The following is a 56,594-nucleotide window of genomic DNA, read 5'->3' on the forward strand; positions in this document are numbered from 1 at the left end:
GGGGGGGGCGGCCCCGCTCCGCACACCCCGGGACGCCTCCGCACACCCCGGTACGCCTCCGCACACCCCGGTACGCCTCCGCACACCCCGGTACGCCTCCGCACACCCCGGTACGCCTCCGCACACCCCGGTACGCCTCCGTACACCCCGGTACGTCTCCGCGCGCCTTCGTACGGAGGTCAGTCCTGCTTCTTCCGCCGGGTGCCGAAGACGATCTCGTCCCAGCTCGGCACCGCCGCGCGCCGTCCCGGGCGGACGCCGTCCGCCTCGGCCTGGCGGTCCGTGGTGCCGGTGAGGCGGTCGCGGTGGCCCGAGACCGCGCGGGGCATGAGGACGTCGGCGTACGCGGCGCCCGCGCCCGCCGAGGCGGCCGGGGCCGGGGGCTCCTCCGCCTCCGGCTCGTCCGAGGGCTCGGAGGAGTCCGGCTGCTCGGGCACGACCATGTCGCCCCGGAAGCTCGGCACGGCCTCCAGGAGGCTCGTCAGGGAGTCCCGCTCGTCCTCCGCCTCGGGCGGCGGCGCGGGGGCCCGCTCCAGCTGGCGGTCCAGGGCGCGGTCGAGCGGCCTGTCCCGGGGGAGCCGGGCGATGCGCGGCACGAACGGGAAGCTGGGCTCGGGCGCGGCGGCGATCGTGTCGTCCGTCTCGCCGATCAGGGCCCGCGCCTCGTCGTCCACGGCCTGGACCAGCCGCCGGGGCGGGTCGTACGTCCAGCTCGCCGTGTGGACCTCGCCCGCGACGCGGTAGACGAGCAGCACCTCCCAGGTGCCGTCGTCCCGCCGCCAGGAGTCCCACTGCACGGTGTCCTTCTCGGCGCCGCGCAGCAGCAGCCGCTCCTGCACCGCCTCGCCGAGCTGGGGGCCGCTGTTCTCCCCGGGCCTGCGGACCGGGGTCTTGCGGGCCCGCTCCGCCATGAAGGCGCGCTCCGCGAGCACGGGGCCCTCGAAGCGGCGCACGCGGTCGACGGGGATGCCGGCGAGCTGGGCGACCTCCTCCGCGGAGGCACCGGCTCGTATCCGCGCCTGGATGTCGCGGGGGCGGAGGTGGCTCTCCACCTCGATCTCGATCTGGCCGAGGCGCGCGCGGTCGTTGCGCACGGCGGCGCGGAGCCGCTCGTCGATCGGAAGTGTGTACTCCGTGCTGTCAGCAGCCTTCAGCACCAGTCGTGTGCCGTCGTTGGAGACGGCCACGACACGCAGTTCGGGCATGGGGACCTCCCGGGTGGTGCCTGCCGACGTCACGTGCGTCGCTGCTTCCGCTAGTCGAGTGTGGCCTGCCCGGGTGCAGCCTGCCACTACCTTGCCGAGTTGCCCGCGTGTCGGGCGTGGACCCTGGAACGCCGTTATGGCACGGTTACCTGTCGGCTACGCGGAGTGACTGGCGGTCACTCTGTGCAGCCGGTTCCCGTGCGATGCCGAGCGCCGCCGGTTCGAGCGCCGTCTCCGGCTCCCTTCCCGTGATCCCGGGCACCCGTGAGGGCGTCCGGACCCAGGTTTCGTCAATGTACTCCATTCGGGCCACCGGGGTGGACCGGCGCGCCGCTCAACTTCTCGGACGACACGGGAGTTGAGTCTCCGCGATCTCCCCCTCGCGTGTCGCTCTTCACAGAAACAGTGGAAACGGAACTATTCACTTCCCCCATTTGTCCCTTCTGGGTGCAAGGCACTCGGATGAGTCAGCAGGGGTTGGAGATGCGCCACAGGCCGGAGACCGACACGGACGAGCCGAAGGAGGCGGAGGCGGAGGAGCGCGCGAAGGCGGGGGAGGAGGCCGAGGAGAGCGGCAGGAGAAGGGTCGACCTGAGCATGGCCCAGGTCTCGGGCAGCGCCCTGGCCGCGGTCATCGCCGCCAAGCTCGCCTCGACCCTCGGCGTGTACGGCACGATCATCGGCGCCGGCGTGATCAGCGTCGTCGCCACCTGCGGCGGCCCGTTCTTCCAGTACGTCTTCCGGCGCACCGGCGAGCAGGTCCGCGACGCGACCGCCGCCGCCCGGCCGAGGACCCGTCGGCTCCCGCTCACGGCCCGCGCCGCGTCCGCCCGTACCGTGTCCGGAACCCTGGCCGGGCCCGTGGTCGGGTCCGCGCCCGGGGTCCCGCCCCGGCTGGACGACCCCACGCTGCTGCTCGCCACGGTCCCGCCGCCGCTCCCGGAACGGGAGGAGTTCGGCGAGGCGACCACCCACGGCACCCGGGTCCGGGGCTGGCGGCGCCCGGCGATCGCCGCGGCCCTGGTCTTCGGCGTCACCATGGGCGGCATCACCGCCTACGAGCTGGCCGCCGGGGAGGACTTCGGCGGCCGGCAGGGGACCACCACCTTCGGCTCGGCCGTCCGCGGCGGCGGAGGCGGCGGGCAGGACGCGCCCGACCCGGGCGGGGAGACCACCCCCGCGCCCTCCGGCTCCTCCGACGGCACCGGACGCCCCGGGGACGGCACTCCCTCCCCGTCGGGAACGGGAGCCGCTCCGAGCCCGGACGGCCGGAGCTCCGGGCCGCCGGACACCGGGCAGACCGGAACCGGGAGCCCGTCGGCCGAGCCGACGCCCTCCGCCCCCACCGACGGCGGGACGACCCCCTCGCCGGGACCGACCGGCCCCACCACGGCGCCGACCGCCCCGACCCGGGAGCCGTCCACCGGCACGGGACCGACCGGGGGCTCCTCCGCCCCGTCGGTCCCGGCCCCGGCGGGACCCGACGCCGGGACCGGCCCGGAGCCCGGAGCCGAATGACGGAGCCGGACGGCGAAACGGCCGCCACGCACCCGCGTGGCGGCCGTTTCCGTGCTCCGCGGGGCGCTCTCAGTCGCCCAGGATCCGCCGCAGGTGGTCGTTGGCGAAGAGCCGGTCCGGGTCGAGCCGGTCGCGCAGCGCCGTGAACTCGGCGAAGCGCGGGTAGACCTCGGAGAAGTAGGCGGCGTCGCGGGTGTGCAGCTTGCCCCAGTGGGGACGGCCCCCGTGCGCCGTCATGATGCGCTCCACCGCGGTGAAGTACGCCCGGTGGGGCGTTCCCCTGTAGAGGTGCACGGCGATGTAGGCCGTCTCCCGGCCCGAGGCCGTGGACAGCGTGATGTCGTCCGCCGGGGCCGTGCGCACCTCCACCGGGAAGCTCACCTTGAGCGGAGACCGCTCGACCATCGCCTTGACCTCGCGCAGCGCGGCGACCGCCGCCTCGCGCGGGAGCGCGTACTCCATCTCCACGAAGCGCACCCGGCGCGGCGAGGTGAAGACCTTGTACGGGATGTCGGTGTACGTGCGGGCCGACAGGGCCCGGCTGGAGACCTTGGCGAGCGCGGGGACGACCGGCGGCACCGCCCTGCCCAGGGAGCAGGCGAGCTGGAACACCCCGTTCGAGAGGAGCTCGTCCTCCACCCAGCCGCTGATCCGCCCGGGAGGGGCGGCGGGGCCCGCGCTGCGGTTGTTGCGCTTGGTGTTGCAGTTGTCCGTGTGGGGGAACCAGTAGAACTCGAAGTGCTCGTTCTCCGCGTGCAGCGCGTCGAACTCCGAGGCGACCCGGTCGAAGGACATCGGCTCCTCGCGCGCGGTGAGCAGGAAGACCGGCTCCACCGCGAAGGTGATCGCGGTGACCACGCCGAGCGCGCCGAGCCCGATCCGGGCGGCCGCGAAGACCTCCGGGTTCTCCTTCTCCGAGCAGGTCAGCAGCTGTCCGTCGGCCGTCACCAGTTCGAGCGCGCGGATCTGCGCCGCTATCGACGCCGACTCGCGGCCCGTGCCGTGCGTACCGGTGGAGACGGCCCCGGCGACGGTCTGCTCCATGATGTCGCCCATGTTCGTGAGCGACAGGCCCTCCCGGGCCAGCGCCACGTTGAGCCGCTTCAGCGAGGTCCCCGACTCGACCGTCACGGTCATCGCCTCGCGGTCGATCCGCCGGATCCCGGTCAGCAGCCCCGGCCGGATCAGCACCCCGTCGGTGGCCGCGATCGGCGTGAAGGAGTGACCGGTGCCGACCGTCTTCACCCGCAGCCCGTCCTCCGCCGCCCGGCGCACCGCCTCGGCGAGCTCCTCGGCCGAGGCCGGACTCACCTCGCGGGCCGGGCGGGAGGTGACGTTCCCCGCCCAGTTACGCCACGGACCGCTCGCCGTCCCGGCGCTCCCCGACCCCGCTGTCGTCGTCCCGCTCACGCTGCCCCTCCCGGTTCGGCGCCGGCCTGCGCAGCCGGCGGTGTCCGAGAAGACCCACCGCGACCGCGACCGCGCCCGAGACGACGGGCACCACGTACCCCGCTTCCGCTCCCGACGCGTCGACCACCCAGCCGGCGGCCGAGGAGCCGAGCGCCACGCCGATCGCGAGACCCGTACCCGTCCAGGTCATGCCCTCGGTCAGCTTGGTGCGCGGTACGTGCGCTTCGACGAGGGCCATCGTGGTCACCATCGTAGGTGCGATGGAGAGGCCCGCGACGAAGAGCGCCACGGCCAGCAACGGCAGGTTCCCGGCCAGTAGGAGGGGGATCATACTCACGGCCATCGCGCAGACGCCCAGCAGCCACCTGCGGGACGGCTCGCCCTTGAGGTGGAGCAGCCCGAAGACGGCCCCGGCCAGACAGGAGCCCAGGGCGTAGACGGCCAGGACGAGGCTGGCGGCGGCCTTGTGCCCCCGCTCCTCGGCGAAGGCCACGGTCACCACGTCCACCGAGCCGAAGATCGCGCCGGTGGCGACGAAGGCGAGGACCAGGACCCGCAGACCGGGGGAGCGGAGCAGGGAGGCGTCCCGCTCGCCGTCCCGCCGGGGGTGCGGCCGGGGCTCCGTGGCGCGCTGCGCGGTCAGCCAGAAGACGCCGATCGCGAGGAACACCCCGGCGAGCAGCGGACCGGCCTCGGGGAACCAGGTCGTCGACAGGCCGATGGAGATGATCGGGCCGAAGATGAAGCACACCTCGTCGACGATCGACTCCCAGGAGTACGCCGTGTGCAGGCTGCGTCCCTCGCCCCGGTAGATCTCCGCCCAGCGGGCCCGGATCATCGCGCCGACGCTCGGCACGCAGCCGATCACGGCGGTGAACACGAAGAGCGTCCAGTCCGGCGCCCCCTGCTGCACGCAGAGCAGGAGCCCGGCGCCCGCGGCGAGCGACACCAGCGTCACCGGCCGGAGCACCCGGCGCTGGCCGTGCCGGTCGACCAGGCGCGAGACCAGCGGGCCGAGGACGGCGGCGGACATCGCGAGCGTCGCCGAGAGCGCGCCGGCGAGGCCGTACCGGCCGGTGACCTGCGAGATCATGGTGACGATGCCGATGCCCATCATGGACAGGGGCATCCGGCCGAAGAGCCCGGCGACGGAGAACGACGCGGTTCCGGGCGCCGCGAAGATCGCGCGGTAGGGACTGGGCAAGAGGGTCTCCGGAATCTCCGTGCTTCGGAGCTGGCTCCGCGCGACGACTCGGCACGTGCCCCTGCGACCGCCGGACACGTGTAGTTAACAGCTAAAGCCTACGGCTTTGAACTGAATGGGTCATCCCTCTTTTCGGCCGACCGGCGCCGACGGCCGCCGCGCCCCCTCCTGCCGGGCCGCGCCCCTCGCCGCCGCGCCCCCTTCCGCCGGGCCGCGCCCCTCGCCGCCGCGGTCGGGTGGCAGGATCGGTGTCATGTCCGATCAGCACGATCCCGCCCCGTACGACGCCCTGCTGTTGCTCTCCTTCGGCGGCCCCGAAGGGCCGGACGACGTGGTCCCGTTCCTGGAGAACGTGACGCGCGGCCGCGGCATCCCGAAGGAACGGCTCAAGGAGGTGGGGCAGCACTACTTCCTCTTCGGCGGCGTCTCCCCGATCAACGACCAGAACCGCGCGCTCCTCGACGCGCTGCGGACGGACTTCGCGGAGGCCGGGCTCGACCTCCCGGTCTACTGGGGCAACCGGAACTGGGCGCCCTACCTCACCGACGTCCTCCGGGAGATGATCACCGACGGACGGCGCCACATCGCCGTGCTCACCACCAGCGCGTACGCCTCCTACTCCGGTTGCCGCCAGTACCGCGAGAACCTCGCCGACGCGCTTGCGACCCTGGAGGCGGAGGGGCTCCCGCTGCCCCGCGTCGACAAGCTCCGGCACTACTTCAACCACCCCGGCTTCGTCGAGCCCATGGTCGAGGGCGTCCTCGCCTCCCTCGCCGAGCTCGACCCCGCCGTGCGCGACGGCGCCCACCTCGCCTTCACCACCCACTCCATCCCCGACTCCGCCGCCGACACCTCGGGCCCGGCCCCCGGGCACGGCGAGGGCGGCGCCTACGTGCGCCAGCACCTCGACGCGGCGCGGACGATCGCCGCCGCCGTCCGCGAGCGGACCGGCACCGACCGCCCCTGGAAGCTCGTCTACCAGTCCCGCAGCGGCGCCCCCCACATCCCGTGGCTGGAACCGGACATCTGCGACCACCTGGAGGAACTGCACGGCGCCGGGGCGCCCGCGGCCGTCATGGTCCCGATCGGCTTCGTCTCCGACCACATGGAGGTCCTGTACGACCTCGACACCGAGGCCACCGCCAAGGCCGCCGAGCTCGGCCTGCCCGTCCGGCGCTCGGCCACCGTCGGCTCCGACCCGCGCTTCGCCGCCGCCGTCCGCGACCTCGTCCTGGAGCGGGCCGCCGGGGAGCGGGGCATCCGGGTGGAGCGGTGCGCCCTGGGCGCGCTCGGGCCCTCCCACGACCTGTGCCCGATCGGCTGCTGCCCGGCCAGGACGGAGCGGCCCGCGGCGGCCGGCGCCGACAGCCCGTACGCGTAGCAGGAGCCGCGCGCACCCGTACGCGCAGGAGAACCCCGTGACCCGCCCGCACGCGCAAGGAGATCCCATGACCGAGGCTCCCGACCCCCTGCTCACCGAACTGCACGAGATCGCCCTGGAGGCCGCGCGGCGGGCCGGAGCGCTGCTGCGCGACGGCCGGCCCGACGACCTGGCCGTGGCGAAGACCAAGACGAGCCCCATCGACGTGGTCACCGAGATGGACATCGCCGCCGAGAAGCTCATCACCGGCTTCCTCGCCGAGCGCCGCCCGCAGGACGGGCTCCTCGGCGAGGAGGGCGCCGCCAGCTCCGGCACCAGCGGCGTCCGGTGGGTCATCGACCCGCTCGACGGCACCGTGAACTACCTCTACGGCCTGCCCACCTGGGGCGTCTCGATCGCCGCCGAACGCGACGGCGAGGCCGTCGTCGGTGTGGTCGAGGCGCCGCTGCGCGGCGAGACGTACCACGCGGTCCTCGGCCGGGGCGCGTACGCGGGGGACCGGCGCCTCGCCGTCCGCCCCTCGCCCGCGTTCGACCTGGCCCTGGTCGGGACCGGCTTCGCCTACATCCAGACCCGGCGCGCCCAGCAGGCCGAGGTGGCCCGGCGGGTGATCCCGCGCGTCCGCGACATCCGGCGCGCCGGCTCGGCCGCCCTCGACCTCTGCGACGTCGCCGCGGGCCGCCTCGACGCGTACTACGAGCGCGGCCTCAACCCCTGGGACCTCGCGGCGGGCGGGCTCATCGCCCGCGAGGCGGGCGCCCTGACCGGCGGCCGCCCCGGGGAGCCGGCCTCCGGCGACCTGGCGCTCGCGGCCTCCCCCGGCCTCTTCGCGCCCCTCCAGGAACTGCTGGAGGAACTGGGGGCCTGGCACGACTGACCCCGCCCTCACGGCCCGCACGGACCGCCCGCCCGCACGGGCCGGATCCGGCGGGCCGGGAGCGGACGGACGAGGGCCCCGGTGCCGGGACGGGCACCGGGGCCCTCGCGGGTCCACGACTCCACCGAAGGGGAGCGGCGGGTCAGACGCCGGGCGCGGCCACCTCCACGCCGTGCTCGGCGGCCAGGCGGTGCAGGTCCTCCAGCTCCGCCTGCTCCACCTCCACCAGGTAGTCGTCTCCCGTCTCACGCGCCCGCGTGAGGTCCGTCTGCGTGGTCCTGATGCGGTGCAGCAGGCCGGCGGTGAAAGCGTCCATCGTGCGCCCCCTCGTCATGGGTCGAGTGGCACCGGGGTGTGCCGAGGGTGGGTCGGATCACGCACCGTGGTCTCTGGGGGACAGAGAGCTCCGGGTGGCGTGCCACATACAGGGCGTGATCGCGGGGTGTGCAGTCGTCCTCCCCAGCCCCTTCCGCGGAGAAACCTCAACTGGCCCGCGAATCAGGTGAATTCTCGGTGCCCCTCCCCGGGGCCCCGCCCGGCCCCGGGACCGCACCGCCGCCTTACAGCCGGTTTACGCGCGTACGGGGCAGGATGGGCACCCACAGTCGGCTCAGGTGTCGGCCGGGTCCCGTCCGGGCCGCGGCCCAACGGGAAGGATGTACGACGTGCGCGTACTCGTCGTCGAGGACGAGCAGCTGCTCGCCGATGCGGTGGCCACCGGACTGCGCCGGGAGGCCATGGCCGTCGACGTCGTGTACGACGGCGCGGCGGCCCTGGAGCGCGTGGGGGTCAACGACTACGACGTCGTCGTCCTCGACCGCGACCTCCCGCTCGTGCACGGCGACGACGTCTGCCGCAGGATCGTCGAGCTCGGCATGCCCACCCGCGTCCTGATGCTCACCGCCTCCGGCGACGTCAGCGACCGCGTGGAGGGCCTCGAACTGGGCGCGGACGACTACCTCCCCAAGCCCTTCGCCTTCACCGAGCTCACCGCGCGCGTGCGGGCCCTCGGCCGCCGCACGACCGTGCCCCTCCCGCCCGTCCTGGAGCGCGCCGGCATCAAGCTCGACCCCAACCGCCGCGAGGTCTTCCGCGACGGCCGCGAGGTCCAGCTCGCGCCGAAGGAGTTCGCCGTCCTGGAGGTCCTCATGCGCAGCGAGGGCGCCGTCGTCTCGGCGGAGCAGCTCCTGGAGAAGGCCTGGGACGAGAACACCGACCCGTTCACCAACGTCGTGCGCGTCACCGTCATGACCCTGCGCCGCAAGCTCGGCGAGCCCCCCGTCATCGTCACCGTGCCCGGCTCCGGGTACCGGATCTGACCACGATGGCCACGACCCCCGCGCCCCACCCCCAGGCGCCCCCCAAGCCGACCTGGGACCCCAGGGACCCGGTCCGCCCGCTCCTGCGCCCGACCATCCGGATACGGCTCACCCTGCTGTACGGCGGGATGTTCCTGATCGCGGGCATCCTGCTGCTCTCGATCATCTACCTCTTCACCGCGCAGGCGCTCAGCGACAGCGCGGCCCAGCTCCCCTTCAAGATCGTCAAGGGCGAGGTCCAGGCCACCACCTCGTGGTGCGACCTGCCCGACACGGGCACCGTCGAGCAGTTCAACGACGCGGTGTCCGTCTGCCTCCGGCACCAGAGCGACCGGGCCCTGGACGACCTCCTGCGCCGCTCGCTCTTCGCCCTGCTCGGCCTGAGCATCATCGCCTTCGCCTTCGGCTACGCCATGGCGGGACGGGTGCTCTCCCCGCTCGGCCGGATCACCCGCACCGCCCGCCAGGTGGCCGGTTCCGACCTGTCCCGGCGGATCGAGCTGGACGGCCCGGACGACGAGCTCAAGGAGCTCGCCGACACCTTCGACGAGATGCTGGAGCGCCTGGAGCGGGCCTTCACCGCCCAGCAGCGGTTCGTCGCGAACGCCTCGCACGAGCTGCGGACCCCGCTCGCGATCAACCGCACGCTCCTGGAGGTGCACCTCTCGGACCCCGGCGCGCCCGTGGAGCTCCAGCAGCTCGGCAAGACCCTGCTCGCCACCAACGAGCGCAGCGAGCAGCTCGTCGAGGGCCTGCTGCTGCTCGCCCGGAGCGACAACCAGATCATCGAGCGCAAGCCCGTCGACCTCGCCGAGGTCGCCGAGCGGGCCGTCGACCAGGTGAACGCCGAGGCCGAGGCCAAGGGCGTCGAGATCCGGGGCGGGCGCGAGCCGGCCGTCGTCCAGGGCAACGGCGTCCTGCTGGAACGGATCGCGCTGAACCTGATCCAGAACGCCGTGCGGTACAACGTGCCGGAGGGCGGCTGGGTGGAGGTCACCACCGAGGCCGCGAACGGCCGGGCGGAGCTGCTCGTCTCGAACACGGGACCCGTGGTCCCCGCGTACGAGATCGACAACCTCTTCGAGCCGTTCCGGCGGCTCCGGCAGGAGCGGACCGGCAGCGACAAGGGAGTCGGTCTCGGCCTGTCGATCGCCCGGTCCGTGGCCCGCGCCCACGGCGGCCGTATCATCGCGGAGCCCCGCCAGGGCGGTGGTCTCGTGATGCGCGTCACTCTGCCGATCTGACACACTGCACGAGCCGACCGGTTCCGTTCGCTTTGCGCAGAATTCCCCGGCCCCGCCCCTGAGACGCTCATGTGTGATCGATCACAGGGGAGGGTGTGCGGGCATCCACTCTCCGTGACCGGGAAATCCCTCCGAAAACCAGGAAAAGTCCGGGTTTTCAGGGCCCCGAATGACGGGAAGTACACGGGGTGGCACCCGCGGGGGAAACCCACGGGACCGTGTACGGTCCGGTTCGCCACCCGAAGCCGATCACTCGTGAGAGGGCGCGACGGGTGTCGATTGAGTAACAGACCTTGATGTGAGGCAAAATCTCCGCCTCAGGTCGGGCACAAGTCCGACCTCTCACGCGTTACGTGCGCTGGAGACACCGCAACCACCCAGAGGGGGAGAGCGACATGGCAACGGATTACGACACCCCACGCAAGACCGACGACGACGTCGACTCGGACAGCCTTGAGGAACTGAAGGCCCGCCGGAACGACAAGTCGACCTCGACCGTCGACGTCGACGAGTTCGAGGCCGCCGAAGGCCTGGAGCTTCCCGGCGCCGACCTCTCGAACGAGGAGCTGGCCGTCCGGGTCCTGCCCAAGCAGGCCGACGAGTTCACCTGCATGAGCTGCTTCCTCGTGCACCACCGGAGCCAGCTGGCCCGGGAGAAGAACGGTCAGCCCATCTGCCGCGACTGCGACTGAGAACGCTCGACCGTGGCAGGCGACACACCGTCCCGGAAGCGGCGTCTGCGGCTCCCCGGGAGTCCGCGGACGGACAAGGGCGGACCAGGCCCGGCAGAGGGCGCCCAGGAGGCCCCCGACGCCGAGCCCACCGCCTCCCTGCCCTCCCTCGGCGCACGTGACGACGAGCGGGGCCTACCGGCCTCGCTCGAAGCGGCCACCGCGCCGGAGGCGGCATCCCTCCCCCCGGAGTCACCCCTCCCCGCGGAGCGGGAGGCCGGGCAGGACGACGGGTCGCCCGTCGAAGCGCGACGGGCCGGGCGCCTCGACGCCGTCAAGCGGCTCGCCGCCCCCGCACGGGGCCGGCTCGACAAGATCAAGATCGACTCCGACCGTATCGACGCCGTCCGGCGCGGCGTCGCGCAGGGCGTGAAGCGCGGCGGAGACAGCGCCAGGGCCGGCATCGGCCATCTGGCCGACCGGCTGATCGACCTCGCCCCGCGGATCCCCGTCCGCGACCTGGCGACCCTTCGCAAGCAGTTCCCCGGGCTCGGACCCGAGGAGATCGCCGACAAGCTCGTCGCCGGCGCGGCGAACGCCTCGTCGACCGTGGGCGCGGGCATCGGCGCCGCCGCCATGCTCCCCGTGCCCCCGGCCATGCCTGCCGAGCTGGCGGCCGAGATCACCGGCGTCGCCGCCGTGGAGCTCAAGCTCATCGCCGAACTGCACGAGGTGTACGGACTGCGTCCCCCCGGCCGGCTCGGCCAGCGCTCGGCGGCCTACCTGACCTCCTGGGCCGAGGAGCGGGGCGTCGACCCCACCAGGCCCACCACCGTCAACGCGGCGCTCGGCGGACAGCTCAAGCGCGAACTGCGCCAGCAGATCATGAAGCGCATGGTGCGCAACCTGCCGAACCTCATGCCGTTCATGGTGGGCGCCGCCGTCGGCGCCGTCATGAACCGCCGCGACACCAAGAAGCTCGCCTCGCACATCCGCAAGGACCTGCGCGAGCGCCAGGTCCCCTGGAGCGCCCTCCCGGAGCTGCCCCCGCTGGAGCAGCCCGAGAACCCCGAGGAGCTGGACTTCTAGGGCGTGTGTCGAAAGCAGCGCCGTCTGCCCGGAGGGCAGGCGGGACTTTCGACACACGCCCTAGAGCCCGTCCGGCGCACCGCGGCCGGGGCTCCGCCCCGGCCCCACCGCCGCCGCCCTCAGGACCCGGCCTCGGCCCGCACGGCCTCGACGGCCGCCTCCAGGGCCTCCGGCTCACGGCTGGACAGGTACACGTACGGCGTCGGGTCCGCCGGGTCCGTCACCTCGATCCGCACCGCCCGCGGCACGTAGCTGCGCATCAGCATGAAGGCGCGCGGATCCGCCTTGTGCGTGCGCCAGGCGCGCGCCTCCTCCGCGTCGAGCACCTCGACCGCCCCCAGGGCGGAGACCGGGATCCGCGCGTCCCCCGCCACCAGCGAACCGGCCACCACCCGGACGCGGGCGGAGCCGTACGAGGAGACCGCGGCGCCGGCGAGCACCGCCGCCACGATCAGACCGCCCAGCATCGGGACCGTGCCGAACGGGACCATGATCAGACCGCCGGAGAGGCCGAGCAGGCCCGCGATCACCCACCAGGAGCCGGGCGCCGTCAGCCGCTCGTCGAAGCGCGGCGCGGCCGGGCCGGCGGAGGACTCGGGGGAGGGGGCCGGAGACGGTACGGAAGGCTGCATGCGTCCAAGCTTGGCACGGCGCGACCCGCGTCCGTCCGCGCGGGTAAGGTCTGCGCCTGTGACTGCAACATCTGCCGCCCTCACCCCGCCGGCCGACGCCATACCGCCGGTACGCCACCCCGACGCGCCGGCCCCCGGCGAGCTGCTCGGCTCGCACTACGGGCACTGTTTCGGGTGCGGCGGCGGGCAGCCCCACGGCCTCCACCTGGAGGCGCGGGCGGGCGAGGGCGTGACCGTCACCGCCGAGTTCACGGTGACCGCGGACCACCAGGGCGCCCCCGGCCTCGCGCACGGCGGCGTCCTCGCCACCGCGCTCGACGAGACCCTCGGCTCCCTCAACTGGCTGCTGCGGGTCATCGCCGTGACCGGACGCCTGGAGACCGACTTCCTCCGGCCCGTGCCGGTCGGCACCGTCCTCCACCTGGAGGCTGCCGTCACCGCCGTGCACGGCCGCAAGCTCTACTCGACCGCCGTCGGCAGGATCGGCGGGCCCGAGGGCCCCGTAGCCGTCCGCGCCGACGCCCTCTTCATCGAGGTCAAGGTCGACCACTTCATCGACAACGGGCGCCCGGAGGAGATCCGGGCGGCCATGTCCGACCCCGACCAGGTCAGGCGCGCCCGCGCCTTCGAGGTGAACCCCTGATGCGCAACCCCGTCGACGTACTGATCCGGCGCGTGGACCCCGAGGTCCCCATCCCCGCCTACGGGCACCCCGGTGACGCCGGTGCCGACCTCGTCACCACGGAGGCCGCCGTACTGGCCCCCGGAGAGCGCGCCGTCCTGCCCACCGGCGTCTCCCTGGCCCTCCCCGACGGGTACGCCGCCTTCGTGCACCCGCGCTCCGGCCTCGCGGCCCGCTGCGGAGTGGCGCTCGTGAATGCCCCGGGGACGGTGGATGCCGGGTACCGTGGAGAGATCAAGGTGATCGTGGTCAATCTGGATCCGCGCGAGAGCGTGCGGTTCGAACGATTCGACCGGATTGCCCAACTCGTCGTCCAGCAGGTCGAGAAGGTGCGCTTCCACGAGGTGGCGGAACTTCCCGGTTCGGCGCGGGCCGAGGGGGGCTTCGGGTCCACCGGCGGCCACGCCGCCGTGGACGGCACTACGGGTGGGAATCGATACGCTTCGGTCGTATCCGACCGGGAAGGACAGTGACGTGTTCGGACGTCGCAAGAAGAGCGGTGCCGCCGAGGACGCGGCGGGCGAGGCCGAGCAGGTCGTCGACGCGGTGGAGGGCGAGGACGCGGCCGGGCCGCGTCGGGTGAACCTCCCGCCCGCGCCCCGGCCCGACGGGCCCTGGGACATCTCCGAGGTCACCAAGCCCGACGAAGGCCGCGTGGACCTCGGCGGGGTCTTCGTACCCGGCGTCGAGGGAATGGAGCTGCGGGTCGAGGTGGCGGGCGACGCGATCGTCGCGGCCACCGTCGTGCTGCGCGACAGCGCCGTACAGCTCCAGGCCTTCGCCGCCCCCAAGAACGAGGGCATCTGGGGCGAGGTCCGTGACGAGATCGCCACGGGCATCGTCCAGCAGGGCGGTGTCATCGACGAGGTCGAGGGGCCGCTGGGCTGGGAGCTGCGCGCGCAGGTCCCCGTGCAGCTGCCGGACGGCAATCGCGGCGTGCAGCTCGTGCGCTTCGTGGGCGTCGACGGGCCCCGCTGGTTCCTGCGCGGAGTGATCTCCGGCCAGGGCGCGGTCCAGCCCGAGGCGGCCGGGCTCCTGGAGCAGATCGTCCGCGACACCGTGGTCGTCCGCGGCGACGGCCCGATGGCCCCGCGCGACCCGATCGTCCTCAAGCTGCCGAACGACGCGCAGATGGTGCCGGACGGCGTGCAGCAGGAGGAGCAGGAGAACTCCCGCTTCTCCGGCGGCATGGGCCAGCTCCAGCGCGGCCCGGAGATCTCCGAGATCCGCTGAACGGCGGGCTCCGGAAGCTCACGGACAGGGCCGGTGGGCCGTTTCCCGTACCTCGCGTGCGGGAAACGGCCCACCGGCCCTTTCGCCGTCCCGCCCCGCTCCCCTCGCGCTCCCCTCCCGGTTTTCCACAGGCGGGAGCCGCGGCCCTGGTCCCCGGGGCCCCCGGCGGACCATACTGGCGAGCGCACGCGTTCGAAGAGGGGGAGCACAGGGTGAGCGAGAGCAGCACGGGGTCCGCGACGGCCGTCGTCGAGGACCCGGCGGACCTGCCCATGGTGCGCGTCGAGGACCTGCGCCGCTCGTACGGCACGGGCGAGGCCGCGGTCCACGCCCTGCGCGGCGTCTCCTTCGACATCCCGCGCGGCGAGCTCGTCGCGCTCAAGGGCCGCTCCGGCTCCGGCAAGACGACCCTGCTCAACCTCGTGGGAGGCCTCGACAGCGCCGACGGCGGCCGGATCGTCATCGACGGCACCGACCTCTCCACGCTCGGCGAGAGCGGGCTCCTGGAGCTGCGCCGCGACCGGATCGGCTTCATCTTCCAGTCCTTCGGCCTCCTCCCGATCCTCTCCGCCGCGGAGAACGTCGGCGTCCCCCTGCGGCTGCGCAGGGCGGACCCGAAGGAGCGCGAGGAGCGGGTGGCCCTGCTGCTCGGCCTGGTGGGCCTCGCCGACCACGCGGCCCAGCGGCCCGGCGAGCTCTCCGGCGGCCAGCAGCAGCGCGTCGCCATCGCCCGCGCCCTCGCCAACCGGCCGGCCCTGCTCATCGCCGACGAGCCGACCGGCCAGCTCGACGCGGAGACCGGGCTCGCCGTCATGCAGCTGCTGCGCGCCGTGGTCCGCAGCGAGGGCTGCACGGCCCTGGTCGCCACCCACGACCCCCAGCTCCTGGGCCTGGCGGACCGGGTCCTGGAGCTGCGCGACGGCGAGATCACCGAGCACTGAGACCGGGCGCCGGGCACCGGGGGGCGCACGGGCCGGGGCCCGCATCAGGATCACGTCAATACCGCCCCGCACCGTTCTCCGCGTGCGGGACACCCGATCGGCTGGACGTATGGTCGGTCCATGGGACGCGGCAAGCTACGCATCTACCTCGGCGCTGCGCCGGGCGTCGGCAAGACCTACGCGATGCTCTCCGAGGGCCACCGCCGGGTGGAGCGCGGCACGGACTGCGTGGTCGCGTTCGTCGAGCACCACGGACGGCCGCGCACGGAGACGGTCCTGAGCGGTCTGGAGCAGGTCCCCCGCCGCACCCTGGAGCACCGGGGGGCCGCCCTCACCGAGATGGACGTCGACGCGGTCCTGGCCCGCCGCCCGGCGGTCGCCCTCGTCGACGAACTCGCCCACACGAACGCGCCCGGCTCCCGCAACCCCAAGCGGTGGCAGGACGTCGCCGAACTCCTCGCGGCCGGCATCGACGTCGTCTCCACCGTCAACATCCAGCACCTGGAGTCGCTCGGCGACGTCGTCGAGGCCATCACGGGCGTGCGCCAGCGGGAGACCGTCCCCGACGAGGTGGTGCGCCGGGCGGACCAGATCGAACTGGTCGACATGAGCCCCGAGGCGCTGCGGCGCCGGATGGCCCACGGCAACGTCTACACCTCCGACAAGGTCGACGCGGCCCTCTCCAACTACTTCCGCCCCGGCAACCTCACCGCCCTGCGCGAACTGGCGCTGCTCTGGACCGCCGACCGGGTCGACGAGTACCTCCGCAAGTACCGGGGCGAGCACAACATCCGCTCCACCTGGCAGGCCAGGGAGCGCATCGTCGTCGGCCTGACCGGCGGACCCGAGGGCCGCACCCTCATACGCCGCGCCACCCGCCTCGCCGAGAAGGGCGCCGGCGGCGAGGTCCTCGCCGTCTACATCGCCCGCAGCGACGGGCTCACCGCGGCCTCCCCGAAGGAGCTGGCCGTCCAGCGGACCCTCGTCGAGGACCTGGGAGGCACGTTCCACCACGTCATCGGCGACGACATACCGACCGCGCTCCTGGAGTTCGCCCGCGGGGTCAACGCCACCCAGATCGTCCTCGGCTCCAGCCGCCGCCGGTCCTGGCAGTACGTCTTCGGCCCCGGCGTCGGCCAGACCGTCGCCCGCGACTCCGGGCCCGACCTGGACGTCCACATCGTCACCCACGGCGAGGTCGCCAAAGGACGCGGCCTGCCGGTCGCGCGCGGCGCCCGCCTCGGCCGCTCCCGGATCCTCGCCGCCTGGACGATCGGCGTCGCCGGACCCGCCTGCCTCGCCCTGCTCCTCACCCATGTCGACGCCGACCTCGGGCTCGCCAACGACATGCTGCTCTTCCTCGCCCTGACGGTGGCCGCCGCGCTGCTCGGCGGCTTCCTGCCGGCGCTCGCCTCGGCCGCCGCCGGCTCGCTCCTCCTCAACTGGTTCTTCACCCCGCCCGTCCACCGGCTCACCATCGCCGACCCCAAGAACATCGTCGCCCTCGCCGTCTTCCTCGGCGTCGCCATGTCGGTCGCCTCCGTGGTCGACCTGGCCGCCCGCCGCACCCACCAGGCCGCCCGGCTGCGCGCCGAGTCCGAGGTGCTCTCGTACCTCGCGGGCAGCGTGCTGCGCGGCGAGACCAGCCTCGACGCCCTCCTCGAACGGGTCCGCGAGACCTTCTCCATGGAGTCGGTCGCCCTCCTGGAGCGCGAGGACGAGGTCGAACCCTGGACGTCCGCCGCGAGCGTCGGCCCCCACCCGGCGGCCCGGCCGGAGGAGGCGGACGTCGACATGCCGGTCGGGGACCGCCTGGCGCTCGCCCTGTCCGGCCGGGTGCTGCCCGCCGAGGACCGGCGGGTCCTCGGCGCCTTCGCCGCCCAGGCCGCCGTCGTCCTCGACCGGCAGCGGCTCGTCGGCGAGGCGGAGGAGGCGCGGAAGCTGGCCGAGGGCAACAAGATCCGCACCTCCCTGCTCGCCGCCGTCAGCCACGACCTGCGGACCCCGCTCGCGAGCATCAAGGCCTCCGTCTCCTCCCTCCGCTCCGACGACGTCGAATGGTCCGAACAGGACCGGGCCGAGCTCCTGGAGGGCATCGAGGCCGGGGCCGACCGCCTCGACCACCTCGTCGGCAACCTCCTCGACATGTCCCGGCTCCGGACCGGCACCGTCGCCCCCCTCATGCGGGTCGTCGACCTCGACGAGGTCGTCCCCATGGCCCTCGGGGGAGTGCCGGACGGCAGCGCCGAGCTCGACATACCCGAGACGCTCCCCATGGTCGAGGTGGACAAGGGCCTCCTGGAGCGGGCCGTCGCCAACATCGTGGAGAACGCCGTGAAGTACAGCCCCGGGGGCGTGCCCGTCGCCGTCGCCGCCAGCGCCCTGGGCGACCGGGTCGAACTGCGGGTCGTGGACCGCGGCCCCGGCGTCCCCGACGAGGCCAAGGACGGCATCTTCGAACCCTTCCAGCGCTTCGGCGACGCCCCGCGCGGCTCCGGCGTCGGCCTCGGCCTGGCGGTGGCCCGCGGCTTCGTCGAGGCGATGGGCGGGACCCTCGGCGCCGAGGACACCCCGGGCGGCGGCCTCACCATGGTCCTCACCCTGCGGGCCGCGCGGGGCGGACCCCCGGCACCGTCCGCCGACCTCCCGGCCCACGCGGTGACCTGAACCGCGCCCCCGGCCCCTCCCCGCAGTCCCCTCCGCCCGTACGGCGGCCGAAAGGAAGGCATTCCCCCATGACCCGGGTCCTCGTGGTCGACGACGAGCCCCAGATCGTCCGCGCCCTGGTGATCAACCTCAAGGCACGGAAGTACGAGGTCGACTCCGCCCCCGACGGCGCCACCGCCCTCCGGCTCGCCGCCGACCGGCACCCCGACGTCGTCGTCCTCGACCTCGGCCTGCCCGACATGGACGGCGTCGAGGTCATCAAGGGCCTGCGCGGCTGGACGCGGGTGCCGATCCTGGTCCTCTCGGCCCGGCAGACCTCCGACGAGAAGGTCGAGGCCCTCGACGCGGGCGCCGACGACTACGTCACCAAGCCCTTCGGCATGGACGAGCTGCTCGCCCGGCTGCGCGCCGCCGTGCGCCGCAACGAGCCGGTCGGCGTCCCCGAGGGCGGGGCCGCCCTGGTCGAGACCGAGGACTTCACCGTCGACCTGGCGGCGAAGAAGGTCCACCGCGACGGCCGGGACGTGCGGCTCACCCCCACCGAATGGCACCTCCTCGAAGTCCTCGTCCGCAACGTCGGCCGCCTGGTGGGCCAGAAGCAGCTCCTCCAGGAGGTCTGGGGACCCTCGTACGGCACGGAGACCAACTACCTCCGGGTGTACATGGCGCAGCTCCGCCGCAAGCTGGAGCGCGACCCGTCCCACCCGCGCCACTTCGTCACCGAACCGGGCATGGGGTACCGCTTCGAACGGTGAACGGAGAGGCGCCCCGGGACGGCCTCCCCGCCCGGACCCGGGACCGTCGCCTCCCCGGGCCGGGGGCCCGTTCCCCTCGCCCCCGGGCCCGGCTCCCGTGACGGCGGCGGCCGGTACGCTTTCTCCATGAGTGCTGCACCGCGTACAGAGAAGCCGGCCGGCAGGTTCCGCCGGATGCTCGACCGGCTCTCCTCCTCTCCCGAGGACCTGGAGTCCGAGGAGCTCCAGGAGGACGCCGAGGCGTCGGGGTGCACGCGTATCTCCGAGTGCTCCGACCGCCAGATAGTCAAGGTGACTGGTACCTTGCGCACGGTCACGCTGCGCCCCCGGGCCGGTGTGCCCGCCCTGGAGGCCGAGCTCTTCGACGGCACGGCGCCGCTCGACGTCGTCTGGCTCGGCCGCCGCTCCATCGTCGGCATCGAGCCGGGCCGCAAGCTGATCGCCTCCGGCCGGATCTCCATGAGCCACGGCCGGCGGGTCCTCTTCAACCCCAAATACGAGCTCCGACCGCTCGGACAGGAGTAGCCGGTGACGTCCCTCGACAAGCCGACCAGCCCGGACCAGGACGAACGCGCCTCGAAGGAGGTCACCGAGGCCGCGCTGTTCGAGGCCTTCGGCGGTCTGCGGGGCATGGTCGAGACGGTCGTGCCGGGCCTGCTGTTCGTCACGATCTTCACGATCAACAAGAACCTGCAGATCTCCGCGATCGCGGCGCTCGCCGTCTCCCTCGTCCTCGTCGCCGTCCGGCTGATCCGCCGCGACACCGTCAAGCACGCCTTCAGCGGCGTCTTCGGCGTCGCCTTCGGCGTGGTCTTCGCGATGATGACGGGCAACGCCAAGGACTTCTACCTGCCGGGCATGCTCTACACGCTCGGCCTCGCCCTGGCGTACATCGTCACCGCCATCGCCGGAGTGCCCCTGATCGGCCTGATCCTCGGCCCGGTCTTCAAGGAGAACCTCTCCTGGCGCACCCGCAACCCGGGCCGCAAGAAGGCGTACACGAAGGCGAGCTGGGCCTGGGGCCTGATCCTGCTCGGCAAGTGCGCGGTCCTCTTCCCGCTGTACTGGTGGGCCGACCCGACCCGGTTCGGCTGGGTCTCGGTCGCCCTGAAGATCCCGCCGTTCCTGCTCGCGGTCTACCTCACCTGGGTGTTCCTCGCGAAGGCCCCGCCGCCGATCGACGTCTTCGCCGAGATGGAGGCCGAGGAGCGCGCGGAGAAGGCCCGCGAGGAGGCCGCCGCGGCCGAGGGCAGGCCGGAGGCCTGAGACCCGGCCGTACGACCGGGGGCCCGCGACCCGGTCCTACGACGACCGGGGCCCGGGACCCGCTCGTACCGCCCGGGACCCGCTCGTACCGCCGGGGACCCGAGATCCGGCCGTACGACGACCGGGGCTCGTGCCACCGGGGGCCTCGGGCCCGCCCGTACGCGAGTACGGGCGCGAGGCCCCGGGCACGTACGCGAAAGGGGGCCCGGACCTGACGAACAGGTCCGGGCCCCTTCCGTGCGACAACCTGCCGTCAGGGCGTCTCGCGGCGCACCTGGAGCAGGTCCTCCAGCTGCTCCTCGCGGGCCTGCGCGGCCACGAACAGCAGCTCGTCACCTGCCTCCAGGGTCTCCTCGGGGCTCGGCGTGAGCACCCGCGAACCACGGATGATCGTCACGAGCGAGGTGTCCTGCGGCCAGTCCACGTCCCCCACCGTGGTGCCGGCGACGGCCGACTCCGGCGGGAGCGTCAGCTCGACCAGGTTCGCGTCGCCGTGGCTGAAGCGCAGCAGCCGGACCAGGTCGCCGACGCTCACCGCCTCCTCCACCAGGGCCGACATCAGGCGCGGCGTCGAGACGGCCACGTCCACGCCCCAGGCCTCGTTGAACAGCCACTCGTTCTTCGGGTTGTTCACCCGGGCGACCACCCGCGGCACGCCGTACTCGGTCTTGGCGAGCAGCGAGACGACCAGGTTCACCTTGTCGTCGCCGGTCGCCGCGATCACCACGTTGCAGCGCTGGAGCGCCGCCTCGTCGAGCGAGGTGATCTCGCAGGCGTCGGCGAGCAGCCACTCCGCCTGCGGCACCCGCTCCACCGAGATGGCGGTCGGTGCCTTGTCGACGAGGAGGACCTCGTGCCCGTTCTCCAGGAGCTCGCCCGCGATGGAACGGCCCACCGCGCCCGCGCCCGCAATGGCGACACGCATCAGTGACCACCCTCCTCGGGGCCCTCGGCGAAGGCCTCCTCGACCTTCGCGATCTCGTCCGTACGCATCATCACGTGCACCAGGTCGCCCTCCTGGAGCACCGTCTGCGACGAGGGGATGACGGCCTCGCCGAGCCGGGTCAGGAACGCGACGCGCACCCCCGTCTCGTCCTGGAGCCGGCTGATCTTGTGACCGATCCAGGCCGGCGAGGTGTGCACCTCGGCGAGCTGCACCCCGCCGCTCGGGTCCGTCCACAGCGGCTCGGCGCCCGAGGGCAGCAGCCGCCGCAGCATCTGGTCGGCGGTCCAGCGGACCGTCGCGACCGTCGGGATGCCCAGGCGCTGGTAGACCTCGGCACGGCGCGGGTCGTAGATCCGCGCCGCCACGTTCTCGATGCCGAACATCTCGCGCGCGACCCGCGCCGCGATGATGTTCGAGTTGTCGCCGCTGCTCACCGCGGCGAAGGCCCCGGCGTCCTCGATCCCGGCCTCGCGCAGCGTGTCCTGGTCGAACCCCACGCCCGTGACGCGACGACCGCCGAAACCCGACCCCAGGCGGCGGAAGGCCGTCGGGTCCTGGTCCACGACCGCGACCGTGTGCCCCTGCTGTTCGAGGGTCTGCGCGAGAGCGGCTCCCACTCGCCCGCAGCCCATGATGACGATGTGCACGTCCCCTTACCCCGCACTCCTGATCGCCTTGCTGACCTGCGAAAACACCCTGCTCACAACTTTCCTCGCCCGATCCGCCCGGGCCGCGGCGGGCGACGCCCTGCCGGGTCGCCCGCTCCGAGCTTAAGCGGCAACGCCTACGGGGACCGCATCCGAGGGGACAGCGGAAAGATTCCGTATGGATCCGTGAGGACAAGGGGGTCGCGGTGAACTTGGCTCTTTTCGAACGCTTACGATCCTCTCCGTGTCCAAACTGACCGACGTGCCCAAACGGATCCTGATCGGGCGGGCCCTACGCAGCGACAAGCTCGGAGAAACGCTCCTCTCGAAGCGGATCGCCCTCCCCGTCTTCGCCTCCGACCCGCTCTCCTCGGTGGCGTACGCGCCCGGCGAGGTCCTCCTCGTCCTCTCCGTAGCCGGTCTGTCGGCCTACCACTTCAGCCCCTGGATCGCGCTCGCGGTCGTCGTCCTGATGTTCACGGTCGTCGCCTCCTACCGGCAGAACGTGCACGCGTACCCGAGCGGCGGCGGCGACTACGAGGTCGCCAACACCAACCTCGGGCCGAAGGCCGGGCTCACGGTGGCGAGCGCCCTGCTCGTCGACTACGTCCTGACCGTCGCCGTCTCCATCTCCTCGGGCATCGAGAACCTGGGCTCGGCGGTCCCCTTCGTCGTCGAGCACAAGGTCGCCTCGGCGATCGCCGTCATCCTGCTGCTCACCCTGATGAACCTGCGCGGCGTGAAGGAGTCCGGCACCCTCTTCGCCATCCCGACGTACGTCTTCGTCGCCGGCGTCTTCCTGATGATCGCGTGGGGCGCGTACCGGGGCATCGTCCTCGGCGACACCATGAAGGCCCCCACCGCCGACTTCGAGATCAAGCCCGAGCACCAGGGCCTGGCCGGATTCGCCCTGGTCTTCCTGCTGCTGCGGGCCTTCTCCTCCGGCTGTGCGGCCCTCACCGGCGTCGAGGCCATCTCCAACGGCGTCCCCGCCTTCCGCAAGCCCAAGTCGAAGAACGCCGCCACCACGCTCGCCCTCATGGGCGGCCTGGCCGTCACCATGTTCTGCGGCATCATCTTCCTGGCCATGGCCACCGACGTCCGGATGGCCGAGAACCCCGCCCGGGACCTGATCGTCAACGGCGTCCCGGTGGGCGCGGACTACGTCCAGCACCCGGTCATCTCGCAGGTCGCGGCCGCCGTCTTCGGCGACGGGACGTTCCTCTTCGTCGTCCTCGCCGCCGCCACCGCGCTCGTCCTCTTCCTGGCCGCGAACACCGCGTACAACGGCTTCCCGCTCCTCGGCTCGATCCTCGCCCAGGACCGCTACCTGCCGCGCCAGCTCCACACCCGCGGCGACCGGCTCACCTTCTCCAACGGCATCGTGCTCCTCGCCGGCGCCGCCGCCCTCCTCGTCTGGGTCTACGGAGCCGACTCGACCCGGCTGATCCAGCTCTACATCGTCGGCGTCTTCGTCTCCTTCACCCTCAGCCAGACCGGCATGGTCCGGCACTGGAACCGGCACCTGAGGAGCGAGCGGGACCCCGCCAAGCGCCGCCACATGATCCGCTCCCGCGCGATCAACGCCTTCGGCGCCTTCTTCACCGGCCTCGTCCTGGTCGTCGTCCTCGCCACCAAGTTCACCCACGGCGCCTGGGTCGCCCTGCTCGGCATGGTGATCTTCTACGGGACGATGACCGCGATCCGCCGGCACTACGACTCGGTGGCCGCGGAGATCGCCGCCGCCGAGGAGCGCCCCGACGAGTACGTGCGCCCCTCCCGGGTCCGCTCCCTCGTCCTCGTCTCCAAGCTCCACAAGCCCACCCTGCGCGCCCTGGCCTACGCCAAGCTCATGCACGCGGGCGAGCTGGAGGCGCTGACCGTCAACGTCGACCCGGCCGAGACGAAGGCGCTCAGGGAGGAGTGGGAGCGGCGCGGCATCAACGTACCGCTCAAGATCCTCGACTCGCCGTACCGGGAGATCACCCGCCCGGTGATCGAGTACGTCAAGAACCTGCGCCGCGAGAGCCCGCGCGACGCCGTCTCCGTCTACATCCCCGAGTACGTCGTCGGCCACTGGTACGAGCACCTGCTGCACAACCAGAGCGCCCTGCGCCTCAAGGGCCGGCTCCTCTTCACCCCGGGCGTGATGGTGACCTCGGTCCCGTACCAGCTCCGCTCCTCCGAGGCCGCGCGGAAGCGGGCCAGGAAGCGCCAGGAGTGGAACCCGCCGGGCGCGGTCCGCCGGGGCCCGGTGGAGAAGGGCCACAAGGAGACGGCGGGAAAGAGCACCTAGCCGGCCCGGGGAGAACGTCCGGACCGGCCGGGGAGAGCGCCCGGACCGGCCGGAAAGAACAACCGGAAAAGAACAACTAGACTGGTGGGCTGCCGTCCGAACGGCAGCCCACGCGTCTCTTCCCCCCTCTCGTCTGGAGCGCCCCCGCCATGCAGAACACCCCTGTCTCGTCGCTGGTCGGGGAGGAGTACGAGGTCGAGATCGGTCCGGTCGCCCACGGAGGCCACTGCATCGCCCGTACGGAGGCCGGCCGGGTCCTCTTCGTCCGCCACGCCCTGCCCGGGGAGCGGGTCCTCGCCCGCGTCACCGAGGGCGAGGAGACCTCCCGCTTCCTGCGCGCCGACGCGGTCGAGATCCTCGACCCGTCCAAGGACCGGGTCGAGGCGCCCTGCCCCTTCGCGGGCCCCGGCAAGTGCGGCGGCTGCGACTGGCAGCACGCCAAGCCCGGCGCGCAGCGCCGCCTCAAGGGCGAGGTGATCGCGGAGCAGCTCCTGCGCCTGGCCGGGCTCACCCCGGAGGAGGCCGGCTGGGACGGCACGGTCATGCCGGCCGAGGGCGACAAGCTGCCCGCGGGCGAGGTCCCGCAGTGGCGCACCCGCGTCCAGTACGCGATCGACGCCGAGGGCCGCGCCGGCCTGCGCAAGCACCGCTCCCACGACGTGGAGGCGGTCGACCACTGCATGATCGCCGCGCAGGGCGTCTCGGAGCTGGGCGTCGAGAAGCGGACCTGGGAGGGCATGGCGTCGGTCGAGGCGATCGCGGCCTCGGGCTCGAACGACCGCCAGGTCATCCTGACCCCGCGCCCGGGAGCCCGCCTCCCCCTGGTCGAGCTCGACAAGCCGGTCTCGGTCATGCGGGTCGACGAGAAGGACGGCGGGGTCCACCGCGTCCACGGCCGCGCCTTCGTCCGCGAGCGGGCCGACGAGCGCACCCACCGGGTGGGCAGCGGCGGCTTCTGGCAGGTCCACCCGAAGGCCGCCGACACCCTGATGAAGGCGGTCATGCAGGGCCTCCTGCCGCGCAAGGGCGACACCGCCCTCGACCTCTACTGCGGCGTCGGCCTCTTCGCGGGCGCCCTCGCCGACCGCGTCGGCGACCGCGGCGCGGTCCTCGGCATCGAGTCCGGCAAGCGCGCGGTGGAGGACGCCCGCCACAACCTGGCCGACTTCCCGCGCGTCCGCATCGAACAGGGCAAGGTCGAATCGGTCCTCCCGCGCACGGGCATCACCGAGGTCGACCTCATCGTCCTCGACCCCCCGCGCGCCGGCGCCGGCAAGCAGACGGTCCACCACCTGACCGGCCTCGGCGCCCGCCGCATCGCCTACGTCGCCTGCGACCCGGCGGCCCTGGCGCGGGACCTGGGGTACTTCGGGGAGCGGGGGTACCGGGTGCGGACGCTGAGGGCGTTCGATCTGTTTCCGATGACCCACCATGTGGAGTGCGTGGCGATTCTGGAGCCGGTCCGGCAAGGGTCCTGATCCGCGGTTTCTTGGCCTTCACTCCTTGCTCGACCTGTTTCCAGCCAAGCGAGGAGTGGAGCGGTCCGGAGACTGCTGAAAGCTGCTTGACCTGCGGATTCAGCAGGAAACGCCCTCGCCCTTCGCTGACAACAGCTATGCAGTCTTCGGATGCTGACGCTCGAATGACGCTCTGAAACCCCGTCACATCGGCCCGGCCATGTCTGCTGTGTAGAGCCATGACGAAGTCGCCCAGACCGATGATGTGCAGGCGGTTGCGTACTACGTTCAGCGCCGCGGCCTTCTCGCTGATGGAGAGCACTCTGCGGCCCGGTGACACCATCTTGAGGTCCTGGTGTGCCAGAAGTTCAGCAGCCGGTTGCGCTCGCCCATGTCCAGCAGGGACTTCGCCATTCCTTGAGGACGGCCTGCAGGCGGTCGAGGCTGGGATCGCCGCCACGGGTGGATGATATGCGGAAATGGGCGGGCATACGGTGAGTAACTCCCCAGCTGGGCGCGCAGGGCGATGTCGCGGCGACCCCGGAGGTATTCGCATATCAGTTCACATCGCCCGATGAGTGGTCGGCGATCAGCACTGAGGGATTCGGTATGGAAACGGACTGGCCCTGAAGGGGCGTGCGCGCTTCGTCGAAGTCCGTCAGTCGTGCGGCAACGGTGGCCATCGCGAGTCGGTGAGGTAGCGCTGCTGAGAACTTCAGGCTGTGTACCGGGTCGGACTTTGGACGGGATCATTGATCGACGGAAGTGTGGCGGCGAGCGTCGCGTTAGCCCGGTAGCCGGCCCACGTCCACCAAAGAACGTCCGTCCCCAGTCGAGTGATCAGAGAGCCGTCGGAATGGGCGATGTGAGGCGCATCCTCCTCACGCCACTCGGTCAGGCACGTCTGGGCCCGGCGAGTGAGAGAAACCAGGAGTCTGCTCTGAGCAGTACGTCGCGCATTGAGCGGGTCAGAGCGTGCGAGAGACCGGCGAGTGACCCGCCCGTCCATTTCGCGACGCCGCCGCCATCAGTTGGCTCGATGAAGGCCCGCTTGCGCCCCCAGTCGATGAACGTCACCTGCCAACTGCGCCCGCCGAGCAGCAATCGACGAGGTCCCGGCCGTTCCTCCGTCAACACGGAAGGGTCCGTCTGCCCGATTTCGTTACGGCCGGACAGCACCGTGAACTGCGGGGGTGCGGTGAACGAAGCAGCCAACTCGGTGAAGTAACGCCGGCCGAATCGGCGCTCCGCCTCGGGACCGACGAAGAGCATGCTGCCGTCCCCATCGAGAAACCCCTCGTTCACCAGGTGGCGAAGGATGGGGGAAGCGGATCTGTCGAAGGGAGCCAGTCCGTTTCACATGCCTTGCCACACTGGTCGCCGATGCGGTGCTGCTGAAGCGTGGCGGCGAGCAACTGCTGCGCCACGAGGTGTCGGGGCTCCGGAGGGGGTGTGACCGGTTCGACCCAGCCGCGCCCCCAGAGGAGCAGCAGGGCGGCGGCTTGCAGCAGGGTGTCCTCGTCTCACGGGAGTCGATAGCGGTGATCCGCCGGCGCTCGTCGCGCGGGGCTGGTTCAGCACCGCGACCAGCTTGGTGATCGTGTAGACGCCGTTCTCGCCGTGGGCGGGAAGCCGTACGCGCAGGTCGTCGGCCGTGAAGCTCGGCGACCCAGACGCGCTTGCCGTTCTGGCCGAGCAGCCCCGCCAGCTCCTTGGCCTTCTTGTTGACCAAGTGCAGGGGGTTGCCGTGAGTGACGCGGCGACCGTTGGGCGTGGTCTGGACCCAGGTGCCGTTCTCGCTGGTCAGGAAGCCGTGCCAGTTCTTGAGCTCGATCATGCAGACGCCGCCGGGGGCGACGACGAGGGGATTGATCTCGCAGACGTGTCCGGTGTTCCCGGTGAAGGTGAAGTTCGACCAGGCCCGCCAGGGATCCGCGTCGGGCAGCTTCTCGCGGATGGACTCCAAACCGCGGTGTTCGTACTCGGACTCGGCGACCGTGGTCCACCGGCCTCCCCGCATGTGCGGCCCCAGCTTCGTCGCTTCCCGCTGAGAGCTGACCGGCTCGGCCATCCGGCGTAGGGAGGAAGCCCTCGGGAGATCCTAACGGCGGGCAGCGACACCCGGGGCAGTGCGACGAAGCGGGCAGGGAGCTGCCGGGCGGTGGCCGCGTGCGATCCGGCCACCATGGCCGTGGTTCCGGCCGCGGGCCGGGGCGGTGCCACGCCGCAGCCGATGCCTTCTTTAAGATCACCGAACAGATTGCGGCCCGACGGGCTTCCCCGCGAGGACATGCCCCCACCCGCACGAGCTACTCGTGCCCTGGGGGAACCACATCGTGTCCATGCTCCTGCTGAAGCTTTCGGCGCAGGATCTGCTCACCCTGCATGCTCGCCGCCACATGGTGCCGCACCTCGCTGCGCGCTGGCGGTACTTCCGCGGCTCGGACGCCTCACTCACGGAGCGCTCGGCCTGGGCGGAGAGTCTGATCAGTCTTGCGAACGATCTGGTCGCTGCCGACCGCGGGAACGTGGAGATGGTCGTCGAGTGCGCCGCCACCATGGACGAGTCCGACCGGCCGCAACCCCGGCTCATCGATGTCGTGCTGGTCGGCCGGCATCCGCACGAGCACCGGCCCTCCGTGCAGATCGTCGAATTGAAGCGCTGGTCAACGGTGACCAGGATCGAACAGGCAACCGCGGACTGGGTCCACGTGTCGGGCATGGGGGCGAAGAAGCATCCCGCGCTGCAGTTGCGTGAGTACTACGAGGCGTTCACGAGCGACAGGGGCCCTTTCAGGAACACCGAATTCGAGTGCGGGGGATTCGCCTACCTGCACAACGCCACGGACGAATCGGTGCGTCCGCTGATCGGGGTGGATGCGCCCACGGGCGCGTACGCACGCGTGTACACGGCTGATCGGCGGGCCCAGTTCCTTGATGACATCAGGGCGAGCTTCGACGCCGAGGGCGGCGCGGCCGAGGCCGTGACGATGTTGGAGACCATGGGGCTGCGCAACACACCGCTGCTCGATGCGATGAACTGGTCCCGAGGCGATGACACCGTCTTCGTCCTCCGCGGGCGCCAGAAGGTGGTCGCGGACCAGATTCTCGAAGCGGCGGCCAAGGTACTGCCCGACCCGGAGCATCCCGCTCTGATCCCCGACGAGAGGCGTGTGATCTTCCTGGTCACAGGTGGTGCCGGCACCGGCAAGAGCGCCATCGGCCTGCAGGTCAAGGCGCAGCTCGAGGCGCAGGGGCGCACCGTGAAGTACGCCAGCGGGAGCAGGGCCTTCAACGCGGCCATCCAGGAGCACGTCGGATACGGGGACAAGCAGTTCAGGGAGACGTTCACCTACTTCAGCAACTTCGTGGACACCTCGGTGCCCCCGGTGGACGTGCTGATCTGCGACGAGGCGCATCGACTGAGGGATCGCTCGACGAACCGGTTCTGGACGCCGGAGCAGCGGGAGATCTGGGGGAGGGGACCGCAGGTGGACGAGCTCCTCGATGCGTCACGCCTGACGGTGTTCTTCCTGGACGAAGGCCAGTCCGTGCGTCCGAAGGAAGTCGGAACCGTCGCGTTGATCAGGGATGCGGCCGTGCGCCGCGGTGCTGACCTGCTCGAATACGGACTGCGCGAGCAGTACCGCTGTGGTGGCAGTGGCTCGTACATCAGCTGGGTGCGTGAAGTCCTGGGCGTGACGGACAAGAAGCCGGAGCCCTGGAGGCCGGACGGGCTGATGCACATCGAGGTGGCGGAGACCCCGGAGGAGCTCGAACGGATCATCCTGACGGAAGCCGGGGCCGGCGCGTCCGCGCGCATGGTGGCGGGGTACTGCTGGCCCTGGACGGAGCCCGCGGGCGAGGAGAAGCGCCTGGAGGCCGATGTCCGTATCGGGGGCTGGCACCGGCCGTGGAACGCGAAGAGCGAGAGCTATTGCGCGGGCGGGGTGCCGCCGTCGGACATCTGGTCCGTCCACCCCAAGGGCCTCGGCCAGATCGGCTGCGTCTACACGGCGCAGGGCCTGGAATGGGACTGGTGCGGGGTGATCATGGGCGATGACATGGTGCGCCGTGGCGATCAGTGGGTGTTCCAGCGCGGAAAGGAGCGGAAGGAAGGCCCGGATTCGGACATCAAGCGTGTCGATGTGCCGGGTTCGCTGGATCCGAAGGTCAGCGCGTCGAGTGTGGCCGACGACGACTTCGCGCGGCTGGTCCGACAGGCATACCACGTGCTGTTGACCCGGGCGAGCCGTGCGACCGTGCTGTACTCCACGGACGAGGAAACCCGCAGGTATCTGAAGAAGCTTGTGGGCCAGGTGGAGATCCATGGGCTTCGACCCACCTGGTTCAACCTTCCGAAGGAAGCTCGCACACCGCATCTGCCGCGCGCCAACGGGAGAGGCAAGCACAAGCGGAGGAAGTCGTCAGGCCCTGATCTCCGGCTGTTCTGACAGCGGATCGGGCTGTGGGGTGGCGGGCTCTCCGGGCCCGCCACGTACCTGCTCAGAAGAACAGGTCTGCCACCGCGGTCAGTGCCGTCACCAGAATACTGGAGACGGCTCCGGCAGCGATGTCGATCAGGATTCCGCGAATCCGCTCACGACGCGCAGGCTTGCACTCGACGGGGTTCATACGGCCACTCCAGGCTGTGAGTTCGGAATGGCAGGGGGCGCCCTACCGGGCAGCCACGCTCGCGCCGTGTGTCGCCACACGACGGGCACAACCATTCGTTACCGAAAGCCTGTTCGGCCTCTTGCATGAACCGCAGCCTCGTACCCTCCGGGAAGGTGCGCAGCGGGATCATGCTATCCGCTGACCATGGCCGTGGCTCAGGGAATAAGCGAACGGAGCTTCTCGCGGGTTTCAGGGTCCGTCGAGTAGACGACCGTTCCGATCATGCCGCGGGTCAGGAGCACCTTGTACGTGTTGCGGATCAGGCGGTCGATGTCCTCGTCAGGCGTCGCCTTCGTGAAGGAGGGGTCCTTCGAGGCGGTGCGGTCGACCACCCAGCGGTCTGTCCGCCAGACCAGATCCGGACCCATGATCACGCCCGACCAGTCGTACTCGAAGCCCTGGGCGGTGTAGACACAGCCGACCTGGCCAAAGCCCGCGGGATCGGTGGCCCAGAGCGGAGCTGGCGGTGCGCCCAGCAGGGATCGGTCCCCGTACAGGTTCCACGGTTTCGACCAGTCGCCGATGACCACGTCCGCGGGCAGCGTCGTCATCGCCGGAGTGATCTTGGTGGTCCACTTCCAGCAGTAGCCGGCGGAAAGCCGGGCGCCGTACCCCTGGGCACGCTTGTCGCCGAGGAAGTCCTCCAGTTCCTGAGGGCTGTCCACCGTCAGCAGCTGCACCTTGCCGTCGGGCTCCCACGCGATCGGTCCTTCACTCTCCAGGCCCAGGAGACTGGTCACCCAAAGCAAGTAAGCGTCGCTGCCTCCGCACCGGAACTGGCTGTCCAGCTCCACCAGTGTGAAGTCCACCTCCTGCTCTGCCGCGGCCCGCCTGATCTGCTCGACGGTGCCCATCTCGCCGGGTCGCACCACCTGGTGCTGGTCGAGGAGGAACACCGGGACCCGGGCCGCGTCGATCAGCTCCGCCACCTGTGGGCGTCCGGTGCGCAAGGCGGCCTTGGTGTAGCGGTTGGCGGAGGTCCGGCGGAGCCGGTGTGCCTCGTCGCACACGAGCACGTCGATGTCGTTGGGCTCGGCCTCCATGAAGCTGTTGAAGTAGCGGAACAGGCGCTGGACCTCGGGCTTGCGGGCGCCCGCGACCTTGCGCATGGTCTTCGTGAACGACTGCGAGCCGGTGGCGTGGAGGGCAGACACACCGCGCCGGTACAGGTCACCGAGCACGGACAGGGCGATCACGCTCTTGCCGGACCCGGGCCCGCCGGTCACAACGACCACCTGCTTGCGGTTGGAGCGGTGGGCCTTGCGGACTGCGGCCATCACCGTCTCGTAGGCGAGCCGCTGCTCGTCCAGCAGCACGAACTGTTCCCGGTCGCGGACCTCGTCGGCTGCCACGGCCATCAGCTGCCTGGACGGTCGAACCCTGCCCTGCAGGAGGTCGTCGGCGGCGGCAGCGCCCGGCTTGGCGGCCAGCCTCGAGCGCAGGTAGTCGAGGAACGCACCGCGCTGATCAGCGGTGTACATGCGACCGCGGTGGTCCTCTTCGACCTCGCGCAGCCCGGCGACCCTGGCCTCGGCTGCATTGTGCAGGAAGGCCACTCCCGTGATGGAGCCGGGGTTCTGTTCGAGAGCCCCGTTGAACGAGACGAGGTAGTCGCAGTAGCCCCGTACCTGCTCGATGGGGTTCAGTACCGGCTCGCGGTAGGAGGGCACGCTGCACCGCAGCGGATCGTCGTCCACTGGTTGGGCTTCGGTCCACTGTTTGAGTTCCACGACGACGTACGACGGCTCGCCGGAAACCGGATGCACCCCGGCCAGTATCACGTCCGCGCGCTTGCTCGTCAGCGGCAGCCCGTACTCCAGCAGCATCTCGACTTCACCGAGACCCGCCTCGACCAGGACGTGGGTGAGCGCAGGGATGCTCCGCTCCCAGGAGCGAACCTCCGCAGCGTGCGGCTTGTGGCCGTGCCTGTGGAGGAAGTTCTCGCTCAGCAGCTCCGCCAGCCGCCCCTCGAGGCGAGTGCGGTTGGCCAAGGACGCCGCGGACTCACGGAACAGCAAGAAATCGCCCCCAGGCAGCACGGAGTAGCTCGTGCGGGTGGGGGCATGTCCTTCGATTCCACGTGAAGTGGGGCGGAAGCCCGGCGGGCCGCTGAGATTGTCCTTGTCATCTTATGACAGCGCGTGATCAAGCTGCGGCAGTCTTTGGGGGTTCTCGCGCAGGGCTGCCGCGGCGCGCTCGCGCGCCTGCGTCTCCCGTTGCCTTCAGGGCGTCCGTGCATTCGGGCAGGGAAATGTACGTGGCGTGGCTCAGGTCGCTCGGGAATTGATCCACCAGCCAGTCGGCGGTCTGCGCCGGGGCGGGGTGGGCTACCAGGCATGCTTCGAGATGGGCTGCGTCCAGCCCGGCCGCCACATCGCCGGTGATCCGGTCCGAGCCGTCGATCTTCCCGTACGCCCGGGCGAGCGCTTGATCGCGGACCCTGCCAGCCCCGACGGCTTCCGCCGCCCTCCCGGTCTCCGCCAGCATGCGCAGTGCGGATGCCGCCTCTGCGGCCTGGCGAACGGTCACTGTTGGCTCTTCGTCCGGCAGTAGGTTCAGCTGCTGGTGAGGGCCACGGCCGGCCACGGAGAAGCGGCGGTGACTCGTGACGCTCGTATGACGCTCAGGGCCCGGACGAGGTTGTCCGGGGAGTTGGTAAACCGCCCCTGACCAGCAGATCTTCTTGGGTCGACCCCTGTGACGGGTAAACGATGACCCGTCATGTCGAGTGCGTCGCGATCCTTGAGCCCGCTGAAAAAGGGCCGCTGATCTGGCGTTTCTCCGAGTGTGCGTGATGGGCGTTACGTGCGTTAGGCGCGATATCTCGACGCGTATTCGACGCACGTGACGCACGTTTGACGCACGGACGGCGCGGATTCTGATGGGTCGTCACGCGGGCTTGGCGACCACCGAGTGGAGCCCTCAGCTGTCTGGTGTTAGACGCCTTGAGGTGGCTGGGGCTCGGGTTGCTGAGCTGTTGGCGGCCTTTGCCCCATCCGCTTCTCGGTAGTGACGTTCCGTGAGGCTAGGTAGGGGTCGAGCCTATGCTGAGTCAGGGGCCGTATGGGCTCCAGTGCCCGAGAAAGGGCCTGAGATCGTCGGTTCGCGGTGCGGGAATGTCGGGCAGCCGGGGCGGTGTGTTCAGCGGGTCGAGGCGCTCCACGCGTGCTGCCGCCCAGTCGATCCACGTTTCGGCTTCTCTCCTGGCCTGACCTGGGGGCATGGCCTCGACCCGGGTGCGTACGGCGCTCACGCACTCCGTCAGTCGGATGGCATGGCGCCATGCCGTTTCCTGTGCTTCGAAGTGCCTGACGCGGTACGCCTCGGCGTACCGGACGCGTGCTTCTTCCATGGCGGCTTCCCAGCGGATGCGCTTCTGGCGGGCCGCTTCGATCTCGTCGAGACGTTTGCGTTCGGTGGCTTCGCCGCGGAGGGTGATCTCCTGCGCGATCTCGGCTAGCTGGTCTTCGAGGGAGCGTGCGGGGGTGTCGGACCATTCGCTCGCCCGGTGTGGCTGGCCGCTGTTGAGGACGAAGCGGAGGCGTTCGGACGGGGTGTGGTCGAAGCGGGGGATCCTGATCCAGGAGTTCTTCTTGGCCTCGGCGAATTCCTTCTCGGTGGCGACGTGCTCGGTCCGGTCCTGCTCCTAGAGGACGGGGAACTCCACGGTCTGGTCCTGTGCGGTGATGGTGAAGTGGGGAGACGCCCTGCGGCGGCGATGGGCCGGGGGAGCGGATCCGGTCTGCCCTGCCGCACTGGAGTGTCCTGCGTTCTCGGTCGCGGTGATCAGCGCCTGGACAAGCCTGAGGGCGCGACCTTGGACCGGCTTGGCCAGGCCCAGCGGCTGGGGTTCGCTCTGCATGGCCCGCATCACGCTGTGCGGCCGCGTGAGCCGCGAGGGGACAGGGACGGATTTAAGGGCCGCGAGATGCCAGGCGGGGATGTCGACGAGCTTGATCTCGTACCCGCCACGGCACCAACCCCCGTACAAATCCTTCGTCTTCGGGATCCTTCCGGATCTGCGCGCCGCAGCGACGCGAGAGGGCCGCTTCCCCGGCTCCGGGCCGCTGCCGCTCTTCACGATCCGGCCGCCCGCCTCCGCGAGTTCTTGCAGCAGCTGTTCCGAGAACGCGGCTGTGGGAAAGGGCGCGGCTTTTTCGCCTGGCGGCCGGGATTTTCTGCGCTTGGGTGGGCGGGGGTCGCGGGGGAGGGGGCTGCCCGAGTCTTCCGCGGGCGAGACTTGCGGAGAGGGTAGGTGCCGTGCGTCAGGTAATTCCGGCCGGCGCTCGTCAGGGTGACGCTCCACTGGCCACCCTTTCTGGAGACCGTGACCAGCCCCCGATTCTGCAGTGCCTGGCACGTGGTTTTACATGAGTTCGTCTTCCACACGCCAGCAGGGCAACCAGCGCTCACCCATTGCAGCGCCGAAAGCTGCCGCTCATTGACCTGCCGTTCCAATGACCCACCTTCGGCTCAAGTCGGCCCGCAACGGCGGCATGCTGCCAGGTCCGTTGGGTTGCGGCTGGCGATTCGAAACGATTCGCTCGAATGACCGAGATCCTAGGATTGCCCTTGAGCGTGGGAGTGGATGTCTGGGCGGGCGGGATCTCACCACCGCGCGACAGCACGAGATCCTCGAAGTCCTCGTCGATGTGGTGATCGAAGGCTGGGCTGACACCGTGGGTGCGTGCGGACGGCCTCGGCCGGCTCTCGCAGGTCCACAGCGAGCTCGCCGCGACGCAGGGAAGCGGAACGGACGGGCCCCGCGTGGTGATCGCTGCTGGTGGGCCTGGCTCGGTACCCGGCCGGCCCCAGGATGTGGGGCCGGCCGCGGAGTGCTGGGGATACCCGCGCACCTGCCACCTGGTCGGAGCCCGCGCCGTAGGGGTTGGCCGGTGCGAGCCTCCTGCCGGGGATCACCCGGACACCACGACGATGACAGGGCGACGGTCCCCGGGCGACAGGCCGGGCATCATCACGCACAGGTCGAGCGTGTTTCACTCGACCTGCAAGGAGCAAGGGAGCTTTCGGCGCGCGACTCGTGCGTGGCGCGCATGATTCGGGGAGTTGGCCGTGGACGCGATCGACCTCCACATACTGAACATCCTCCGCAAGGACGGGCGAGCGCCCGTGTCGGAGATCGCGCGTGCTGTGGGACTCTCGGCGGCTCCGTGCGCCCGCCGCATCGAGCGCATGGAGAGGGAGGGTGTGATCCGCGGCTACACCGCGGTCATCGAGGACAGCCGGGCGGGCATGCTTCAGGCGTTCATCGAGATCCGCCTGCTCGGCGCGACCGACAGTGACGAGATCCAGGGCATCGCCCAGAGCATCCCGGAGATCGAGGAGAGCCACAGCATCGCCGGCACCTCCGACGCCCTGCTCAGGCTCCGGGTCCGGGACGTGAAGCATCTTCAGCAGGTGATCAACGCCGTACGCCGGACCGGCAAGGTGGAGGGCACCAAGACCTTCATCATCATGAACACCTGGACCCGCCCGACCGAGCGAGCCGGCACCCCGTAACCCCGGGACGACGTCGTACTGGCGCCCGGAGGCCGTCCGTCTGCCCGATCGGTGGTGCGGGCCCGACGTCGTCGCCCGGTACACGACTGAACCCGGCTGCTGCCGGAGCCGTCCGGGCGGGTCACTCGTGTGCCGGTGTGACGGTGTGCGCGAGTTGGACGCGAGAGTGCAGGCCGAGTTTCCGGTAGACGCGGGTGAGGGTCGCTTCGACCGTCTTGACGCTGACGGTGAGGGTGGTGGCGATGTCGCGGTTGCTCACTCCGGCGGCGGCGAGTTCGGCGCAGCGTCGTTCGGCGGAGGTGAGGCGGGGGTGGGCGTTGTCGTCCGTGGGAACTGCTTCCAATCGGCTGAGGGTGTGCGCGGCGGTTTCGGCCCACGGGTGTGCCTGGTGGGCGGTGAAGAGGTCGGCGGCGCTTTGCGCGGCGGTGCGGGCACTGGCGCGGCGGCGCCCGCGCCGTTCGGTGTGGCTGAGCGCCAGCAGGGTCCTGCCGCGTTCGAGGGGGAGGTGGCGGAGGCGGTCGGCCGCTTCGGTGAGGCGCCGGGCCGCGGTGTCGTAGTCGCCGCGGGCGGCGTCCAGGAGCGCCTGGGCGCGTTCGAGCGGGGGGAGGACCGTGTGCCTGCCGAGGTCGGTCGCGGTGCGGCGGGTGTCGTCCAGGAGGCTCTGTGCCCGGTCGAGGCGCCCGAGGGCGATGAGGGTCTCGGCGAGTTCGGGGTGCCAGCGCAGGACGGAGGGGTCGTGGACCTGTTGGAGCTCCTCCAGTGCGCGGACCTCCTCCAGGGCCTCCAGAGCCTCTTTGGGGCGGCCGGTGGCCAGGAGGAGGTGGCCGAGGGCGAAGAGGTTGCGGGAGAGGAAGACCTTGTTGTCCTCCTGCCGGGCGGTGGCGGCTCCCCGGCGTGCGTGGACGAGGGCGAGGTCGGTGCGCCCGGCGGTGCCCTCGACGAGGGCGGAGGTGTAGCACGCCGGTGAGGGTGACAGGGCGGTCCCGTCGGTCAGCGCCTGGGCGCGGCGGGCGTGGTCGAGTGCTCTGGTGCACCGTCCGGCGCGGAGTTCGGCTTCGGCGAGGCTGCGCAGGATGTCCACGGTCGCCTCGGCGTCTCCCGTCCGCTCGGCTTCGACGAGCAGGGGGAGCAGCGCGGCGCGGGCCTCTTCGGGGTGGTCGTCGAAGAGGGCGTGCCGGGCGGCGAGGTGCTGAGGTGTGCCGTTGACCGGCATGGAGGCGGTGCGTGGCAGGGACAGGGCACGGCTGAGCGTGGTCCCGGCGCCGGGGTGGCCGAGGACGCGTTGAAGACGGGCCTGCATCGTGAGGGCCATGGCGGCGGTGGTGGTGTCGCCGGCGGTCTCGGCGAGGGCGGTGGCCCGGTCGGCCAGGGAGCACGCCCGATGGGGGTCGCCCTCGTTGACGTTGGCCCAGATGGACTGGCGGATGAGGATCCGCGCGGTGAGGTCGGATCGTCCGGCCGCCGCGTGGAGCGCGGCGGCGAACAGTTCGTCCGCGCTGTGCAGGTGCTGGCCGCTGGCGTCGATCAGGGCGACGAGGGCGTCGACGCGCTGGGCCGGAGTGGTGTCGTGGCCCACGATGAGGCGGGCGGCGGCCCGGCCGCGGGGGAGGTCGCCGTAGTGGGCGGCGTCGCGTACGGCGGTCAGGGCCCGTTCGGCGAGCAGGTCGCTGTCGTCGTGCGGGGTGCGCTGGGCGGCGAGGAGGGAAAGCTCGGCCGCGAGCGCGTGGTCGCCGCGCAGCCGGGCGCGTGCGGCGGCGCGGGCGGCGTGGCGGGCCGACCGCGGGTCGGCGGCGTCGGCCGCCAGCACGGCGTGCCGGTCGCGGCGGACGCTGTCGTGGCTGGCCTCGGCCAGGCGGGCGTGCAGGAGCCTGCGTGCGTGGCCCGGCAGCCGGGCCGCGATTTCGGTGCCGATCGCGGAGGCGGTGAACCGCACCGTCCGGTCGGGCTGTTCGAGGTCGACGAGTCCGGCCGCCTCGGCCTCGGCCAGGAGGCTTTCGGCCGCAGGGCCGGCGAGACGACTCAGCAGGTCGAGGTCGGGCCGGTCGTCGAGTGCGGCGAACGTCAGCAGTTCCCGGACCTCCTCCGGCACCGTGCCCAGCCATTCGTCCAGCAACTGGCGGCCAGGGGGAGGAAGGAGTGGATCGTCCTCGGAGGCCGGCACGGCGGCGGTGCTGCTTCGGGCCTGGGCGAGCGCCAGGGCCAGTGCGGGATTTCCTCCGCTGTGGGTGTGGATGCGCGTGACCTCACGGGGGGCGAGCCGGTACGGGGACAGGAGGGCCGCGACCTGAGGGGCCGTGAGGGGCGGAATGCGGACCGCGTGGGCGTCCTCCCCGCACCAGTGGCCCGCAGGCCCCGGGCGCCAGGTGCGCTCGGCCGCGATGACGGGGAGGTCCGGGGTCATTCGCAGTGCCCAGCCCAGGACGGCCGCGCTGGCCGGGTCCAGCCACTGGGCGTTGTCCACCACCAGCGTCACGGGTGGTGCCTCCCGCAGCAGCGCGGCGGTCTGCCGGCGCAGCCGCAAGGCCGCACCGGCGTCGTCCGGGGAGCCCGGCCGGTCGGCGGCCTCGTCGAGTTCCGCCGTCAGCTCCCGGGCGGGAGGAAGCGCCTGGAGCGCCAGCGCGAGTTCGAGCAACCCGGTGTACGGGATCCCGTTGTCCTGTGGGCCCGGGGCCAGCCGCACGACGGGAAGGCCCAGCCGTCGCCCCAGAGCCCCGGCCGCGGTGGTCTTGCCGCTTCCGGGCGGCCCGAACAGGACGACCCGGCGGGTGCCGTCCACGACTTCCGGCACCACCGGCAGCACGGGACCGGCCTCGTGGGACGCGCGCATCCACATCTCGGAGTCTGGCATCGGGCCATGGTGCGCCCGCCGGCCCTCGCCGTCCAGGTCAAGGGATTGCCCCGATGTCGGCCGGGCCCCGCGTCCCTAGCCTCATGGCCACAGCCGAGCCAACCGCTGCCGAACGCCCCCCGCACCCCAGATGACGTTCTGCGGCACATCCCCGACAAGGCCCGGCGGAAGGATTGCGATGAACCGCAAGAACGCCCTGGCAGCCGGTGTCGCGGCAGCCCTCGCCCTCGGCTCCGTGACCATGGTGGCCACCCAGTCCACCGCGGCTCCCCGGCCCACCGCGGCCGCCGGTACCTCCGCCGGCCAACCCGGTGCAGGGTTCAGGGCCATGACGGGCGACGCGCGCGACGAGGCGATACGCACGGCCGCCCGGAACGCGGCCGCCACCGCCCGCGAGCTCGGCCTGGGCCCCGACGAGCGCCTGGTGGTCAAGGACGTGCTGATCGACGTCGACGGCACCCGGCACGTGCGCTACGACCGCACCTACAGAGGCCTGCCGGTGATCGGCGGCGACCTGGTGGTCCACCTCGCCGGGGACGGCACGATCACCGGCTCGGACCTGGCGCACCAGGGCGCGATCAGGATCGCCGGCACCACTCCGAAACTGACGGCCGCCGACGCCTCCGCCAAGGCCGTGAAGCACGCCAGGCACGTGAAGAAGGCGAAGGCCGGCAGCAAGGACAGCGCCCTGGTGGTGTACGCGGTCGGCAAGATTCCCGTCCTCGCCTACCGCTCGACCGTCACCGGCGAGGGCGAGACCGGTCCGACCTCGCGGGAGGCGGTGATCGTCGACGCGACCAGCGGCGCGCCGCTGGACCAGTACGAGCTGCACCAGAGCGTCACGGGCACCGGCAACGGCGTCACCGTCGGCCAGGTCTCCATCGAGACCACCCAGACCGGTAGCGGCTACACCCTGACCGATGCCGCGCACGGCGGGACGATCGTCTACGACGCGTACAACAGCCCGCAGTCGAACCCGAGGCAGAACGCCCGGGCCTTCTCCAAGGCCACCAACTCCTGGGGCAACGGCACCAGCTCCAGCCGCGAGAGCGCCGCCGTGGACGCCTCCTACGGCCTGGCCAAGACCTGGGACTACTACAAGAACTCCTTCAACCGCTCCGGCATCCGCAACAACGGCAGCGGCGCCCCCGCCTACGTCCACGTGGACACCGGCCTGTTGAACGCCTTCTACGACGACGACTGCTTCTGCATGTTCTTCGGCGACGGCTCCTCGCAGAACGGCAACACCCCGGTCACCACGCTCGACGTGGCCGCCCACGAGATGAGCCACGGCGTCACCGCCGCCACCGCCGACCTCACCTACTCCGGCGAGTCCGGCGGCCTCAACGAGGCCACCAGCGACATCTTCGGCACCATGGTCGAGTTCTCCGCCGGCAACACCGGCGACCCGGGCGACTACTACATCGGCGAGAAGCTCAACATGTCCGGCGGCTACATGCGCCGCATGGACAACCCCGCCGCCGACGGCAACTCGCTGTCCTGCTGGACCTCCAGCGCCGGCTCGGTGGACGTCCACTACTCCTCCGGCATCGGCAACCACTTCTTCTACCTGGCCGCCGAAGGCACCGGCACGAAGACCATCGGCGGACGCTCGCACACCGGCACCACCTGCAACAACGACACCTTCAGCGGCATCGGCAAGGACAAGGCGGCCGCGGTCTGGTACCGGGCGCTGTCCACCTACATGACCTCCACCACCAACTACGCCGGGGCCCGCACCGCCACCCTGCAGGCCGCCGCCGACCTGTACGGCATCAACTCCCAGGAGCGCTACCTCGTCTCCAAGGCATGGGCGGCCGTCAGCGTCGGCACCGCCCTGCCCGACCCCGGCACCGGCACCCCCACCCCCACCCCGACCGACCCGACTCCTTCGCCGACCACGCCCCCCAGCGGGAACGCACTGGCCAACGGCAGCTTCGAGCAGGGCACCGGCGGCTGGACCCAGAGCGACAGCATCATCACCAACTCGTCCCTGCAGGCCGCCCGTGACGGGTCCTGGTACGCCTGGATGATGGGCTACGGCGCCGACGCCGTCGAATCCCTCTCCCAGTCGAACGTCGCGGTGCCCTCCACCGGCACCCCGAAGCTCACCTTCTGGCTGAAGGTCTCCACCCAGGAGTCCGGCTCCACCGCCTACGACACCCTCAAGGTCAAGGTCAACGGCACCACACTGGCCACCTACTCCAACGCCCACGCCGGCTCCGGATACGTCCAGAAGACCGTCGACCTGTCCGCCCACAAGGGCCAGACGGTGAAGCTGGAGTTCGCCGGCACCGAGGACACCTACCTGTCGACCATCTTCCTGCTCGACCAGATCGCCATCGGCTGACCGGTCCCGCGCACCACCCGTGCTCCTGTCGGCCGGAGCCCCGCTCGGGTGCTCCGGCCGCAGAAGCCACCGCATGCGCGGGGGCGGCCCGGTTCCCGCTCCGCGGGATTCCCGGTGTGTTCAACCGCCCGACCTGCCTGTCGCACGCATGACAGCTGTGATCGTGAGCGTCTTCCCTGCCAGTCAAACGACCTCATACGGGGAAGAAAGAGCGTTCGCTCGTCCCGGACCACCCGTCAGTCACCGCCCGGTGCCAGGCGGTTCGGAGAGCCCCGTCCCCAGCGCACGCCGCAGGCGAGCCTCCGCTCGTCTCTCCGGCGTGCGTGGAAATCCATGAGGAGAGTCCGTGTCACTCCTGCCGCGCAGAACATCGCGCAACCGGCGAGCCGCCCTCGCCGGCTTGCTCACCAGCGCCCTCGCCTCACTCGGCCTTCCCCTCGCCCCGACCGCCACGGCCGTCCCCGCCGCAGCTCCGATCGCCGAATCCGCCACGGGCACCTACCTGGTCACCCTCGCCGACGAGCCCCTGGTCACCTACGACGGCGGCGTCGGCGACCTCCCCGCCACGAAGCCGGCCCAGGGCGGCAGGCTCGATGTCGCCTCGGCCGCCGCCAAGCGGTACCGCACCCACCTGACGGACCAGCAGAATCGCGTCGCCAAGAAGGTCGGCGCCACCGTCCGCCAGCACTACGCGGTCACCACCAACACCTTCAGCGCCCGGCTCGACGCCCGCCAACTGGTGCGCCTCGCCCGCACCGGGAGCGTCGTGCACATCGCCCCCGACCGCTTCCACCACGCCACCGACGACCGGAACTCCACCGACTTCCTCGGACTCTCCGGCCGCAACGGGCTGTGGAAGGCCCTCGGGGGGACCGCCGAAGCCGGGAAGGGCATCGTCATCGGCGACATCGACACGGGCATCTGACCCGAGAACCCCTCCTTCGCCGCCCCGGCCCTGAGCTCCCGCAAACCCGGCACGAAGGACCGCCACCGCCCCTACCGCGTGGGCACGACCACCGTGATGCACAAGGCGGACGGCGCCACCTTCAAGGGCACCTGCCAGACCGGCGACGGCTTCACCGCCGCGGCCTGCAACGAGAAGGTCATCAGCGCCCGCTACTTCGGCAAGGCATGGTTCGACGCCGTCCCGGAGTCCAACCGGGCCGGATACGTCTCCCCGCGCGACAGCCAGGGCCACGGCACCCACACGGCGGCCACCGCGGCCGGCAACGCCGACGTCCGCGCCACGGCCGGCGGCGAGGACCTCGGCACCGTCTCCGGCGTGGCCCCCGCAGCCGCCATCGCCGTCTACAAAGCCCTCTGGCAGAGCAAGGACGGCCAGGCGGACGGCGGCCTGACCAGCGACCTCGTCGCCGCCATCGACCAGGCCGTCGCCGACGGCGTGGACGTCATCAACTACTCGCTCGGCGCCGCGTTCGAGAGCACGTACGACGACCCGGCCCAGGTCGCGCTCCGCAACGCCGCCGCGGCCGGAGTCTTCGTCGCCACCGCCGCGGGCAACTCCGGCCCGGGAGCGTCCAGCCTCTCCAACACCGCGCCCTGGACCACCACGGTCGCCGCCGGCAGCCCCGTCACCGGCAAGGTCACGGTCACGCCCGACCGGGCCCGCGTCACCCCTGGCGTGCCGACCGACCTGACCGCCGCCTGGTCCGGCGTGCCGGCGGACACCCGGTCCGGCGCCTGGATCGAGTACGGCAACGGGGCGGGCTCCTTCCTGACCCTCAACTGAATCCCGGCACCCACCGGCGGGGGCGGCACGCACACACGTGCCGCCCCCGCACGCGCGCTCCGCACATGCCGGCTAACTCCAGGCCGTCGCGGCGGGCGATCTCCGGCGGGTAGGCGGTCAGGGTGCGCAGGCGCGGGGGCCGACGAGGGGTGCGAGGCTGGGCGGTCCGCCCTCCCCCACGCCGATGGCCAGAACCCCGGGCCGGGGCGGGCGGCGGCCGCCGCACCGGACGGCGGGGCCCGTGTCGAAGAGGTGCAGCAGGGCCTTGCCGGGCGCGGGCGCCCCCACCACGAAGGAGGCCCCGTCGACGCCCGCCTCCTCCAGGGCGTCCCGCACGCGGTCGACCGCGTCCTGCTCCGCCCGCACGTCACCGGCCAGCCAGGCCCGCCCGGGCCGGAACCGCGGCCTGGCCGTCGGCACGCTCCAACTGCCCCTGGCCACCCGCCCCTCGACGTACCCGCCGGGCGCGGCGAGCCGTTCCGCGTCGTCCTGGAGCAGGAGCCGCGGCAGGGGCTCCCAAGTGGCGGCGTCGTGCATCGAGGGCGACTCCCTTCCTCCGGAGGCGTCAGGAGAAGCCGGGGTGCGGGCGGCAGTGGATCATCGATCATCCGGCTGTCGTCACACCAACTCCGCGTCGGGCCCCGCGACGCGGGCGTCGTGCCGGTGCGGCGCGGGCGTCGTGCCCGTGCGAGCGCTCCGAGCGGGGCGCCCGGTGTTCGATCACCCGCGACCGACACCTCCCCCCCGCAACCCCGAACCGGGTGACAAGACCATAGCCGTCCGGGATCCCCGGGGGCCGTTCATGGCATGCTCGTTCCATGACGGGTAGCCGCGACGAGCCGGACGTCCCCGAGCCGGGAAGCAGCGGCTTCGGGGGAGCCCCCGCGCTCTCCCCTACGGCCGGTGAGGGATCCGTCTTCTCGTCGAGCCGCTACGTGGCCCGACGGCAGCCGACGATGACGGCCGCGGACACGCGCGCGCCCGCCCTGACCGCGTCCGCGATCCAGGAGATGCTCGACGGACTGCCCGGCTCGGCGATCTTCCTCGTCCCGCTGCCCGGGGCGGACGGCGGGGTCGCGGACTTCCGGATCGTGGCCGCCTCGCCCGACGCGCTCGACATCGCCGGCCGCAGGGGCAAGGAGCTGGTGGGGCTCAGCGTCCTGGAGACGTATCCGAGCGTGCTCGGCACCGACCTGTGGCGCGGTTACCTCGACGCCCTGGAGAACGGCGTCCGCCACGAGGGGGAGCCCTTCGCGTACGAGGAGGTGCTCGCCGGCGTTCCCCGCCTCTCCCGGTTCGCCGTCCGCGCCGCCGCCTGCCAGGGCGGGCTGATCGTCTCCTGGGTGCGCCTCGACAGCGGCGAGCGCGAGCAGCGCCGCCTGGAGGTGATGCAGCGCCTGGGGAACATGGGCTGGGCCAACTGGGACCTCGTCCGGAACACCATCACCTGGTCCGAACAGGTCTACGACATCTTCGCCCGCGACCCCTCCCTCGGCCCCATGACCCTGGAGGAGCTGCCCCGGCACGTCCTGGACGACGACCTGCCCGCCCTGGGCACCGAGGTGCACCTCCTCCTCGGGGACGGGCGGTCCATCGACCACACCTTCCGCATCACCACCCCCCACGGGGAGGTCCGGCACCTCCGGATCGTCGCGGAGGCCGAGGCGGACGCCCACGGCTCGCCGGTCGAGGTCCACGGCTTCTTCCAGGACCTCACCACCGTGAAGCGGACCAAGGAGCAACTGCTCGAACGCGAGCGGACCGCCCTGGCGCAGCAGGAGACGCTGGCCGCCGAGCGCGTCCTCGCCACCCGGCTCCAGCACGCCCTGCTGCCCCTTCCCCAGCAGTCGCTGAGCCTGGCCGGCCTCACCGTCGACGTCGCCTACCAGCCCCTCCAACAGGGGCTCAACGTCGGGGGCGACTGGTACAGCGCCATCGAACTGCCCGACCGCAGCGCCCTGCTCGTCGTCGGCGACGTCGCCGGCCACGGGCTCGACGCCGTGGCCACGATGGCCCAGCTCCGCTTCACCGCCAAGGGCATGGCCATCACCGGCACCCCGCTCGCCACGATCCTCGCCCGCCTCAACACCCTCCTGTGGCACAGCGCGGACCGCGCCTTCAGCACGGCCACGATGGTCATGGGCCGCTACGAGCCCTCCTCGGGCATCCTCACCTGGGTGCAGGCCGGCCACCTGCCGCCCCTGCTCCTGCGCGACGGCGAGCCCCGCTACCTGCCGTCGCCCCGCGGCGTCCTCCTGGGCGCCACGACCGCCCCCCACTACGAGTCGTCCGCCATCCGCCTGCTGCCCGGCGACCACCTGCTGTTCTTCACCGACGGCCTGGTCGAGGCCCCGGGCGTGCTCCTCGACGACGGGCTCGACCACCTGGCCCGCACGGTCGCCGGGCTCGGCGACGCATCGCGGCCCCTGGACGCCGTCCTGGAGGCACTCGTCGACCCGGCCACCCGCCGCGACGACATCTGCGTCCTGCACGTCAGCGTCTGATGGGGCGGACCGGTTCGGCGAGGCCCGGCGGGCCCCTCGTGCTCCACGCGAACCTCGTCTCCGACCTCGCGGTCGACCCGGGGGAGCGCGAGGTGCTCCGCGCCTGGGCCGAGCAGGCGCCCCGGGAGGCGTGGCTGCTGCGGCCCGGCGACGTCCTGGTCTCCCCGGTGCCGGTCGGGGAGGAGTTCCTGCGGTACGTCTGCGGGCTGACCGGCGTCCCCCGGGACTCGGTCGCGGTGGTCGTCCCGCCGGGGGACGGTACGGCGGACGCGTGCCGTCACGTCGTCGGGGCGGTGGGCGGGCGGCCCCTCCGGGCGGTCCTCCCCACGGCCCTGGACGGCGCGGCGATCGGCCTGGCGCGCGCCCTGGGCGTTCCCGTCGCCCCGTATCCCTCTGTGGCGGCGGCCGAGGCCGCCCTCGGCGTGACCGGGCTGCTCAACACCAAGGCCGGGTTCCGGAGCGTCGCGCCCGCGCTGGGCATGAGGTTGCCGGACGGCCTGGTCCGCCGCCGCGACGGGGTGCCGGGCGCCGTGCGGGAACTCCTCGCCTCGTACGGACGGGTCGTCGTCAAGCCCGACCGGTCGGCGGGCGGCCACGGCATGCTCTTCCTCGCGGAGGCGGAGGCGGAGGCGGACGACGCGGCGGACGCGCCGGATCCGTGGACCGGCGGGCTCGCGCCGGTCGGCGGCCCCGAGGGGCTGTGGGTCGTCGAGCGGCGGATCGACGTGGCCCGGTCGGTGAGCGTGCAGATGGAGACGGGGCCCGGCGGGACGCGGGCGCTGTTCAGCGGCGAGATGCGGACCGCGGACGGCGCCTTCACCGGCTACCTCTCGCCCCTGCCCGAGCCGTCGGCGCACGTCGCGGCCACGCTGGAGGCCTGGGGGCACGCCCTGGGCGGCTTCCTCGCGGCGCGCGGGTACGCAGGGCCCTTCGGGCTCGACGCGATGGTGACGCCCGGCGGCGAGGTCTTCGCGGGGGAGAGCAACGTGCGGCGCACGGCCACCACCACCCCGCAGGCCATGGTGACCCGGCTCGTCGCAGGCGACGTGAGTGGCGTCGGGGGCGGGACCGGGGGCGGAGGTCCGGTCTGGGCGACCGGCAAGGTCCGCGCCCCGGTCGCGTACCCCTTCGCCGCCGCCGTCGAGCGGCTGCGCCGCGAACGGCTCGCCTACGACCCGGCGCGCGCCGAGGGGATCGTCCTGTACGCCGGACCGCCGCCGGACGGCCTGACCTGGCGTTACGCGGTGATCGCCGGCGACCACGCGGGCGTGGCGCGGTACGAGGAGCTGCTGCGGGCCTCCTGGGCCTCCGCCCCCGGCGGCCCTACGGCTCGATCAGGCCCACCCGGATCGCGTAGCGGGTGAGTTCGAGGCGGTCGCGCATGCCCAGCTTCTGGAGGAGGTTGGCGCGGTGGCGCTCGACGGTCTTCGGGCTGATGACGAGGAGGTCCGCGATCTCCTTCGAGCTGTGGCCCTCCGCGACGAGCTTGAGGATCTCCTCCTCGCGCTCGGTCACGGCCTTGTCCGGCAGGGGCCTGCCCTGTTCCGCCCGGTCGAGGTAGGTGCGGATCAGGGCGGTCTCGGCGCCGGGGTAGATGAACGGCTCGTCGCGCACCGCCGCCCGGCACGCCTCCACCAGGTCCCGGTCGGCCACGGACTTCAGGACGTACCCGCTCGCCCCGGCCTTGAGCGCCTCGAAGAAGTACTGCTCGTTGTCGTACATCGTGAGGATCAGGATCCTCAGCTCCGGCTGGAGGCGGCTGAGTTCGCGGGCCGCCTGGAGCCCCGTCCGGCGGGGCATGGAGATGTCGAGGACGGCCAGGTCGACCGGCTCGGAGCGGGCCAGGGCGACGGCCTCCGCCCCGTCCGCGGCCTCGGCGACGACCGTGAGGTCCGGCTCGGCGTCGAGGATCAGCCGCACGCCGTTGCGCACCAGGGCGTGGTCGTCCGCGAGCAGGATGCGGGTCGGGCGCTCCCCGGTCATGACGCCTCCCTCCCCGCGCCGTCGGTCGTGCCTGTCCCCGGCCCCGCGCCGTCGGTCGTGACGGCGCCTTCCCCCGTACGGCCGGTCGTGACTGCCCTCGTCCCCGTACCGCCGGTCGTGACGGTCCCTTCCCCCGTACCGCCGGTCATGGCGGTCCCCGTTCCGCTGTCGCCGGTCATGCCGTCCCCCCTCGCCGTACCACCGGTCACGGCGTCCTCCTCTTCCGGACCGCCGGTCATGCCGTCCTCCTCTTCCGGACCGCCGGTCACGGCGTCCCCTCCTCCGTGCCGTCGGCCGTGCCGTCCTCCGCGTCCCTGCGGGGCCCCGCGCCGCCGGCCGTGTCCAGGCGGACCTCCGTCCCCCCGTCCCTTCCGCCACGGACCGTCAGTTCCGCGCCGATCAGCAGGGCCCGCTCGCGCATGCCCCGCAGCCCGGCGCCCTCGGGCGCGTTCCCGATGCCCCGCCCGTCGTCCCGTACGAGCAGACCCACCCCGCCCCGGGGCAGGAGCCGCAACCGCAGGTCGACGTGGCTCGCGCCCGAGTGGCGGGCGGTGTTGGTCAGACCCTCCTGCGCCACCCGGTAGAGCACGAGTTCCGTCTCGTGGTCGAGCTTCGGCAGGCCCGCGTCGATGTGGGGCCGCACCGTCAGACCGCGCGTGGAGAACTCCGACGCCAGCGACCTGAGCGCGCTGTGCAGCCCCAGCTCCTCCAGGACGCCCGGCCGCAGCCGGCGCGCTATGCGCCGGATCTCGTCGAGGCTGCCCCGGGTGGTCTCCTGCGCCTGGAGCAGCTCGGCCCGCAGGTCGGCGGGGGCGTGGTCGGCGGAGTGCTTGAGCTGGAGCAGTACGGCGGTGAGGGTCTGCCCCACCTCGTCGTGCAGCTCCTGCGCGATCCGCCGGCGCTCGGCCTCCTGGGCGGACAGCACCCGGGCGCTGCTCGCGGCCCGCTCGGCCTCCAGCCGGTCGAGCATCGTGTTGAACGTACGGGTCAGGTCGGCGATCTCGCCGCCCCCCGCCACCTCCGCCCGCCGGCCGGGCCTCAGCAGGTCCGCCGTCCGCATCACCCGGGTGAGGCGCTGGAGCGGCGCGAGGCCGACCCGCAGCAGGAAGGCGTTGGCGACGAGCATCGCCACCAGGCCGGCCACGAGGACGAACGCCTCGCCGACGAGGACCGGGGTGGAGACCGTGACGGGGCCGAAGAGCAGCAGCACGGCGACGACCAGGATCGCGGCGTTCAACAGGAAGAGGCGCCAGTACAGCGACACCGTCCCGCCTCTCCCCGGGCCCGACGCGTCGCCCGGCCGCTCGATGCCCACCGCGTGTTCGATGCCCACCGCGCATCGGGTGCGTCCCGCGCGTCCGGTGCGCGCCGCGTGCCCTCCGGCCCGCGGCGGGACCCGTGTCCCGCCTCATCCTGACCGGTTTGTCGGGGTTCTGTCCATCCGTGCTGACACCCATGTTCCGCGTCTCCGCGCGGATGGCACCATAACGGGGCCGCGGGGTGCGGGACGACGCCGTTCCCCCCGTGGCGCATCCCTTTCCACGAAAGGCCGGAACCGGCCCCGACCGGCTGCGACCGGTCACGACGACAGGAGGCGACGGGCCAGTGCCTGCCCCGCGGACCAGAACGACACCCCTGCCCGGAATCGGAGTCCAGTACGACTTCACGACGCGCGAGCACCAGCACCTCTCGGTCATCGCGCACCGCGACGGAACGCGGACGGTGAACGTCTACCGGGCCGACGACCCCGACGCCTGCGCCCAGTCCCTCCACCTCACCGAGGGGGAGACGGCCTCCCTGATCGACGCGCTGATGCCCGCGCACCACAGCCCCAACGTCCTGCACACCACGGACCTGGGCCTCGTCGCCGAGCGGATCGAGCTGTCCGCGCACTCGTACTGGAACGGGCGCGTGCTCGGCGACACCCGGATGCGCACCGAGGCGGGCGCCTCCGTCGTGGCCGTACTGCGCCGCTCCGGAGCGATTCCGTCCCCGACGCCGGACTTCCGGCTCGCGGGCGGCGACACCCTCATCGTGATCGGCACCCGCGAGGGCGTCGACGCCGCGGCCGCGATTCTCGGACGGGAGTGAGGGGAGGGTGCATTCCGCTGTCTTCCTGATCGAGTTCGGCGCCATCATCCTCGGCCTGGGCCTGCTCGGCCGCTTCGCGGCCCGGTTCAGCTTCTCCCCGATCCCGCTCTACCTCCTCGCGGGCCTCGCCTTCGGCAACGGCGGTCTGCTGCCGCTCGGCGCCAGCGAGGAGTTCGTCGCCATCGGCGCCGAGATCGGGGTCATCCTCCTGCTCCTGATGCTCGGCCTGGAGTACACGGCGAGCGACCTGGTCTCCAACCTGAAGACCCAGTACCCGGCCGGGCTCGTCGACTTCACCCTCAACGCCCTGCCCGGCGCGGTCGCCGCGCTGCTGCTCGGCTGGGGGCCGGTCGCCGCCGTCGTCCTGGCGGGCGTCACCTGGATCTCCTCGTCCGGAGTCATCGCCAAGGTCCTCGGCGACCTCGGCCGCCTGGGCAACCGCGAGACCCCGGTCATCCTCAGCATCCTGGTCCTCGAAGACCTGGCGATGGCCGTCTACCTGCCCATCATCACGGCCCTGCTCGCCGGCGTCGGCCTGGCCGCCGGCAGCGTGACGCTGGCCATCGCCCTGGGCGTGGCCGGACTCGTGCTCTTCCTCGCCCTCCGGTACGGGCGCCTGATCTCGCGGTTCGTCTCCAGCGACGACCCGGAGAAGCTGCTCCTGGTCGTCCTCGGTCTGACGCTGCTCGTCGCCGGTGTCGCCCAGCAGCTCCAGGTCTCCGCCGCCGTCGGCGCGTTCCTCGTCGGCATCGCCCTCTCCGGCGAGGTCGCGGAGGGCGCCCACACCCTGCTGAGCCCGCTGCGCGACCTGTTCGCCGCGGTGTTCTTCGTCTTCTTCGGCCTGCACACCGACCCCGCCAGCATCCCGCCGGTGATCCTGCCGGCGCTCGCCCTGGCGATCGTCACCGCGCTGACCAAGATAGCCACCGGGTACTGGGCCGCGCGCCGGGCCGGGATCGGGGTCAAGGGCCGCTGGCGGGCGGGCGGCACGCTGGTCGCGCGCGGCGAGTTCTCCATCGTCATCGCCGGCCTCGCCGTCAGCGCCGGTGTCCAGCCGCAGATGGGGCCCTTCGCCACCGCCTACGTCCTGGTCCTCGTCGTGATCGGGCCGCTCACCGCCCGCTTCACCGAGCCGGTCGCCGCCTACGTCATCCGTCGCCGGGGCACGCCGACGCCCCCGGCCGCGGGAGACGGGGCGGCGCTCGCGGGGTCCGCCCCGGACCTCTCGAAGGCCGGCAGCGGCGACGTGGAGGCGGGAAGCGGGGCCTCCGGCCGCGTCTGACGCCAGGTCGTGAGCAGGTGAAAGGCCCGGGGGCACGTCCCCCCGGGCCTTTTCCTCGTCTCCGGGCCTCAGCTCCGGGCCTTTCCCGGTCCCCAGGTCTCGGCCCCGGGCCTTTCCCTGTTCCCGGGCCTCGGCCCCGGGCCTCCTTCTCGTGCCCGATCCCTCAGCCGGTGATCTCGACGGTCTCGCCCTGGGGCTTCTGCGGCTCGGCCCCGTTCTGCTTCGGCTTCCGGGTGATGCCCTGGAGCAGCTGTGCCAGGTCGACCCCGGTGGTGGAGGAGAGCAGTTCGACGCCCTGGGCGACATTGTCCGCGACCGTGCGGGAGAGCTGGCTCGCGCCGTCGGTGGAGATGACCGTCATCTTGTCGACGGCCGACAGCGGCTCGGAGGCCTTGGCGACGACCTGCGGCAGGACCTCGACGAGCATCTGGAGGACGGCCGCGTCCCCGTACTGGGAGAAGGCGTCGGCCTTCTTCCGCATGGCCTCGGCCTCGGCGGAGCCCCGCGCGGCGATGGCGGCGGCCTCGGCCTCGCCCTCGATCCGTACGGCGTCGGCGAGCGCGGCGCGGTGCGCCTTCTCGCCCTCACCGGTCAGGCGGGAGCGCTGCGCGTCGGCCTCGGCCTGCTTGACCAGGGCGATGCGGCGGGCCTCGGCCTCCTGCTCGGCCTGGTAGCGGGCGGCGTCGGCGGGCTTGCGGACCTCGGTGTCGAGCTGGCGGTCGGTCAGCGCGGCCTGCCGCTCGGCGACCTTCTCCTGCTCGGCGAGGATGTCCTGCTGGCGGGCGGCCTCGGCGAGCGGACCCGCGGCGTTGGCCTGGGCGGCGGCCTCGTCGGTCTGCGCCTTGATCTCGGCCTGCTTCAGGTAGAGGGTCCGCTGCGCGACGGCGATCTCCTCCTCCGCCTTCAGCCGGGCCTGCTCGGCGGCGCGGCGGGCCACGGCCTCGGCGATGTCCGCCTCCTGCTTGGCGCGGGCGGCCTCGGGGCGTCCGAGGTCTTCGAGGTAGGAGCCCTCGGTGGTGATGTCCTGGATCTGGAAGGCGTCCAAGACCAGGCCCTGGCCGGACAGGCTGGCCTCGGCCTCCTCGGCGACCTGGCCGGCGAAGGCGGCGCGGTCCCGGATGATGTCCTCGACCGACATGCGGCCCACGATGGAGCGCAGCGCGCCGGACAGGACCTCCTGGGTGAAGCCGACGATGCCGTCCTGCTGCATCAGGAAGCGCTGCGCGGCCGCCCGGATCGAGTCCTCGGTGCCGCCGACCTTGACGATCGCGACGCCCTCCAGGTTCGCCTTCACGCCGCGCAGGGTCACCGCGCCGCGCACCGCGATCGGGATGTGCCGGCTGGAGAGGTCGAGGGTGAACTTCTGCTGCACGAACGGCACGACGAACACGCCGCCGCCGACCACGACCTTCTGGCCGCTGTTGTCGGTGAAGACGCGGCCGGTGGTGGGATCGGTGGCCTGCTTGCCGCGCCGGCCGGTGATGATGAACGCCTCGCTGGGACCGGCGACCTTGTAACGGGTGACGACGACGAGGCCGAGCAGAACGACGAGGACGACGATCCCGAGGACCGCTGTCAGTACAGGACTCATGGCGAAATCCCCTTGAGTGGAACGTGAGTGAAAAGGGTGGGACGAAAGGGCGGCGGAAAAAGGCAGGCGGCCGGGTCAGCGTTCGACGGGACGGACGGTGACCGACGTCGACGACAGGACGGACTCGACCCAGACCTCGGCGCCCCGCGCCACGGGTGCGGCGGCCTTCGCCGCGTACTTCACCGGCTGCCCGCCCAGGTACAGCAGGACCTCGCCGTAGCCGGTGACGGGGATCGCCGTCACGACCGTGCCCGAGGTCCCGGTCAGGTCCTCGCCCCGGGGCGCGGGCGCGTCGTCCCGGAGCAGGGCCCGGCTGAACCGCCAGGTCAGCCAGCCCACCAGGGCGCCCGCCGCGGCACCGACGAGGGTCGCGGTGACGGCGCCCGCACCGGCGGCGCCGGTGGCGACGGCCCCGGTGAAGCCGAGGGCCGAGACGAAACCGGCGATCACCGGGAGGGACAGGAATCCGTCCACCCCGATGCCGACGCTTTCCAGGACGCCGTCGAAAACCAGGGAGAGGGCCAGGACGACCAGTCCGGCGATTCCGAATCCGAGAAACCAAACCACGTGCTGTGCCCCCCTCGGCCCCCGTGACCGGCTCGCGCTTTCGCACCCGCGTGTTCCCGCGTGCGCGTCTCTCGCGCCGAGCCGTGAAATCATGCCCTCGCGTCGTGAAAGTACCCCATTGTCCCATGGCGTAGACCTGTGGAACATGGGTGCCGGTACCCATTGACGCCCACGCCGGTATTCCGGCGGTGAATTTCCCGAGCCCTGCGAGGCTACCCGAATTCCTTTCCGCCGGGGAGGGGCGGGAGGGGCGGGCGGGACCGGGGGAGAACGGTGCGGCGTCCGGGGGAGGGCCGGGCGATCCGGGGCAGGAGGGCCGGGGCGGACGGCCGGGTCGTACGGCTTCCTCCGCCCGCTCAGTACGATGGCCTGCCGACCGGGCGGGCGGTGGACGGGGCCGCCGGGCGCGGCAGGAGCGGAAGGGCGGCGGCATGGTGGACCGGAGCGAGGACGGGACGGAGGGCCCGGCCCGCAGGCGCGGGCAGGGCGAGCTGGAGGCCCAGGTGCTCGCCGTCCTCCGCGAGGCGTCCGAGCCGGTGCCCGTGGCGTGGGTGCGGGAGCGGCTCGGCGGCGGCCTCGCCTACACCACCGTGATCACCATCCTGACCCGTCTGTGCGCGAAGGGCGCCGTCGAACGCGAGCGCGACGGCCGGTCCTTCCGGTGGACGGCGGTCGCGGACGAGGCGGGGCTCGCCGCGCTGCGGATGCGGAGGGTCCTGGACGCCGAGGCGGACCGGCAGGCGGTCCTGGCCAGCTTCGTGACCGCACTCTCGCCGAACGACGAGCGACTCCTTCGTGAACTCCTCGCCCCGGAGGCCGGGGAGGAGGAAGGCTGACCGCCATGGGAGTCTTCGTCTTCCTTCCCCTGGTCCTTCCGCTCACCGCGTGGCCGGTCGCCCGGCTCGCCGAACAGCGGCTCCACCCCCGCACCGCGACCCGGCTGCTCGCCGCCGTCGCCGGTGTCTCCGCCGTGTGCAGCACGCTCTGCCTCGGACTGCTCGTGATCGTGGGCACCGCGCAACTGCCCGGCAACCCGCTCCCCGACAGCTGGTCGGACCCCGACGTGCGCGCGGCCGTCCCGTACGACGAGATCGCGGGCCGCGCCGCCATCCCCGCGCTGCTCGCCGTCCTGGTCTCCTGCGCCGTCGCCGCGTGGCGGCAGGCGCGGGTGCGCCGCCGGACGGCGGGCGCGCTCGCCGGGCTGCCGCCGACGTCCGTCGCGGTGCTGCCGGACCGCACGCCGTACGCGTACGCGCTCCCCGGCGGTCGCGGGCACGGCCGCGGGCGGGTGGTGGTCAGCACCGGCATGCTCGCCGGGCTCGGGTCCGCCGAGCGCCGGGCCCTCTTCGCCCACGAGAGGGCCCACCTGAACGGGCGTCACCACCGGCACCTGCTCACGGTCCACTTGGCGGCCCGCGCCAATCCGTTCCTGCGCCCGCTGCGCACCGCCGTCGCGTACTCCGCCGAGCGCTGGGCCGACGAGGAGGCGGCGGCCGAGGTCGGCAGCCGCCGCACCGTGGCCCGGGCGATCGGCAAGGCCGCGCTGCTGGCCCCGCGCGCGCCCGCCGCCACGCTCCCCGCCCTGGCGGCGGTGGGCCCGGTGCCCCGGCGGGTCGCCGCCCTGATGCGCCCGGCCCCGATGGGCCGCGCCTGGCCGCCGGTGTACACGGCCGCCGGTCTGGCCGCCTGGGGCGCCGCCTTCGGCACGACGGTCTCGGCGCTGTCCTCGGCCAACTCGGCCGTCACGCTGTACTTCGTGCTGCACGCGGCGACGACGTCGGTGTAGCCGGTGCGGCGAAAGGCCGGTGCGGCCGGCACGTCGGACCCTCGGCTCCCGGCGTGCCGGCCGCACCGGGACCGCCGGACCGGAGGTCCGTCCGGCGGCTCGGGACCGCCGGCGCCCCCTAGGGCGTGTGTGGAAAGTCCCGCCTGCCCGGCGGTGACCGGCACGCACTCCCCCGTAGCCCTGCGGGCACGGGGGCACCCCGGCCGCGTTGTCGGGATCGCCCCGGTACCACCAGTGTTGGGGCGGCCCTCCGCCTTGCGATCGCACGCACCGGACACCGCCGGGCCTGCCCTCCGGGCAGACGGCGCCACTTTCGACACACGCTCTAGAGGTCGAACTCGTGGGGCGGCAGGTCCAGGGTGAAGCACGCCTCGCGGACCACGGCCTGCTCCGTCTTGTCGAAGTCGCCGTCGGCGCCGCCGATGACGATGCCGATCTGGACGACGGCACGGGCCTCGGCCGGCTTCTTCTTCGCCTTGGCGATCTCCTGGAGGACGCTGACCTTGCCGAAGTCGAAGTCGGCGGTGAGCTTGTCCAGGTTGGCGTCGAAGCGGCGCTGGAGGTCGAGCGCGTCGAAGTTCTGCAGCACCTCGTTGGTCGCGATGAGCTGGGCGACCCGGCGGCGCTCGGAGGGGTCGATCGTGCCGTCGGCGGCGGCGACGAGGGCGCACATGGCCATGCTCGCGTCCCGGAACGCGCCGCTCTTCAGGTCGTTCTTCTTCGCCACCAGCTGGGTCTGCATCGTCGATGCGGATTCCTTGATGCGGTCCCACAGGGCCATGAGCACTCCAGACGTCGGTTGCCTGCTTCTACGTACGTGTAGAACTTAGCAGTGCCGCCGGGAGTTCCCGGGGCCCGCGGATCCCGGTCACCCGCCCAGGACCAGGAGCGAGACCCACAGGGCCGCCGTCGAGGCGACGAGGGCCGCGGGGACGGTGAGCAGGCCGAGGCGGGTGAACTCCCCGAGGTCGACCGGGTGGCGGTGGTGGTGGGCGATGCGGCGCCAGAGCAGGGTGGCGAGGGAGCCCGCGTAGGTGAGGTTGGGGCCGATGTTCACGCCGATCAGGACGGCGAGCACCGCGCCGGGCCCGGAGCCGGCCGCCAGCGGGACCAGGGCCAGGGTCGCGGGCAGGTTGTTGATGAGGTTGGCCAGGACGGCGGCGAGCGCGGCGGTGCCGAGCAGGGCCGGCAGCGAGGTGCCGTCCGGCAGGAGGTGGGCCAGGACGGTCCCGAGGCCGTTGTCGACGACGGCGCGGACGACGACGCCCAGGGCCAGGACGAACGCGAGGAAGGGCAGCGAGGCCGAGCGGACGAGGGCGCGCGGGGTGGTGTGACGGCGCGCCAGGGCCCGTACGGCCAGGACGGCGGCGCCCGCCGCGGCCGCCCAGGCCGGGTCCACGCCGACGGCCGAGGCGACGGCGAAGCCGGCGAGGGTCGCGGCCACGGTGACCAGGGCGAAGAGCGGGAGTTCGACGGGCTCCGGCGGTTCGGCGGCGTCGGCCGGAGCGGCGAGGTCGCGGGCGAAGAAGCGGCGGAAGACCGCGTACTCGACCGCGACGGCGGTGAGCCAGGGCAGCAGCATCAGGAGCGCGAACCGGGTGAAGCCGAGGCCGGTGGCCGTGAAGGCGAGCAGGTTGGTGAGGTTCGAGACGGGCAGGAGCAGCGAGGCCGTGTTCGACAGGTGGGCGCTCGCGTAGACGTGGGGTGCGGGGCGGGCCCCCATCCGGGCGGCCGTCGCGAAGACCACCGGGGTCAGCAGGACGACCGTCGCGTCCAGGCTCAGCGCGGCGGTGATCAGCGAGGCGAGGCCGAAGACGGCGCCGAGCAGCCGCTGGGGCCGGCGGCGCGACCAGCGGGCCATCCAGGCGCCGCAGGCGTGGAAGAGCCCCTCGTCGTCGCAGAGCCTGGCGAGGACGAGGACGGCCGCGAGGAAGCCGATCACCGGCCCGAGCCGCTCGGCCTCCTCGCGCACGGCGTCGGGCGTGACCGCCCCCACCGCGAGGACGGCGCCGGCGGCGGGCAGCGCGAAGACGGCCTCGGGGAGGCGGAAGGGGCGGACGACGGCGCAGAAGAGCACCACGGCCAGGGCGAGCACGGACACGGACGAGGCGAGCATGCGTCCGATCATCCGGGGTGGCGGAGGGCGGGGCGGCCCCGGGTCCCGGAGGGTCCCGCTCCCGCCGTGATTTTTTCGCCCGGATTCCC

The 56,594-nt window shown here is 72.3% G+C and carries 48 protein-coding genes and 2 pseudogenes; 29 read left to right on the top strand and 21 right to left on the bottom strand.

Annotation, left to right across the window (positions count from 1 at the left end; translation table 11 throughout):
* Positions 1–179: 179 nt before the first annotated feature.
* Positions 180–1,238, bottom strand: coding sequence for a septation protein SepH (gene sepH, locus ACIQKA_RS18545; RefSeq protein WP_383160546.1), 1,059 nt, complete (start codon positions 1,236–1,238; stop codon positions 180–182).
* 450 nt (positions 1,239–1,688) lie between these two features.
* Between sepH and ACIQKA_RS18550 the strand changes: the two genes are divergently transcribed.
* On the top strand, positions 1,689–2,723 hold the full coding sequence (locus ACIQKA_RS18550) for a hypothetical protein (protein ID WP_402541555.1): 1,035 nt from the start codon (positions 1,689–1,691) through the stop codon (positions 2,721–2,723).
* A 69-nt stretch (positions 2,724–2,792) separates the two neighbouring features.
* Here ACIQKA_RS18550 and ACIQKA_RS18555 read toward each other — a convergent pair whose 3' ends face one another.
* The gene (locus tag ACIQKA_RS18555) at positions 2,793–4,133 is read right to left on the bottom strand and encodes a D-arabinono-1,4-lactone oxidase (protein WP_383151617.1); all 1,341 of its coding nucleotides are present in this window, start codon (positions 4,131–4,133) and stop codon (positions 2,793–2,795) included.
* On the bottom strand, positions 4,072–5,337 hold the full coding sequence (locus ACIQKA_RS18560) for an MFS transporter (protein ID WP_383432229.1): 1,266 nt from the start codon (positions 5,335–5,337) through the stop codon (positions 4,072–4,074). The genes ACIQKA_RS18555 and ACIQKA_RS18560 overlap by 62 nt, the downstream gene beginning before the upstream one ends.
* Positions 5,338–5,590: 253 nt before the next feature.
* Here ACIQKA_RS18560 and ACIQKA_RS18565 point away from each other — a divergent pair, with 253 nt between their 5' ends.
* Positions 5,591–6,718, top strand: coding sequence for a ferrochelatase (locus ACIQKA_RS18565; protein ID WP_383151615.1), 1,128 nt, complete (start codon positions 5,591–5,593; stop codon positions 6,716–6,718).
* A gap of 67 nt (positions 6,719–6,785) precedes the next feature.
* Positions 6,786–7,595 (top strand): inositol monophosphatase family protein, encoded by an 810-nt coding sequence (locus ACIQKA_RS18570; RefSeq protein ID WP_402541558.1) that lies wholly within the window; start codon positions 6,786–6,788, stop codon positions 7,593–7,595.
* Positions 7,596–7,737: 142 nt separating this feature from the next.
* Here ACIQKA_RS18570 and ACIQKA_RS18575 read toward each other — a convergent pair whose 3' ends face one another.
* On the bottom strand, positions 7,738–7,911 hold the full coding sequence (locus tag ACIQKA_RS18575) for a hypothetical protein (RefSeq protein WP_383151613.1): 174 nt from the start codon (positions 7,909–7,911) through the stop codon (positions 7,738–7,740).
* Between the two features lie 349 nt (positions 7,912–8,260).
* Between ACIQKA_RS18575 and ACIQKA_RS18580 the strand changes: the two genes are divergently transcribed.
* The 4 genes from ACIQKA_RS18580 (at position 8,261) to ACIQKA_RS18595 (ending at position 11,918) form a co-directional block, all read left to right on the top strand.
* Complete coding sequence (locus ACIQKA_RS18580; RefSeq protein WP_030211224.1) at positions 8,261–8,914, top strand: response regulator transcription factor; 654 nt, start codon at positions 8,261–8,263, stop codon at positions 8,912–8,914.
* A gap of 5 nt (positions 8,915–8,919) precedes the next feature.
* Positions 8,920–10,158, top strand: a complete 1,239-nt coding sequence (locus ACIQKA_RS18585) for a sensor histidine kinase (protein WP_383151612.1) — start codon at positions 8,920–8,922, stop codon at positions 10,156–10,158.
* Between the two features lie 395 nt (positions 10,159–10,553).
* Positions 10,554–10,850 (top strand): DUF4193 domain-containing protein, encoded by a 297-nt coding sequence (locus ACIQKA_RS18590; RefSeq protein WP_003955561.1) that lies wholly within the window; start codon positions 10,554–10,556, stop codon positions 10,848–10,850.
* 12 nt (positions 10,851–10,862) lie between these two features.
* On the top strand, positions 10,863–11,918 hold the full coding sequence (locus tag ACIQKA_RS18595; protein ID WP_402541561.1) for a hypothetical protein: 1,056 nt from the start codon (positions 10,863–10,865) through the stop codon (positions 11,916–11,918).
* A gap of 119 nt (positions 11,919–12,037) precedes the next feature.
* On the opposite strand, the gene ACIQKA_RS18600 is transcribed toward ACIQKA_RS18595, so the two are convergent.
* The gene (locus ACIQKA_RS18600; protein ID WP_383441914.1) at positions 12,038–12,550 is read right to left on the bottom strand and encodes a DUF3093 domain-containing protein; all 513 of its coding nucleotides are present in this window, start codon (positions 12,548–12,550) and stop codon (positions 12,038–12,040) included.
* Positions 12,551–12,608: 58 nt separating this feature from the next.
* Between ACIQKA_RS18600 and ACIQKA_RS18605 the strand changes: the two genes are divergently transcribed.
* The 8 genes from ACIQKA_RS18605 to ACIQKA_RS18640 all read left to right on the top strand — a co-directional run bounded on the left by ACIQKA_RS18605 (position 12,609) and on the right by ACIQKA_RS18640 (position 20,094).
* Entirely contained in the window at positions 12,609–13,193 is a 585-nt protein-coding gene (locus tag ACIQKA_RS18605; RefSeq protein ID WP_030211231.1) for a PaaI family thioesterase, read from the top strand.
* A complete protein-coding gene (gene dut, locus ACIQKA_RS18610) occupies positions 13,193–13,705 on the top strand; it encodes a dUTP diphosphatase (RefSeq protein ID WP_062751823.1) in 513 nt (170 codons plus the stop codon). Before ACIQKA_RS18605 ends, dut begins: the two co-directional genes overlap by 1 nt.
* 1 nt (position 13,706) lies before the next feature.
* Positions 13,707–14,465, top strand: a complete 759-nt coding sequence (locus ACIQKA_RS18615) for a DUF3710 domain-containing protein (RefSeq protein ID WP_383151608.1) — start codon at positions 13,707–13,709, stop codon at positions 14,463–14,465.
* 212 nt (positions 14,466–14,677) lie between these two features.
* Positions 14,678–15,406 carry an ABC transporter ATP-binding protein gene (locus ACIQKA_RS18620; protein WP_383151607.1) on the top strand — a complete coding sequence of 243 codons (729 nt, stop codon included), beginning with the start codon at positions 14,678–14,680 and terminating at the stop codon, positions 15,404–15,406.
* Positions 15,407–15,526: 120 nt separating this feature from the next.
* The gene (locus ACIQKA_RS18625; protein ID WP_383151606.1) at positions 15,527–18,073 is read left to right on the top strand and encodes a DUF4118 domain-containing protein; all 2,547 of its coding nucleotides are present in this window, start codon (positions 15,527–15,529) and stop codon (positions 18,071–18,073) included.
* A 68-nt stretch (positions 18,074–18,141) separates the two neighbouring features.
* Positions 18,142–18,828, top strand: a complete 687-nt coding sequence (locus tag ACIQKA_RS18630; RefSeq protein ID WP_383151605.1) for a response regulator — start codon at positions 18,142–18,144, stop codon at positions 18,826–18,828.
* 126 nt (positions 18,829–18,954) lie between these two features.
* Complete coding sequence (locus tag ACIQKA_RS18635) at positions 18,955–19,353, top strand: OB-fold nucleic acid binding domain-containing protein (RefSeq protein WP_185893250.1); 399 nt, start codon at positions 18,955–18,957, stop codon at positions 19,351–19,353.
* Positions 19,354–19,356: 3 nt separating this feature from the next.
* Positions 19,357–20,094 (top strand): DUF3159 domain-containing protein, encoded by a 738-nt coding sequence (locus ACIQKA_RS18640; RefSeq protein WP_366378252.1) that lies wholly within the window; start codon positions 19,357–19,359, stop codon positions 20,092–20,094.
* A 253-nt stretch (positions 20,095–20,347) separates the two neighbouring features.
* Here ACIQKA_RS18640 and ACIQKA_RS18645 read toward each other — a convergent pair whose 3' ends face one another.
* Together ACIQKA_RS18645 and ACIQKA_RS18650 are read right to left on the bottom strand one after the other, a co-directional pair.
* Entirely contained in the window at positions 20,348–21,019 is a 672-nt protein-coding gene (locus ACIQKA_RS18645; protein ID WP_366378251.1) for a TrkA family potassium uptake protein, read from the bottom strand.
* The gene (locus ACIQKA_RS18650) at positions 21,019–21,687 is read right to left on the bottom strand and encodes a TrkA family potassium uptake protein (RefSeq protein ID WP_030211255.1); all 669 of its coding nucleotides are present in this window, start codon (positions 21,685–21,687) and stop codon (positions 21,019–21,021) included. The genes ACIQKA_RS18645 and ACIQKA_RS18650 overlap by 1 nt, the downstream gene beginning before the upstream one ends.
* A gap of 244 nt (positions 21,688–21,931) precedes the next feature.
* Here ACIQKA_RS18650 and ACIQKA_RS18655 point away from each other — a divergent pair, with 244 nt between their 5' ends.
* A complete protein-coding gene (locus ACIQKA_RS18655; RefSeq protein ID WP_383151604.1) occupies positions 21,932–23,983 on the top strand; it encodes an APC family permease in 2,052 nt (683 codons plus the stop codon).
* Between the two features lie 149 nt (positions 23,984–24,132).
* Positions 24,133–25,461, top strand: a complete 1,329-nt coding sequence (locus ACIQKA_RS18660) for a class I SAM-dependent RNA methyltransferase (protein ID WP_402541567.1) — start codon at positions 24,133–24,135, stop codon at positions 25,459–25,461.
* 536 nt (positions 25,462–25,997) lie between these two features.
* Here ACIQKA_RS18660 and ACIQKA_RS18665 read toward each other — a convergent pair.
* A pseudogene (locus ACIQKA_RS18665) lies at positions 25,998–26,960 on the bottom strand (ATP-dependent helicase); the annotation flags it as partial.
* Between the two features lie 2 nt (positions 26,961–26,962).
* A pseudogene (locus ACIQKA_RS18670) lies at positions 26,963–27,460 on the bottom strand (NERD domain-containing protein); the annotation flags it as partial.
* A 322-nt stretch (positions 27,461–27,782) separates the two neighbouring features.
* Between ACIQKA_RS18670 and ACIQKA_RS18675 the strand changes: the two are divergent.
* The gene (locus ACIQKA_RS18675; RefSeq protein WP_402541645.1) at positions 27,783–29,894 is read left to right on the top strand and encodes a DUF2075 domain-containing protein; all 2,112 of its coding nucleotides are present in this window, start codon (positions 27,783–27,785) and stop codon (positions 29,892–29,894) included.
* A gap of 52 nt (positions 29,895–29,946) precedes the next feature.
* On the opposite strand, the gene ACIQKA_RS18680 is transcribed toward ACIQKA_RS18675, so the two are convergent.
* The 3 genes from ACIQKA_RS18680 to ACIQKA_RS18690 all read right to left on the bottom strand — a co-directional run bounded on the left by ACIQKA_RS18680 (position 29,947) and on the right by ACIQKA_RS18690 (position 32,646).
* A complete protein-coding gene (locus ACIQKA_RS18680) occupies positions 29,947–30,075 on the bottom strand; it encodes a DUF6408 family protein (protein ID WP_402541569.1) in 129 nt (42 codons plus the stop codon).
* 197 nt (positions 30,076–30,272) lie between these two features.
* Complete coding sequence (locus ACIQKA_RS18685; protein WP_402541571.1) at positions 30,273–32,135, bottom strand: DNA/RNA helicase domain-containing protein; 1,863 nt, start codon at positions 32,133–32,135, stop codon at positions 30,273–30,275.
* A gap of 127 nt (positions 32,136–32,262) precedes the next feature.
* On the bottom strand, positions 32,263–32,646 hold the full coding sequence (locus ACIQKA_RS18690; RefSeq protein WP_402541573.1) for a hypothetical protein: 384 nt from the start codon (positions 32,644–32,646) through the stop codon (positions 32,263–32,265).
* Between the two features lie 775 nt (positions 32,647–33,421).
* Here ACIQKA_RS18690 and ACIQKA_RS18695 point away from each other — a divergent pair.
* Positions 33,422–33,577 (top strand): hypothetical protein, encoded by a 156-nt coding sequence (locus ACIQKA_RS18695; protein WP_402541575.1) that lies wholly within the window; start codon positions 33,422–33,424, stop codon positions 33,575–33,577.
* Between the two features lie 186 nt (positions 33,578–33,763).
* On the opposite strand, the gene ACIQKA_RS18700 is transcribed toward ACIQKA_RS18695, so the two are convergent.
* Positions 33,764–33,979, bottom strand: a complete 216-nt coding sequence (locus ACIQKA_RS18700; RefSeq protein ID WP_402541577.1) for a hypothetical protein — start codon at positions 33,977–33,979, stop codon at positions 33,764–33,766.
* Between the two features lie 1,211 nt (positions 33,980–35,190).
* On the opposite strand from ACIQKA_RS18700, the gene ACIQKA_RS18705 reads away from it, so the two are divergent.
* Positions 35,191–35,637, top strand: a complete 447-nt coding sequence (locus ACIQKA_RS18705) for an Lrp/AsnC family transcriptional regulator (protein ID WP_402541579.1) — start codon at positions 35,191–35,193, stop codon at positions 35,635–35,637.
* Between the two features lie 121 nt (positions 35,638–35,758).
* On the opposite strand, the gene ACIQKA_RS18710 is transcribed toward ACIQKA_RS18705, so the two are convergent.
* Positions 35,759–38,485: an AAA family ATPase gene (locus ACIQKA_RS18710; RefSeq protein WP_402541581.1), complete on the bottom strand. Its 2,727-nt coding sequence runs from the start codon at positions 38,483–38,485 to the stop codon at positions 35,759–35,761.
* 178 nt (positions 38,486–38,663) lie between these two features.
* On the opposite strand from ACIQKA_RS18710, the gene ACIQKA_RS18715 reads away from it, so the two are divergent.
* The 3 genes from ACIQKA_RS18715 (at position 38,664) to ACIQKA_RS18725 (ending at position 42,585) form a co-directional block, all read left to right on the top strand.
* Positions 38,664–40,835: a M4 family metallopeptidase gene (locus tag ACIQKA_RS18715; protein WP_402541583.1), complete on the top strand. Its 2,172-nt coding sequence runs from the start codon at positions 38,664–38,666 to the stop codon at positions 40,833–40,835.
* A 346-nt stretch (positions 40,836–41,181) separates the two neighbouring features.
* A complete protein-coding gene (locus ACIQKA_RS18720) occupies positions 41,182–41,760 on the top strand; it encodes a protease inhibitor I9 family protein (protein ID WP_402541585.1) in 579 nt (192 codons plus the stop codon).
* A 78-nt stretch (positions 41,761–41,838) separates the two neighbouring features.
* Positions 41,839–42,585: a S8 family serine peptidase gene (locus ACIQKA_RS18725; RefSeq protein WP_402541587.1), complete on the top strand. Its 747-nt coding sequence runs from the start codon at positions 41,839–41,841 to the stop codon at positions 42,583–42,585.
* Positions 42,586–42,702: 117 nt separating this feature from the next.
* Here the strand turns inward: ACIQKA_RS18725 and ACIQKA_RS18730 are convergent, their stop codons facing one another.
* A complete protein-coding gene (locus ACIQKA_RS18730; RefSeq protein WP_402541589.1) occupies positions 42,703–43,122 on the bottom strand; it encodes a hypothetical protein in 420 nt (139 codons plus the stop codon).
* Positions 43,123–43,403: 281 nt separating this feature from the next.
* On the opposite strand from ACIQKA_RS18730, the gene ACIQKA_RS18735 reads away from it, so the two are divergent.
* Positions 43,404–45,089, top strand: a complete 1,686-nt coding sequence (locus ACIQKA_RS18735; RefSeq protein ID WP_402541591.1) for a PP2C family protein-serine/threonine phosphatase — start codon at positions 43,404–43,406, stop codon at positions 45,087–45,089.
* 38 nt (positions 45,090–45,127) lie between these two features.
* Positions 45,128–46,453 (top strand): peptide ligase PGM1-related protein, encoded by a 1,326-nt coding sequence (locus ACIQKA_RS18740; RefSeq protein ID WP_402541593.1) that lies wholly within the window; start codon positions 45,128–45,130, stop codon positions 46,451–46,453.
* Here the strand turns inward: ACIQKA_RS18740 and ACIQKA_RS18745 are convergent.
* Together ACIQKA_RS18745 and ACIQKA_RS18750 are read right to left on the bottom strand one after the other, a co-directional pair.
* Positions 46,413–47,072: a response regulator gene (locus ACIQKA_RS18745; RefSeq protein ID WP_383441838.1), complete on the bottom strand. Its 660-nt coding sequence runs from the start codon at positions 47,070–47,072 to the stop codon at positions 46,413–46,415. The two genes, ACIQKA_RS18740 and ACIQKA_RS18745, sit on opposite strands and share 41 nt — an antisense overlap.
* A 265-nt stretch (positions 47,073–47,337) precedes the next feature.
* Positions 47,338–48,336: a histidine kinase gene (locus tag ACIQKA_RS18750; protein WP_383432309.1), complete on the bottom strand. Its 999-nt coding sequence runs from the start codon at positions 48,334–48,336 to the stop codon at positions 47,338–47,340.
* A 341-nt stretch (positions 48,337–48,677) separates the two neighbouring features.
* Here ACIQKA_RS18750 and ACIQKA_RS18755 point away from each other — a divergent pair, with 341 nt between their 5' ends.
* Positions 48,678–49,163, top strand: coding sequence for a cation:proton antiporter regulatory subunit (locus ACIQKA_RS18755; RefSeq protein WP_383151586.1), 486 nt, complete (start codon positions 48,678–48,680; stop codon positions 49,161–49,163).
* Between the two features lie 7 nt (positions 49,164–49,170).
* Entirely contained in the window at positions 49,171–50,445 is a 1,275-nt protein-coding gene (locus tag ACIQKA_RS18760; RefSeq protein ID WP_402541596.1) for a cation:proton antiporter, read from the top strand.
* Positions 50,446–50,608: 163 nt separating this feature from the next.
* Here the strand turns inward: ACIQKA_RS18760 and ACIQKA_RS18765 are convergent, their stop codons facing one another.
* Both ACIQKA_RS18765 and ACIQKA_RS18770 read right to left on the bottom strand, forming a co-directional pair.
* Entirely contained in the window at positions 50,609–52,036 is a 1,428-nt protein-coding gene (locus tag ACIQKA_RS18765; RefSeq protein WP_383151584.1) for a flotillin family protein, read from the bottom strand.
* A 75-nt stretch (positions 52,037–52,111) separates the two neighbouring features.
* The gene (locus ACIQKA_RS18770) at positions 52,112–52,603 is read right to left on the bottom strand and encodes a hypothetical protein (protein ID WP_383151583.1); all 492 of its coding nucleotides are present in this window, start codon (positions 52,601–52,603) and stop codon (positions 52,112–52,114) included.
* A gap of 431 nt (positions 52,604–53,034) precedes the next feature.
* Here ACIQKA_RS18770 and ACIQKA_RS18775 point away from each other — a divergent pair, with 431 nt between their 5' ends.
* Both ACIQKA_RS18775 and ACIQKA_RS18780 read left to right on the top strand, forming a co-directional pair.
* On the top strand, positions 53,035–53,439 hold the full coding sequence (locus ACIQKA_RS18775; RefSeq protein WP_383432257.1) for a BlaI/MecI/CopY family transcriptional regulator: 405 nt from the start codon (positions 53,035–53,037) through the stop codon (positions 53,437–53,439).
* Between the two features lie 5 nt (positions 53,440–53,444).
* Positions 53,445–54,389, top strand: a complete 945-nt coding sequence (locus ACIQKA_RS18780) for a M56 family metallopeptidase (protein WP_383151581.1) — start codon at positions 53,445–53,447, stop codon at positions 54,387–54,389.
* A gap of 325 nt (positions 54,390–54,714) precedes the next feature.
* Here the strand turns inward: ACIQKA_RS18780 and ACIQKA_RS18785 are convergent, their stop codons facing one another.
* Both ACIQKA_RS18785 and ACIQKA_RS18790 read right to left on the bottom strand, forming a co-directional pair.
* Positions 54,715–55,170: a tellurite resistance TerB family protein gene (locus ACIQKA_RS18785; protein WP_383432259.1), complete on the bottom strand. Its 456-nt coding sequence runs from the start codon at positions 55,168–55,170 to the stop codon at positions 54,715–54,717.
* Positions 55,171–55,257: 87 nt separating this feature from the next.
* Entirely contained in the window at positions 55,258–56,505 is a 1,248-nt protein-coding gene (locus ACIQKA_RS18790) for an SLC13 family permease (RefSeq protein WP_383432261.1), read from the bottom strand.
* Positions 56,506–56,594 lie beyond the last annotated feature (89 nt).

Origin of the sequence: Streptomyces sp. NPDC092045 (genome assembly GCF_044756005.1) — a bacterium.
Taxonomy (GTDB): Bacteria; Actinomycetota; Actinomycetes; order Streptomycetales; family Streptomycetaceae; genus Streptomyces.

What these genes read in the sequence shown, in the direction of transcription:
- ACIQKA_RS18550 (WP_402541555.1), top strand. Translation starts at nt 1,689, where the DNA reads ATGCGCCACAGGCCGGAGACCGACACGGACGAGCCGAAGGAGGCGGAG.
- ACIQKA_RS18565 (WP_383151615.1), top strand. Translation starts at nt 5,591, where the DNA reads ATGTCCGATCAGCACGATCCCGCCCCGTACGACGCCCTGCTGTTGCTC.
- ACIQKA_RS18570 (WP_402541558.1), top strand. Translation starts at nt 6,786, where the DNA reads ATGACCGAGGCTCCCGACCCCCTGCTCACCGAACTGCACGAGATCGCC.
- ACIQKA_RS18575 (WP_383151613.1), bottom strand. Translation starts at nt 7,911, where the DNA reads ATGGACGCTTTCACCGCCGGCCTGCTGCACCGCATCAGGACCACGCAG.
- ACIQKA_RS18585 (WP_383151612.1), top strand. Translation starts at nt 8,920, where the DNA reads ATGGCCACGACCCCCGCGCCCCACCCCCAGGCGCCCCCCAAGCCGACC.
- ACIQKA_RS18590 (WP_003955561.1), top strand. Translation starts at nt 10,554, where the DNA reads ATGGCAACGGATTACGACACCCCACGCAAGACCGACGACGACGTCGAC.
- ACIQKA_RS18600 (WP_383441914.1), bottom strand. Translation starts at nt 12,550, where the DNA reads ATGCAGCCTTCCGTACCGTCTCCGGCCCCCTCCCCCGAGTCCTCCGCC.
- dut (WP_062751823.1), top strand. Translation starts at nt 13,193, where the DNA reads ATGCGCAACCCCGTCGACGTACTGATCCGGCGCGTGGACCCCGAGGTC.
- ACIQKA_RS18625 (WP_383151606.1), top strand. Translation starts at nt 15,527, where the DNA reads ATGGGACGCGGCAAGCTACGCATCTACCTCGGCGCTGCGCCGGGCGTC.
- ACIQKA_RS18630 (WP_383151605.1), top strand. Translation starts at nt 18,142, where the DNA reads ATGACCCGGGTCCTCGTGGTCGACGACGAGCCCCAGATCGTCCGCGCC.
- ACIQKA_RS18635 (WP_185893250.1), top strand. Translation starts at nt 18,955, where the DNA reads ATGAGTGCTGCACCGCGTACAGAGAAGCCGGCCGGCAGGTTCCGCCGG.
- ACIQKA_RS18645 (WP_366378251.1), bottom strand. Translation starts at nt 21,019, where the DNA reads ATGCGTGTCGCCATTGCGGGCGCGGGCGCGGTGGGCCGTTCCATCGCG.
- ACIQKA_RS18660 (WP_402541567.1), top strand. Translation starts at nt 24,133, where the DNA reads ATGCAGAACACCCCTGTCTCGTCGCTGGTCGGGGAGGAGTACGAGGTC.
- ACIQKA_RS18675 (WP_402541645.1), top strand. Translation starts at nt 27,783, where the DNA reads ATGCTCCTGCTGAAGCTTTCGGCGCAGGATCTGCTCACCCTGCATGCT.
- ACIQKA_RS18680 (WP_402541569.1), bottom strand. Translation starts at nt 30,075, where the DNA reads ATGAACCCCGTCGAGTGCAAGCCTGCGCGTCGTGAGCGGATTCGCGGA.
- ACIQKA_RS18700 (WP_402541577.1), bottom strand. Translation starts at nt 33,979, where the DNA reads ATGCAGAGCGAACCCCAGCCGCTGGGCCTGGCCAAGCCGGTCCAAGGT.
- ACIQKA_RS18710 (WP_402541581.1), bottom strand. Translation starts at nt 38,485, where the DNA reads ATGCCAGACTCCGAGATGTGGATGCGCGCGTCCCACGAGGCCGGTCCC.
- ACIQKA_RS18715 (WP_402541583.1), top strand. Translation starts at nt 38,664, where the DNA reads ATGAACCGCAAGAACGCCCTGGCAGCCGGTGTCGCGGCAGCCCTCGCC.
- ACIQKA_RS18730 (WP_402541589.1), bottom strand. Translation starts at nt 43,122, where the DNA reads ATGCACGACGCCGCCACTTGGGAGCCCCTGCCGCGGCTCCTGCTCCAG.
- ACIQKA_RS18735 (WP_402541591.1), top strand. Translation starts at nt 43,404, where the DNA reads ATGACGGGTAGCCGCGACGAGCCGGACGTCCCCGAGCCGGGAAGCAGC.
- ACIQKA_RS18745 (WP_383441838.1), bottom strand. Translation starts at nt 47,072, where the DNA reads ATGACCGGGGAGCGCCCGACCCGCATCCTGCTCGCGGACGACCACGCC.
- ACIQKA_RS18765 (WP_383151584.1), bottom strand. Translation starts at nt 52,036, where the DNA reads ATGAGTCCTGTACTGACAGCGGTCCTCGGGATCGTCGTCCTCGTCGTT.
- ACIQKA_RS18775 (WP_383432257.1), top strand. Translation starts at nt 53,035, where the DNA reads ATGGTGGACCGGAGCGAGGACGGGACGGAGGGCCCGGCCCGCAGGCGC.
- ACIQKA_RS18780 (WP_383151581.1), top strand. Translation starts at nt 53,445, where the DNA reads ATGGGAGTCTTCGTCTTCCTTCCCCTGGTCCTTCCGCTCACCGCGTGG.
- ACIQKA_RS18785 (WP_383432259.1), bottom strand. Translation starts at nt 55,170, where the DNA reads ATGGCCCTGTGGGACCGCATCAAGGAATCCGCATCGACGATGCAGACC.
- ACIQKA_RS18790 (WP_383432261.1), bottom strand. Translation starts at nt 56,505, where the DNA reads ATGCTCGCCTCGTCCGTGTCCGTGCTCGCCCTGGCCGTGGTGCTCTTC.